The sequence below is a fragment of the Enterobacter cloacae complex sp. SHL022 genome (assembly GCF_049237785.1).
In the GTDB taxonomy this organism is placed as follows: domain Bacteria; phylum Pseudomonadota; class Gammaproteobacteria; order Enterobacterales; family Enterobacteriaceae; genus Enterobacter; species Enterobacter hormaechei_C.
In genome coordinates this window covers 56,782-112,772 of the sequence record NZ_JBMKJH010000004.1, presented here as the reverse complement: position 1 = coordinate 112,772, position 55,991 = coordinate 56,782, and the positions used below count along the sequence as shown (strand labels likewise).

53 protein-coding genes (1 of these 53 running past the window's edge) are annotated in these 55,991 nt (G+C 58.9%); 27 read left to right on the top strand and 26 right to left on the bottom strand.

All coding sequences use genetic code 11. The annotated features are described in order from the left end of the window. Positions 1–41: 41 nt before the first annotated feature. From dcuC to ptsP, 7 genes are all read left to right on the top strand, one after another. Positions 42–1,409 (top strand): anaerobic C4-dicarboxylate transporter DcuC, encoded by a 1,368-nt coding sequence (dcuC, locus tag ACOTZD_RS09835; protein WP_017382481.1) that lies wholly within the window; start codon positions 42–44, stop codon positions 1,407–1,409. 94 nt (positions 1,410–1,503) lie between these two features. Then, positions 1,504–2,313, top strand: a complete 810-nt coding sequence (gene rna / locus ACOTZD_RS09830) for a ribonuclease I (protein ID WP_023315614.1) — start codon at positions 1,504–1,506, stop codon at positions 2,311–2,313. 173 nt (positions 2,314–2,486) lie between these two features. Continuing rightward, positions 2,487–2,810 carry a PTS fructose transporter subunit IIB gene (locus tag ACOTZD_RS09825; RefSeq protein WP_058659397.1) on the top strand — a complete coding sequence of 108 codons (324 nt, stop codon included), beginning with the start codon at positions 2,487–2,489 and terminating at the stop codon, positions 2,808–2,810. A 27-nt stretch (positions 2,811–2,837) separates the two neighbouring features. Next, positions 2,838–4,088, top strand: a complete 1,251-nt coding sequence (locus ACOTZD_RS09820) for a PTS fructose transporter subunit IIC (RefSeq protein ID WP_003858745.1) — start codon at positions 2,838–2,840, stop codon at positions 4,086–4,088. A gap of 11 nt (positions 4,089–4,099) precedes the next feature. After that, positions 4,100–5,182, top strand: coding sequence for an aminopeptidase (gene ypdF, locus ACOTZD_RS09815; RefSeq protein ID WP_174401995.1), 1,083 nt, complete (start codon positions 4,100–4,102; stop codon positions 5,180–5,182). Positions 5,183–5,184: 2 nt separating this feature from the next. Continuing rightward, positions 5,185–6,225 (top strand): aminopeptidase, encoded by a 1,041-nt coding sequence (ypdE, locus tag ACOTZD_RS09810; protein WP_023324306.1) that lies wholly within the window; start codon positions 5,185–5,187, stop codon positions 6,223–6,225. Positions 6,226–6,247: 22 nt separating this feature from the next. Then, positions 6,248–8,743 (top strand): phosphoenolpyruvate--protein phosphotransferase, encoded by a 2,496-nt coding sequence (gene ptsP, locus ACOTZD_RS09805; protein ID WP_048210482.1) that lies wholly within the window; start codon positions 6,248–6,250, stop codon positions 8,741–8,743. Positions 8,744–8,746: 3 nt separating this feature from the next. On the opposite strand, the gene ACOTZD_RS09800 is transcribed toward ptsP, so the two are convergent. Both ACOTZD_RS09800 and ACOTZD_RS09795 read right to left on the bottom strand, forming a co-directional pair. Further along, positions 8,747–9,601: a helix-turn-helix domain-containing protein gene (locus tag ACOTZD_RS09800; RefSeq protein WP_032657563.1), complete on the bottom strand. Its 855-nt coding sequence runs from the start codon at positions 9,599–9,601 to the stop codon at positions 8,747–8,749. Between the two features lies 1 nt (position 9,602). Continuing rightward, a complete protein-coding gene (locus ACOTZD_RS09795; RefSeq protein WP_003858756.1) occupies positions 9,603–10,223 on the bottom strand; it encodes a flavin reductase family protein in 621 nt (206 codons plus the stop codon). Between the two features lie 262 nt (positions 10,224–10,485). Here ACOTZD_RS09795 and rnk point away from each other — a divergent pair, with 262 nt between their 5' ends. Together rnk and yldA are read left to right on the top strand one after the other, a co-directional pair. Next, positions 10,486–10,896, top strand: a complete 411-nt coding sequence (gene rnk / locus ACOTZD_RS09790; protein WP_006809650.1) for a nucleoside diphosphate kinase regulator — start codon at positions 10,486–10,488, stop codon at positions 10,894–10,896. Positions 10,897–11,033: 137 nt separating this feature from the next. After that, positions 11,034–11,123, top strand: a complete 90-nt coding sequence (yldA, locus tag ACOTZD_RS09785; RefSeq protein WP_015571155.1) for a small membrane protein YldA — start codon at positions 11,034–11,036, stop codon at positions 11,121–11,123. A gap of 10 nt (positions 11,124–11,133) precedes the next feature. On the opposite strand, the gene ACOTZD_RS09780 is transcribed toward yldA, so the two are convergent. Continuing rightward, positions 11,134–12,372: a zinc-dependent alcohol dehydrogenase gene (locus tag ACOTZD_RS09780; RefSeq protein ID WP_022650589.1), complete on the bottom strand. Its 1,239-nt coding sequence runs from the start codon at positions 12,370–12,372 to the stop codon at positions 11,134–11,136. Between the two features lie 181 nt (positions 12,373–12,553). Here ACOTZD_RS09780 and uspG point away from each other — a divergent pair, with 181 nt between their 5' ends. After that, positions 12,554–12,982: a universal stress protein UspG gene (uspG, locus tag ACOTZD_RS09775; protein ID WP_022650588.1), complete on the top strand. Its 429-nt coding sequence runs from the start codon at positions 12,554–12,556 to the stop codon at positions 12,980–12,982. Positions 12,983–13,041: 59 nt separating this feature from the next. Here the strand turns inward: uspG and ahpF are convergent, their stop codons facing one another. Together ahpF and ahpC are read right to left on the bottom strand one after the other, a co-directional pair. Then, the gene (gene ahpF, locus ACOTZD_RS09770; RefSeq protein WP_174401994.1) at positions 13,042–14,607 is read right to left on the bottom strand and encodes an alkyl hydroperoxide reductase subunit F; all 1,566 of its coding nucleotides are present in this window, start codon (positions 14,605–14,607) and stop codon (positions 13,042–13,044) included. A gap of 242 nt (positions 14,608–14,849) precedes the next feature. After that, positions 14,850–15,413: an alkyl hydroperoxide reductase subunit C gene (gene ahpC / locus ACOTZD_RS09765; RefSeq protein ID WP_003858764.1), complete on the bottom strand. Its 564-nt coding sequence runs from the start codon at positions 15,411–15,413 to the stop codon at positions 14,850–14,852. Between the two features lie 621 nt (positions 15,414–16,034). On the opposite strand from ahpC, the gene citR reads away from it, so the two are divergent. The 3 genes from citR to ACOTZD_RS09750 all read left to right on the top strand — a co-directional run bounded on the left by citR (position 16,035) and on the right by ACOTZD_RS09750 (position 18,918). Continuing rightward, positions 16,035–16,955, top strand: a complete 921-nt coding sequence (gene citR, locus ACOTZD_RS09760) for a DNA-binding transcriptional repressor CitR (RefSeq protein WP_022650586.1) — start codon at positions 16,035–16,037, stop codon at positions 16,953–16,955. A 128-nt stretch (positions 16,956–17,083) separates the two neighbouring features. Continuing rightward, on the top strand, positions 17,084–18,307 hold the full coding sequence (locus tag ACOTZD_RS09755) for a phosphoadenosine phosphosulfate reductase (RefSeq protein WP_023315608.1): 1,224 nt from the start codon (positions 17,084–17,086) through the stop codon (positions 18,305–18,307). Next, positions 18,292–18,918, top strand: coding sequence for an IbrB-like domain-containing protein (locus ACOTZD_RS09750; RefSeq protein WP_022650584.1), 627 nt, complete (start codon positions 18,292–18,294; stop codon positions 18,916–18,918). Before ACOTZD_RS09755 ends, ACOTZD_RS09750 begins: the two co-directional genes overlap by 16 nt. Here ACOTZD_RS09750 and ACOTZD_RS09745 read toward each other — a convergent pair whose 3' ends face one another. Next, complete coding sequence (locus tag ACOTZD_RS09745) at positions 18,919–20,079, bottom strand: pyridoxal phosphate-dependent aminotransferase (protein WP_063944378.1); 1,161 nt, start codon at positions 20,077–20,079, stop codon at positions 18,919–18,921. 122 nt (positions 20,080–20,201) lie between these two features. Between ACOTZD_RS09745 and ACOTZD_RS09740 the strand changes: the two genes are divergently transcribed. The 3 genes from ACOTZD_RS09740 to ACOTZD_RS09730 are packed head-to-tail and all read left to right on the top strand — an operon-like array spanning position 20,202 to position 22,041. Continuing rightward, positions 20,202–20,816 carry a methylthioribulose 1-phosphate dehydratase gene (locus ACOTZD_RS09740; RefSeq protein ID WP_022650583.1) on the top strand — a complete coding sequence of 205 codons (615 nt, stop codon included), beginning with the start codon at positions 20,202–20,204 and terminating at the stop codon, positions 20,814–20,816. Continuing rightward, positions 20,813–21,502: an acireductone synthase gene (gene mtnC, locus ACOTZD_RS09735; protein WP_174401993.1), complete on the top strand. Its 690-nt coding sequence runs from the start codon at positions 20,813–20,815 to the stop codon at positions 21,500–21,502. Before ACOTZD_RS09740 ends, mtnC begins: the two co-directional genes overlap by 4 nt. Continuing rightward, complete coding sequence (locus ACOTZD_RS09730; protein ID WP_023315605.1) at positions 21,499–22,041, top strand: 1,2-dihydroxy-3-keto-5-methylthiopentene dioxygenase; 543 nt, start codon at positions 21,499–21,501, stop codon at positions 22,039–22,041. Before mtnC ends, ACOTZD_RS09730 begins: the two co-directional genes overlap by 4 nt. A 53-nt stretch (positions 22,042–22,094) precedes the next feature. On the opposite strand, the gene ACOTZD_RS09725 is transcribed toward ACOTZD_RS09730, so the two are convergent. Together ACOTZD_RS09725 and mtnA are read right to left on the bottom strand one after the other, a co-directional pair. Further along, on the bottom strand, positions 22,095–22,565 hold the full coding sequence (locus ACOTZD_RS09725) for an SRPBCC family protein (protein WP_174401992.1): 471 nt from the start codon (positions 22,563–22,565) through the stop codon (positions 22,095–22,097). A gap of 42 nt (positions 22,566–22,607) precedes the next feature. Then, positions 22,608–23,624 carry an S-methyl-5-thioribose-1-phosphate isomerase gene (mtnA, locus tag ACOTZD_RS09720; protein WP_100154318.1) on the bottom strand — a complete coding sequence of 339 codons (1,017 nt, stop codon included), beginning with the start codon at positions 23,622–23,624 and terminating at the stop codon, positions 22,608–22,610. 102 nt (positions 23,625–23,726) lie between these two features. Here mtnA and mtnK point away from each other — a divergent pair, with 102 nt between their 5' ends. Further along, a complete protein-coding gene (gene mtnK / locus ACOTZD_RS09715; RefSeq protein ID WP_045345787.1) occupies positions 23,727–24,926 on the top strand; it encodes an S-methyl-5-thioribose kinase in 1,200 nt (399 codons plus the stop codon). Between the two features lie 52 nt (positions 24,927–24,978). On the opposite strand, the gene ACOTZD_RS09710 is transcribed toward mtnK, so the two are convergent. Genes ACOTZD_RS09710 through ACOTZD_RS09695 form a run of 4 tightly spaced genes read right to left on the bottom strand, consistent with a single transcriptional unit; the run spans position 24,979 to position 29,795 of the window. Further along, positions 24,979–26,220, bottom strand: coding sequence for an LVIVD repeat-containing protein (locus tag ACOTZD_RS09710; RefSeq protein WP_022650578.1), 1,242 nt, complete (start codon positions 26,218–26,220; stop codon positions 24,979–24,981). Then, positions 26,217–27,281, bottom strand: a complete 1,065-nt coding sequence (locus ACOTZD_RS09705; RefSeq protein WP_022650577.1) for a sugar ABC transporter substrate-binding protein — start codon at positions 27,279–27,281, stop codon at positions 26,217–26,219. Before ACOTZD_RS09705 ends, ACOTZD_RS09710 begins: the two co-directional genes overlap by 4 nt. A 19-nt stretch (positions 27,282–27,300) precedes the next feature. Then, positions 27,301–28,296: an ABC transporter permease gene (locus ACOTZD_RS09700; RefSeq protein ID WP_023315600.1), complete on the bottom strand. Its 996-nt coding sequence runs from the start codon at positions 28,294–28,296 to the stop codon at positions 27,301–27,303. Further along, entirely contained in the window at positions 28,293–29,795 is a 1,503-nt protein-coding gene (locus tag ACOTZD_RS09695; RefSeq protein ID WP_045345791.1) for a sugar ABC transporter ATP-binding protein, read from the bottom strand. The genes ACOTZD_RS09700 and ACOTZD_RS09695 overlap by 4 nt, the downstream gene beginning before the upstream one ends. Before the next feature lie 159 nt (positions 29,796–29,954). Here ACOTZD_RS09695 and ACOTZD_RS09690 point away from each other — a divergent pair, with 159 nt between their 5' ends. From ACOTZD_RS09690 to ACOTZD_RS09675, 4 genes are all read left to right on the top strand, one after another. After that, positions 29,955–31,043, top strand: coding sequence for an oxidoreductase (locus tag ACOTZD_RS09690; protein WP_047054246.1), 1,089 nt, complete (start codon positions 29,955–29,957; stop codon positions 31,041–31,043). A gap of 57 nt (positions 31,044–31,100) precedes the next feature. Beyond that, positions 31,101–31,844 carry an SDR family NAD(P)-dependent oxidoreductase gene (locus tag ACOTZD_RS09685; protein WP_017382507.1) on the top strand — a complete coding sequence of 248 codons (744 nt, stop codon included), beginning with the start codon at positions 31,101–31,103 and terminating at the stop codon, positions 31,842–31,844. Between the two features lie 183 nt (positions 31,845–32,027). Further along, positions 32,028–32,330 carry a type II toxin-antitoxin system RelE family toxin gene (locus ACOTZD_RS09680; protein ID WP_123060658.1) on the top strand — a complete coding sequence of 101 codons (303 nt, stop codon included), beginning with the start codon at positions 32,028–32,030 and terminating at the stop codon, positions 32,328–32,330. Beyond that, positions 32,305–32,709 carry a helix-turn-helix domain-containing protein gene (locus tag ACOTZD_RS09675; RefSeq protein ID WP_023324295.1) on the top strand — a complete coding sequence of 135 codons (405 nt, stop codon included), beginning with the start codon at positions 32,305–32,307 and terminating at the stop codon, positions 32,707–32,709. The genes ACOTZD_RS09680 and ACOTZD_RS09675 overlap by 26 nt, the downstream gene beginning before the upstream one ends. Here ACOTZD_RS09675 and ACOTZD_RS09670 read toward each other — a convergent pair. The 7 genes from ACOTZD_RS09670 to entC form a co-directional block, all read right to left on the bottom strand. Beyond that, positions 32,706–32,903: a YbdD/YjiX family protein gene (locus ACOTZD_RS09670; RefSeq protein WP_006809671.1), complete on the bottom strand. Its 198-nt coding sequence runs from the start codon at positions 32,901–32,903 to the stop codon at positions 32,706–32,708. The two genes, ACOTZD_RS09675 and ACOTZD_RS09670, sit on opposite strands and share 4 nt — an antisense overlap. Positions 32,904–33,017: 114 nt before the next feature. After that, positions 33,018–35,123, bottom strand: coding sequence for a pyruvate/proton symporter CstA (gene cstA, locus ACOTZD_RS09665; RefSeq protein ID WP_015571172.1), 2,106 nt, complete (start codon positions 35,121–35,123; stop codon positions 33,018–33,020). 149 nt (positions 35,124–35,272) lie between these two features. Then, positions 35,273–35,686, bottom strand: coding sequence for a proofreading thioesterase EntH (gene entH, locus ACOTZD_RS09660; protein WP_015571173.1), 414 nt, complete (start codon positions 35,684–35,686; stop codon positions 35,273–35,275). After that, positions 35,686–36,438, bottom strand: a complete 753-nt coding sequence (gene entA, locus ACOTZD_RS09655) for a 2,3-dihydro-2,3-dihydroxybenzoate dehydrogenase EntA (protein WP_174401991.1) — start codon at positions 36,436–36,438, stop codon at positions 35,686–35,688. The genes entH and entA overlap by 1 nt, the downstream gene beginning before the upstream one ends. Then, the gene (locus ACOTZD_RS09650) at positions 36,438–37,292 is read right to left on the bottom strand and encodes an isochorismatase (RefSeq protein WP_059370964.1); all 855 of its coding nucleotides are present in this window, start codon (positions 37,290–37,292) and stop codon (positions 36,438–36,440) included. Before ACOTZD_RS09650 ends, entA begins: the two co-directional genes overlap by 1 nt. Positions 37,293–37,302: 10 nt before the next feature. After that, entirely contained in the window at positions 37,303–38,913 is a 1,611-nt protein-coding gene (gene entE, locus ACOTZD_RS09645) for a (2,3-dihydroxybenzoyl)adenylate synthase EntE (protein ID WP_174401990.1), read from the bottom strand. Between the two features lie 9 nt (positions 38,914–38,922). Beyond that, the gene (gene entC, locus ACOTZD_RS09640) at positions 38,923–40,098 is read right to left on the bottom strand and encodes an isochorismate synthase EntC (RefSeq protein WP_023324292.1); all 1,176 of its coding nucleotides are present in this window, start codon (positions 40,096–40,098) and stop codon (positions 38,923–38,925) included. A gap of 188 nt (positions 40,099–40,286) precedes the next feature. Here entC and fepB point away from each other — a divergent pair, with 188 nt between their 5' ends. After that, a complete protein-coding gene (fepB, locus tag ACOTZD_RS09635; RefSeq protein WP_023324291.1) occupies positions 40,287–41,246 on the top strand; it encodes a Fe2+-enterobactin ABC transporter substrate-binding protein in 960 nt (319 codons plus the stop codon). A 46-nt stretch (positions 41,247–41,292) separates the two neighbouring features. Here fepB and entS read toward each other — a convergent pair whose 3' ends face one another. Beyond that, on the bottom strand, positions 41,293–42,540 hold the full coding sequence (gene entS / locus ACOTZD_RS09630) for an enterobactin transporter EntS (protein WP_022650568.1): 1,248 nt from the start codon (positions 42,538–42,540) through the stop codon (positions 41,293–41,295). 108 nt (positions 42,541–42,648) lie between these two features. On the opposite strand from entS, the gene fepD reads away from it, so the two are divergent. Genes fepD through fepC form a run of 3 tightly spaced genes read left to right on the top strand, consistent with a single transcriptional unit; the run spans position 42,649 to position 45,439 of the window. Next, complete coding sequence (gene fepD, locus ACOTZD_RS09625) at positions 42,649–43,653, top strand: Fe(3+)-siderophore ABC transporter permease (protein WP_022650567.1); 1,005 nt, start codon at positions 42,649–42,651, stop codon at positions 43,651–43,653. Further along, entirely contained in the window at positions 43,653–44,642 is a 990-nt protein-coding gene (gene fepG / locus ACOTZD_RS09620) for an iron-enterobactin ABC transporter permease (RefSeq protein WP_072139725.1), read from the top strand. The genes fepD and fepG overlap by 1 nt, the downstream gene beginning before the upstream one ends. After that, the gene (gene fepC / locus ACOTZD_RS09615; protein ID WP_022650565.1) at positions 44,639–45,439 is read left to right on the top strand and encodes an iron-enterobactin ABC transporter ATP-binding protein; all 801 of its coding nucleotides are present in this window, start codon (positions 44,639–44,641) and stop codon (positions 45,437–45,439) included. The genes fepG and fepC overlap by 4 nt, the downstream gene beginning before the upstream one ends. Positions 45,440–45,527: 88 nt before the next feature. Here fepC and entF read toward each other — a convergent pair whose 3' ends face one another. From entF to fes, 3 genes are read right to left on the bottom strand one after another with little or no spacing between them, the layout of a single operon-like run. Beyond that, positions 45,528–49,385 (bottom strand): enterobactin non-ribosomal peptide synthetase EntF, encoded by a 3,858-nt coding sequence (gene entF / locus ACOTZD_RS09610; RefSeq protein ID WP_421636270.1) that lies wholly within the window; start codon positions 49,383–49,385, stop codon positions 45,528–45,530. Then, entirely contained in the window at positions 49,382–49,594 is a 213-nt protein-coding gene (locus ACOTZD_RS09605) for an MbtH family protein (RefSeq protein ID WP_003858806.1), read from the bottom strand. The genes entF and ACOTZD_RS09605 overlap by 4 nt, the downstream gene beginning before the upstream one ends. Before the next feature lie 10 nt (positions 49,595–49,604). Further along, positions 49,605–50,804, bottom strand: a complete 1,200-nt coding sequence (gene fes, locus ACOTZD_RS09600) for an enterochelin esterase (RefSeq protein WP_045350568.1) — start codon at positions 50,802–50,804, stop codon at positions 49,605–49,607. A 146-nt stretch (positions 50,805–50,950) separates the two neighbouring features. Between fes and ACOTZD_RS09595 the strand changes: the two genes are divergently transcribed. Further along, positions 50,951–53,191: a TonB-dependent siderophore receptor gene (locus ACOTZD_RS09595; protein ID WP_174401988.1), complete on the top strand. Its 2,241-nt coding sequence runs from the start codon at positions 50,951–50,953 to the stop codon at positions 53,189–53,191. Positions 53,192–53,353: 162 nt separating this feature from the next. Then, the gene (entD, locus tag ACOTZD_RS09590) at positions 53,354–54,043 is read left to right on the top strand and encodes an enterobactin synthase subunit EntD (RefSeq protein WP_174401987.1); all 690 of its coding nucleotides are present in this window, start codon (positions 53,354–53,356) and stop codon (positions 54,041–54,043) included. On the opposite strand, the gene ACOTZD_RS09585 is transcribed toward entD, so the two are convergent. The 3 genes in view from ACOTZD_RS09585 to sitB are tightly spaced (each overlapping or abutting the next) and all read right to left on the bottom strand, a layout consistent with a single transcriptional unit that may run on beyond the window. Then, positions 53,979–54,818: a metal ABC transporter permease gene (locus ACOTZD_RS09585; protein ID WP_003858815.1), complete on the bottom strand. Its 840-nt coding sequence runs from the start codon at positions 54,816–54,818 to the stop codon at positions 53,979–53,981. The genes entD and ACOTZD_RS09585 overlap by 65 nt on opposite strands. Beyond that, positions 54,815–55,663: an iron/manganese ABC transporter permease subunit SitC gene (gene sitC, locus ACOTZD_RS09580; protein WP_022647369.1), complete on the bottom strand. Its 849-nt coding sequence runs from the start codon at positions 55,661–55,663 to the stop codon at positions 54,815–54,817. Before sitC ends, ACOTZD_RS09585 begins: the two co-directional genes overlap by 4 nt. Then, positions 55,660–55,991, bottom strand: partial view of an iron/manganese ABC transporter ATP-binding protein SitB gene (gene sitB / locus ACOTZD_RS09575; RefSeq protein WP_045350570.1) — the 3' end only. It continues 475 nt past the right edge of the window; 332 of the gene's 807 nt are visible here — the last part of the coding sequence; its start codon lies off the right edge, out of view; its stop codon occupies positions 55,660–55,662. Before sitB ends, sitC begins: the two co-directional genes overlap by 4 nt.

Genomic DNA, 55,991 nt, shown 5'->3' with positions numbered 1-55,991 from the left:
TGATTATTTGTCTCTCGGGCAGCAAGGAAACAGGGGAAATCATGCTTACTTTTCTCGAACTCCTCATTGGAGTCGTGGTCATTGTCGGTGTAGCACGCTACATCATTAAAGGTTACTCAGCCACCGGCGTGCTATTTGTCGGCGGCCTGACGCTGCTGATCATTAGCGCGCTAATGGGTCATCAGGTTTTACCCGCCAGCGAAGCCAGTACCGGATATACCGCTACCGATATTGTGGAATATATAAAAATTCTGCTGATGAGCCGCGGCGGCGATCTGGGCATGATGATCATGATGCTCTGCGGATTTGCTGCCTATATGACCCATATCGGCGCGAATGATATGGTGGTAAAGCTGGCTTCTAAGCCGCTGCAATATATTAACTCCCCCTATCTGCTGATGGTCGCGGCCTATTTCCTGGCCTGTCTGATGTCATTAGCCGTTTCCTCAGCAACGGGCCTTGGCGTGCTGTTAATGGCAACTTTATTCCCGGTAATGGTTAACGTCGGGATCAGCCGTGGTGCAGCGGCGGCTATTTGCGCCTCTCCGGCGGCGATTATTCTCTCCCCTACTTCCGGTGACGTAGTGCTGGCCGCGAAAGCCGCGGAAATGTCGCTAATTGACTTCGCCTTCAAAACCACACTGCCGATCTCCATCACCGCTATTCTCGGCATGGGCGTGGCGCATTTCTTCTGGCAGCGCTATCTCGATAAGAAAGAGAACGTCAGCCACGAAATGATGGACGTCAGCGAAATCACCACTACCGCCCCGGCGTTTTATTCCATCCTGCCCTTCACGCCGATTATTGGCGTGCTTATTTTCGACGGCAAATGGGGCCCGCAGCTGCACATCATCACTATCCTGGTGATCTGTATGCTGCTGGCGGCCATCCTGGAGTTCGTTCGTGGTTTTAACACCCAGAAAGTGTTCACGGGTCTGGAAGTAGCCTTCCGCGGTATGGCGGATGCCTTCGCGGGCGTGGTGATGCTGCTGGTTGCCGCGGGGGTGTTTGCCCAGGGGCTGAGCACCATCGGCTTTATTCAGAGCCTGATCTCTATCGCCACCTCGTTCGGCTCGGCCAGCATTATCCTGATGCTGGTGCTGGTGGTGCTGACCATGCTGGCGGCGATGACCACCGGCTCCGGTAACGCGCCGTTCTACGCCTTTGTTGAGATGATCCCTAAGCTGGCACACTCCTCCGGCATCAACCCGGCTTACCTGTCCATTCCAATGCTTCAGGCCTCCAACCTGGGTCGTACCATTTCTCCGGTATCGGGCGTGGTGGTTGCGGTTGCGGGGATGGCGAAAATCTCTCCGTTTGAAGTGGTAAAACGCACGTCAGTGCCGGTGCTGGTTGGCCTGATTATCGTTATTATCGCCACCGAAGTACTGGTTCCCGGCGCTGCCTAAGCGAAATTCCTGATTTCCAAAAAGCGCCTGCGGGCGCTTTTTGTGCTTTAATAACCCCCAGAAATTAATCGCGCCCAACCAATCAGGAAAGCAAATGTTCAGGAAGGATATCGTTATCCCGTCTGGCGCAGTAGCGCTTGCACTCTGTGTCTTCTCAATTCAGGCAGATCCGCTTAAGCCAACCCAGTACGGCGATTTCGATCGCTACGTTCTGGCCCTTTCCTGGCAAACCGGATTTTGCCAGAGCATGGTCGAACGTAACCGTGACGAACCGGAAGAGTGTCGCCTGCAAAAAGAGAGCAGCAACAAAACCGATTTTCTGACCGTCCACGGCTTATGGCCAGCATTGCCGAAATCGATTGCTGCTCGCGGAGTGGATGAACGCCGCTGGATGCGCTTCGGCTGCGCCACTCGTCCGGTTCCGAATATGCCGGAAGCAAAAGCCAGCCGCAAATGTGACGCCGCAGAGACCGGACTATCGCTAACGGGCGCGGCGAAGCTGAACAGCGTGATGCCCGGCGCGGGCGGCAACTCCTGCCTTGAACGTTATGAATACGCGAAACACGGCGTCTGCTTTGGTTTTGATCCCGACGCTTACTTCGGCACCATGGTGCGCATGAACCAGGAAGTGAAGCACAGCGCGGCAGGAAAATTTCTGGCGGAAAACTATGGCAAAAGCGTCCGCCGCAGCGACTTCGATACAGCCGTGGCCAAAAGCTGGGGAAAACAGAGCGTAAAAGCGTTCAAGCTTACCTGCCACGGCAATCCGGCTTATCTGACCGAAATGCAGATCTCGCTGAACGCCAGCACCATCAACAACCCACTCTCTGACGGCTCCTTTGCGCCACAGCCGCATCCGGGCAACTGCGGCAAACAGTTTGTCATTGATAAAGCCGGTTACTGATGCTGCGCCGGGCAACTTTTTGCCCGGTTTTTCATTGGCTTCCGTGATATGACGATTAACCTCACACTTCCGCTCACACGCATCATTTTTCCAGCAAAAGCATTATTAATCTGGTAAACATCACTGAAACCTCCCCGTCATAATCGTGGCGTTATCTACAGGAGGAATTTCACATGGCTAAAAAACTGATTGCACTGTGCGCCTGCCCGATGGGCCTGGCACATACCTTCATGGCAGCCCAGGCGCTGGAAGACGCGGCGACGGAAGCCGGTTATGAGGTAAAAATTGAAACCCAGGGCGCGGACGGGATCCAGAATCGCCTGACCCCGCAGGATATTGCCGACGCTGACATTATCATCCACGCCATCGCGATCACCCCGGAAGACAATGAACGCTTCGAAATGCGCGACGTGTATGAGATTACGCTTCAGGACGCCATTAAAAACGCGGCAGGCACCCTGAAAGAGATCGAAGAGATGATTGCAGCAGAACAATAATAATCTTCACATCCAGGGGTTTTCGTCATGGCTATTAAAAAACGCAGCGCGGTTCGCCCGGACAGTCACGAGGGTGACACTCTTGCCATCAAATCCGCACCGGTTGCCGCCGGTGCGTCTTTCTGGAAAGAGCTTCCACAGCACATTATGTCGGGGATATCCCGCATGGTGCCAACACTTATCATGGGCGGGGTTATCCTCGCCATTTCACAGCTTATCGCCTACGTCTGGCTGGAGATCCCGCCTGACACCGGTATTCTCGACGCGCTTAACTCAGGCAAATTCACCGGTTTCAATCTCTCGCTATTGAAATTTGGCTATCTGACTGAATCGTTCGGCGGGCTGCTGTTCAGCTTCGCCATCCCAATGTTTGCCGCCTTTGTCGCCAACTCTATCGGCGGAAAACTGGCCTTCCCGGCCGGGTTTATCGGTGGCCTTGTCGCCACGCAGCCGACGCTGGTGCTGAACTTTGATGCGGAAAAACTGACCTGGCTTGCCACCAAACCCGTGCCCTCCACGTTTATTGGCGCACTGATTATCGCCATAGCCGCAGGCTATCTGGTCAAATGGCTGAATAGCCGCATTAACGTTCCACAGTATCTGCTGGCCTTTAAAAGCACCTTTCTGATCCCAATCCTCTCGGCGCTGTTTGTGATGCTGGCGATGTATTACATCATCACGCCGATTGGCGGCTGGCTGAATGCAGGTATGCGGACCGTACTGCTGGCGGCGGGTCAGGCGGGCTCCATGATGTACGCCATCGGGATGGCGGCGGCCACGGCGATTGATCTTGGCGGCCCCATTAACAAAGCGGCGGGATTTGTTGGCCTGGGGCTGACAACCGATCATGTCCTGCCCATCACCTCCCGCGCCGTGGCGATTGTTATTCCGCCCATTGGTCTGGGGCTGGCCACGCTGATTGACCATCGTCTGACCGGCAAACGCCTGTTTAGTCCGCAGCTTTATCCGCAAGGCAAAACGGCCATGTTCCTCGCCTTTATGGGCATCAGTGAAGGGGCCATCCCGTTCCTGCTGGAAAATCCGCTTGCGACGCTGCCGGCGTATATGGCGGGCGCGATCGCCGGTGCAATGACCGCCACCGCGCTCGGTGCCGTGCAGTGGTTCCCTGAATCGGCGATCTGGGCGTGGCCACTGGTCACCAATCTGGGGGCGTACATGCTCAGTATTGTGGTCGGGGCGGCGATCACCGCGCTGTTGGTAGTGATTATTCGTAACAGTCTGCACAAGCGCGGGAAACTCGCTATCGACACGCTGTAACGGGGTGAACCATGGAATTACTGAGAAGGCTTCGTGCCTGGCTGGCTGCGGAAAAACTGGACGGCGTGCTCATCTCTTCGCGCCAGAATAAACAGCCGCACCTGGGCATTTCAACCGGTTCGGGATATGTGCTGGTGACACAAACCGCGGCACATATCCTGGTGGATTTCCGTTACTACAGCGATATCGCTTCACGAGCGGCGGGCTATGAGATGCATCTGCTTAACACGGAGAACCCGTTTGCGCAGGCGGTGAACCAGATTATTGCGAAGGAAGCTCTCACCCGTCTTGGCTTTGAGGGTGAATACGTGAGCTGGCAAACAGGCGTGCTGTGGCGCGATACGCTGAATGCCACCCTTTGCAGCACCTCGCTTGACGCGCTGCGGCAGATAAAAACCGCTGACGAAATCGACCGTATCCGTGCAGCATGCGGCATTGCCGACCGCGCCGCACAGCACATCCGGCGTTTCATTCAGCCCGGTATGCGCGAACGTGAAGTCGCTGCCGAGCTGGAGTGGTTTATGAAGCAGGAGGGCGCGGACAAGCCCTCTTTCGACACCATTGTCGCCAGCGGGCCGCGCGGTGCGCTGCCCCACGGCAAAGCCTCTGACAAAGTGATTATGCCTGGCGAGATGATCACCCTTGATTTCGGCGCCCAACACCAGGGGTATTGCTCGGATATGACAAGGACCTTTCTTGTCGCCGGGCAAAACACGCCGCCGGAGGAACACCCTCTCTATGCGGTGTACCAGATCGTTCTGGCGGCACAACAGGCAGCTATTGATGCCATCCGCCCCGGCGTTTCCTGTCATCAGATCGATAGCGCCGCACGTTCCGTGATTGAACGTGCAGGTTACGGTCCGCAGTTCGGGCATAACACCGGCCATGCCATTGGTATTGATGTTCATGAAAATCCACGTTTTTCCCCTACCGACCGCACCCCGTTGCAGCCCGGCATGGTGCTGACCGTTGAGCCGGGGATCTACCTTGAACACCTGGGCGGGGTACGAATTGAAGATGTGGTGCTGGTGACGGAAACGGGCGCCGAGGTGCTTTATACCTTCGACAAACGGCTATTGCTGACGGGAGAATAAGAGTGGACAGAGATTTACTGCGCGCCCTGAGCGAAGCAGACGCCATTGCGGCCTCAGAGCAAGAGGTGCGCGACATCCTGCTCAGTGAGGCGCAAAAGTACCATAAAGAGGTTCAGTTTGATGGGCTGGGTTCCGTGCTTATCCGCGTCAACCAGAGCCGGGGCCCGAAGGTGATGGTCTGCGCCCATATGGATGAAGTCGGTTTTATGGTGCGCAGCGTCTCGCGCGAAGGGGCCATTGATGTCCTGCCCATCGGCAACGTGCGCATGATGGCCCGTACCCTTCAGCCGGTGCGCATCACCACGCGTAACGGGAAAAAAATACCGGGACTGCTGGATGGGGATCTGAAAGGAGAAAACGTTGACAATTTGCGTGTCGACATTGGCGCGACGTCGGCGGAGGAGGTGTTCGCCGCCGGTATCGACGCAGGCGACCGCGTGACGTTCGATACACCCTTTCAAATCCTTCCCCACAATCGGGTGATGGGTAAAGCCTTCGACGATCGTCTCGGCTGTTACCTGCTGATCGCGCTGCTGCGCGAGCTGCACCAGACGCCGCTCGACTGCGAGCTTTGGCTGGTGGCCAGCTCAAGTGAAGAGGTCGGCCTGCGCGGCGGCCAGACCGCCACGCGCGCCATTCATCCTGATATCGCGCTGGTGCTGGATACCGCCTGCTGGTCAAAAAATTTCGATTATGGCAGCGCCAACCATCGCCAGATCGGTGCGGGCCCGATGCTGGTGCTGTACGACAAAACGCTCATCGCCCCAGCCAAACTGATTGCGCTGGCTGAGACAATCGCGCGCTCGCAGGGGATCCCGCTGCAAAAAGACATGTTCAGCAACGGCGGAACGGACGGCGGGGCGATCCATCTCTTCGGCACTGGCGTGCCGACTCTTGTGCTTGGTCCCCCTACCCGACACGGGCACTGCGCGGCATCCATTGCCGACGAAAAAGACATTCATCACACCCAACAACTGCTTGTCGCGCTTGTGGCAGGCATGAACCGTGAGACCGTGGATCATCTGACGGACTTCAGATGCTGATCTCACGCGGCCAGGAGGAAGTATGCTTTCAATTGAATTTTTCTGCCCACTGCCCAACGGCCTGCATGCGCGTCCGGCCTGGGCGTTAAAAGAGCAGTGCAGCGCATGGCGCAGCGACATCCGTTTTATCAACAGACGGCTTCACACTCACGCGGATGCCAAAAGCTCGCTGGCGCTGATCAGTACCGGTACGCTGTTTAATGACAGCTGCGTGCTGGAAATTAACGGCAGCGACGAGGAGCAGGCCCGACGCGTGCTGGAGGCGTATCTCACCGGCGCGTTTATCGACAGCGACAGTATTCCCTCCGGCGACGCGCCGCACGTTGCGCATCCCCTGCCCCGCTCGCTTGTAAGGCTTGCTCCCCATCTTCAGCACGGCATTACGCTCGCCAGTGGCATCGGGGCTGGCACTCTGCGAGGCTGGCAGAGCGATAACCTCAAACGTTATTGTCAGATCCCCGCCTCGCCGGAAGATATTACCCGCCTGGAACACAGCCTGGCGACGCTGGCCGAACGGCTCAACCACCGCCTGCGCGGGCTCGACGGCGAGAGTAAAACCATTCTTAGCGCGCATCTTTCGCTGATCCAGGATGAGGAGTTTGGCGGCACCATACGCCGACTGATCGCCGAGGAGCGGCTAAGCCTTGCGGAGGCGATCATTCGTAATATGGAGCTGATCTGCGACAAGCTGTCACTCTCCGCCAGCGACTACCTGCGTGAACGCGTCAGCGATATTCGCGACATCAGCGAGCAGCTTCTTAACATTACCTGGCCGGAGTTGCAGCAAACCTCCGCATTCACCCTCAGCGCCCCCACTATTCTGGTGGCGGAAGATCTGACGCCCAGCCAGTTTCTCAGCCTCGACACGCAGTACCTGAAAGGCATGGTGCTTGAAAAAACAGGCCGGACGTCGCATACGCTGATCCTGGCACGCGCGGCCTCCGTGCCTGTGCTGAGTGGTTTTACGGTCGCCTCACTGGCGCCGTTGATGGGAAAAGAGGTCATTCTGGACGGCATCTGTAGCGTGCTGGTCGTTGAACCCAACGACGCGGTGAATGATTACTACAGCGTGGCGCAGCGCCTTGCCGACCGACGCCACCAGCAGCAGATCAAAGATGCGGGTCTTCCAGCGCTCACCCGCGACAACGTACCGGTAGAGATTGCCGCCAACATCGGCAGCGCGCTGGAAGCGCCCGGGGCGTTTACCTGCGGCGCGCAGGGTATCGGGCTGTTTCGCACTGAAATGCTGTATATGGACAGAGACACCGCGCCGGACGAGCAGGAGCAATTCGAAGCCTATCAGCAGGTGCTGCTCTCCGCGCAGGGCAAGCCGGTCATCTTTCGCACAATGGACATCGGCGGCGATAAGCAGATCCCTTACCTGAACATTCCCCAGGAAGAAAACCCGTTCCTCGGCTATCGCGCCGTTCGCATTTATCCCGAATTTGCCGATCTCTTCCGCACCCAACTGCGCGCGATCTTACGCGCAGGCGCAAGCGGCAATGCGCTGTTGATGATCCCGATGGTGCACAGCCTCGATCAGATTTTATGGATCAAACAGGAGCTGCAAAACGTTCGTGACGCCCTGGCCTCACAGGGGTTACGTCACACCGCGCGCCTGCCGCTGGGGATCATGGTTGAAGTGCCTTCAGTCTGCTTTATCATCGATCACTTCTGCGAAGAGGTGGATTTCTTCAGTATCGGCTCGAACGATATGACTCAGTATCTCTACGCTGTCGATCGCAACAACCCGCGCGTTTCGGGGCTGTATAACCCCATCACACCGTCTTTTTTACGCATGGTTCGCCAGATCGTCACCGCAGCGCATCGTCACGGGAAATGGGTCGGCATTTGCGGGGAACTTGGCGGAGAGCAGCGCTACCTCCCTCTTCTGCTTGGGCTGGGCTTGGATGAGTTCAGCATGAGCGGGCCGCGCATCCCTGCGGTAAAAACCCAGTTGCGTCAGCTGGACATGGCGACCTGCCGGGCGCTGGCAGATAAGGCCTGCGACAGCCGCAGCGCAGAGGAGATTGAAGCCCTGCTGGCGGATTTCACACCGGAAGCGCCGCCGCGTCCATTGCTGGCGCTGGAGACTATCGTGGTCAATGAGCCGCTGACCTCAAAAGAGCAGGTGCTTCAGTTCTTATGCGGAAATCTTGCGATTCATGGCAGGACCGAAAACCCGCTCGAGCTTGAAGAAGATCTCTGGCAGCGCGAAGAGATTGTCACTACCGCCGTCGGGTTTGGCGTGGCGATCCCTCACACCAAATCGCAATGGATACGCCATTCCAGCATCAGCATTGCCCGTCTGGACAAGGCGATTGACTGGGAGTCGGATTTGGGCGACGTCGAGCTGGTGATCATGCTGACGCTCGGCGCTCAGGAAGGGATTAATCACGTGAAGGTCTTTTCCCAGCTGGCGCGGAAGCTGGTCAATAAAACATTTCGCGAGTCGCTGTTTGCAGCAACGACGCCGCAAAGTATCCTGGATCTGTTGAACGCTGAAATCACGTTCTGACTGTCACTGAAAGCGTGCGCGATACTCCCCCGGCGTCAGGCCAAACTGGCGCCGGAAAAGACGGCTAAAATAGTCGCTATCGGCATAGCCACAGCGCTTCGCCACTTCCCCCACCGGCAGGTGGTATTTTTGCAGGATGGTTCTCGCCTTCGCCATACGCACCCAACGAACGTAATCCACAAAACTCATCATCCCCTGTTGAGAGAACAGGCGTGACAGATGGTTAGCCGAAATATTAAACAGCGAAGCGACGCTGTCCCGCGACAGGGGTTCAGCATAGTTTTCCTGCACCCAGTTACAAATGCTCTGATAGAGGAAATCCCCGCGCGACACTCCCGGTTCAGGCAGCGACGACACCACTTTACGGCACCAGTGCAGCAGGCTCAGCACCAGTGGTTGAATAATAGCCTGGTCCTGCGGGGAAGCGCTCAGGTGCGTCAGGGCCATCAGCATCGCGGCACATTCACCTCGTTCAGGGTGAGGAAGCTCCACGTGTCGCTGCGCAGGCACGGATCGCCCGTGCCGGGTATCATGAAACACCAGCCCCAGCCACGACGGCGCGAAAAGAATGCTCAGCAGCATGACCGGTCGTTCAAACACCGGGACGCTGGCGGCCTGGGCGGGAAGAAACAGCATTTCCCCCTGGTGGAGGGGCTGCTGCCCGGCAACCAGTCTGTTGCCATATTCCCCGCGAAGAACGACGTCAAGCCGTGGCCAGTCGCGGCTCACGCTTCCGACAGCGTCAGACGCGCCACGATGAGCAAACCAGACTCGCCCCAACTGCTGTGGGTTGAGCACCAGGCCGCTCAACAGATCGGCAAAAAACTGCTGATCGGCGGGCAACAGGGTTGCGCGCATATTACCCCCTGCGCGCATCCGGGCGTACCAGGTCGAAGCGATGGCTATCACTGATGGCATAGTAGGCCGTCGGTCCACCCGCACGCAGAATGGGCTGCGCTTTCGCGGTCTGGTAAATCCCCTCTTCCAGCAAACTCTCGGCGATATGGACGCCCACGACTTCGCCGAGCACCAGCCAGGTATCAATCGGTGTCCCATCCGCGCCGGTAAGCTGAATGCACTGTGACAATCGACACTCGAAATTCACCGGGCTTTCCGCCACGCGCGGCGAGCTCACAAGCTGGCTGGCTACGGGCGTCAGGCCGGCAAAGGTAAATTCATCCTCGCCATGAGGGAGCGTGGCGGAGGTTTCATTCATCGCCTCGGCCAGATCGCGCGTTGCGAGGTTCCAGACAAACTCCCCCGTTTCGGTAATATTCCGCACGCTATCCTTCCAGCCATTGCTGGAAAAACCAATGATCGGTGGGCGATAGTTAAAACAGTTAAAGAAGCTGTACGGGGCAAGGTTCAGTTGACCGGCCTTATCACAGGATGAGATCCAGCCAATCGGACGTGGACCGATAATGGCGTTCAGCGGGTCGTGCGGCAGGCCGTGCCCCTGAGAAGGTTGGTAAAAGTACATATCGCTCTCTCTACGCTGGGGCTGCAACGCGCATTGCCCGGGTTCAGTCTTTCCAGCGTAACGAAATTTCCGTTCAGCGTGAATCGGGACGCCGGGTTTATTGCCAAAAATTCATATGGCGCATGATTGTGACCTTCATCACTTCAAACTTACGGTTTCAGACAGTATCATCAGCTAAGTTAAACCCTCGCTGCCAGACGGCGAGGGTTTTCTTTTGGATTGGTTTCTGCGTTACACGCAGCATTAACGACATGGAGTAAAAATGTCCAGACCTACGATTATCATCAATGAACTCGACGCAGAACGTATTGACCGACTGTTGGAGAAACCAGAATTCGCCTCGCTGCCGGTAGCCGATGCGCTGAACGAAGAGCTAGACCGGGCGCAGATGTGTACGCCTGAGACCATGCCGCATGATGTGGTCACCATGAACAGCCAGGTGAAGTTCCGCAACCTGACCACCGGCGAGGAGCTCACCCGTACGCTGGTCTATCCGGCGCAGATGACCGACAGCAGCACGCAACTGTCGGTGCTGGCACCCGTGGGCGCGGCGCTGCTTGGACTGCGCACAGGCGATACTATCCACTGGGAACTCCCTGGCGGTGCCTCAGCTCACCTGGAAGTGCTTGAGCTGCTCTACCAGCCCGAAGCCGCTGGCGATTACCTGCGTTAATCCCTTCTGAACAAGCGACCCCGCTTTGCACAGAGGATGCACCCGCATCCTCTTTCCGCAAATTCACCCGATTGTGTTATATCGGACAAAAACCGCTTAATCCACGCTTACTCTGTTGTGGTGCCGTGGGGACGGTCATGGGTGAGATACTTGTTATCACACTGGTTTTTCTCATCATCCTGGCGATCCTCGTCGTGGCGGTGCTATACCTTGAGCGCCACTGGTGAGTGAGGAACCTCACACAACGCCGCCGGGGAAGGCATTCACCAGTCCCTTCACTTTCTGCTGCGCTGCCTCCGGGGTGTCTGCACCAGGCACCAGGATCACCTTGCGGCACTCCTCCTCCCGTTTTTCGAAGATTTTATAGGCGCGCTCCGCATCAGCCAGCGGAAGATAGTGGGTGACAATATCTTCCGGTGTAAGCAGCCCTTTTTCGATAAGCGGCAGCAGCTCTCCCAGCCAGGCATGGACGTGGGTCTGCCCCATCTTAAAGCTCAGCCCTTTATCGAAGGCATCGCCAAACAGGAAGCCGTGTATAAAACCGGCATACACGCCCGGCACGCTGACCACGCCTCCGCGCCGCACCGCAGCAATGCACTGGCGCAGGGCTTTGCCGCTGCTGCCTTCAATTTTCAGGTTACTGAGGATCGTTTCCGTGGTGCTGCCTTTGGCCTCAAACCCGACGGCATCAATCACCGCATCCACTCCGCGCTGTCCGGCCGTTTGCTCAATGATTTTCTCCGCCGCGTCGTTATCGTCATCAAAGTTAATCGGGATCGCGCCGTAGCGCTCCTGGGCAAACCGCAGTCGATAGGGATGATGATCAACCACAAAAATCTGCTCTGCGCCGAGAAGCCGCGCGCAGGCAATGGTCAGTAGCCCCACCGGCCCGGCCCCGAATACGGCGACGCTGGAGCCTCTCTGAATCTGCGCATTTTTCGCCGCCTGCCAGGCGGTAGGCAGAATATCTGACAGGAAAAGCGCTTTGTCGTCAGACAGCAGTTGAGGCACTTTAAACGGCCCCACGTTGCCTTTCGGGACGCGCACATACTCCGCCTGTCCGCCCGGCACGCCGCCGTAAAGATGGCTGTAGCCAAACAGCGCGGCAGGGGCGGGAATTTGCTTTTTGTTCAGCGCCGCGCCCTGCCCGCGATTCGTGTTTTCGCAGGCCGCGTACTGTTGCATCTGGCAAAAGAAGCAGTCACCGCAGGCAATTACAAACGGGATCACCACCCGGTCACCTTTCTGCACGTTCTTCACTTCGCTCCCGCACTCCACCACCTCGCCCATAAATTCATGACCAAAGATATCGCCATGCTGGACCTTGGGAATTTTTCCGCGATAAAGATGCAAATCAGAACCACAGATCGCCGTGGCCGTTACGCGCAGGATGATATCGTCAGGCTGTTCGATGCCCGGATCGGGGACATTATCGACCCGAACATGATGTGGACCGTGATAGGTGAGAGCTTTCATGCAACCTCCGAAAGGGTGTGGGTAAGCTTATAAAAGGGTAGCTACCTCTCGGGATCTGCCCCGGAATCCGGCTGTTTTGAGATTTATCCTGGCGAGATAAAAAAGTGCTGTCGGGATTACAGAAACCATTTATATTTTGTGGTTGAATGATTTCAGCGTTTATTAACAAGGAGAAACGGTTATGTATCAAACAATCATTATGCCGGTTGATGTTTTTGAAATGGAACTGAGTGATAAGGCTATACGTCACGCGGAATTTCTCGCGCAGCAGGACGGAATTATTCATCTTCTGCATGTTTTGCCGGGCTCTGCCAGCCTGAGCCTGCATCGTTTCGCTGCTGATGTGCGTCGTTTTGAAGAGCATTTACAGCACGAAGCCGAGACGCGCCTGCAAACCATGGTCGGGCACTTCAGCATCGATCCTTCCCGCATCAAAACCCACGTCCGGTTCGGTAGCGTGCGCGACGCCGTTAATGAGCTTGCCGGGGAATTAAATGCCGACGTGGTAGTGATTGGTTCACGTAACCCTTCCATCACCACTCACCTGCTGGGGTCGAACGCCTCCAGCGTGATCCGCCACACCCACATTCCGGTGATGGTCGTCAGATAAAAAAAGAGGCCACCTTTAGGTGGCCTCTGGCATTGCAGGTGTCGTCTTGCTTTCTTTTATTATGCAGTTTTGGTGCGGATCAGGTAATCAAACGAGCTCAGCGACGCTTTCGCACCTTCACCGGTAGCGATGATGATCTGTTTGTACGGCACGGTGGTGCAGTCGCCCGCCGCAAATACGCCCTTAACGCTGGTTTCGCATTTCGCATCGATGATGATCTCGCCCATGCGGTTACGCTCAATAGCGCCTTCCAGCCAGGTGGTGTTTGGCAGCAGGCCAATCTGAACAAAGATCCCTGCCAGCGCTGCGCTGTGGATATCGCCGCTCACGCGGTCACGGTATTCCAGACCAGTCACTTTGCTGCCGTCGCCTTTCACTTCTGTCGTCTGGGCATTGAGCACAATGTCGACGTTATTCAGGCTACGCACCTTATCCTGCAACACCTGGTCCGCTTTCATCTCCGGAGCGAACTCCAGCAGGGTAACGTGTTCCACAATTCCCGCCAGATCGATAGCCGCTTCCACGCCGGAGTTACCGCCACCGATCACCGCGACGCGTTTACCTTTGAACAGCGGGCCGTCACAGTGGGGGCAATAGGTCACGCCTTTGGTGCGATACTGATCTTCGCCCGGGACGTTCATGTTGCGCCATTTCGCGCCGGTGGCAATGATCACGCTGCGCGCTTTCAGCACCGCGCCGGACGCCGTTTCAATCTGGTGCAAACCACCCTCGACCGCCGCCGGAACCAGTTTGCTGGCGCTCTGGCTGTCAATGACATCCACGTCGTAGTCGCTGACGTGCGCTTTCAACGCACCGGCCAGCTTCTGGCCTTCGGTTTTCGGCACGGAAATGTAGTTTTCAATGTCTACGGTATCCAGAACCTGACCACCGAAACGCTCGCCCATCAGACCGGTACGGATCCCTTTACGTGCGGAGTAGACCGCTGCCGCCGCGCCCGCCGGGCCGGAACCGACAATCAGCACATCGTACGCATCGCGTTGGTTCAGCTCTTCCGCCGTGCGTTTTTCTGCGCCGGTATCCACTTTGGCGACGATTTCGGTCAGCGTCATGCGTCCCTGGCCGAACTCCTGGCCATTCAGGTAAACCGCCGGAACGCCCATCACGTTGCGCTCGGTGATTTCGTTCTGGAACGTACCGCCGTCAATCGCCGTGTGCTTAATGCGTGGGTTGAGGACAGACATCAGGTTTAGCGCCTGCACCACGTCCGGGCAGTTGTGGCAGGAGAGCGAGTAATAGGTTTCAAACTCAAAATCACCGTCGATATCGCGGATCTGCTCCAGCAGCGCCTGCGCTTCTTTTGACGGATGACCACCGGTCCACAGCAGCGCCAGCACCAGGGACGTAAATTCGTGCCCCAGCGGAGAGCCCGCGAAACGCGGGCCCTGGTCAGACCCTGGGTTGGCGATCAGGAAAGAAGGCTTACGGACTGCCAGCGTGTTGTCTTCTTTGAAGGTCACTTTCGGCGACAGCTCAGCAATCTCTGTCAGCAGTGCTTTGATTTCTGCCGATTTCGCGCTGTCGTCCAGCGTGGCAATCAGCTCAACAGGTTTGGTCAGTTTCTCAAGGTAGGCCTTGAGCTGGGTTTTCATGTTAGTGTCGAGCATTATTCTTCCCTCTCTTAAAACGTCATCATGCAAGCCGCCTTATACGGGCTGCCTGAATGCAACTTGCATCATGGTGCTGGAATGAAATGGGCGCGGGGAGCGCCCATGACTGAAACAATTTCCAAAGTATTTCGCGTCAGAGCAAGGCGGCTAGCCTGAGAATCCCCGGGAGCTTACTAAAGTAAGTGACCAGGGTGAGCAGGCGACGCCAACGCAGCTATGGCGTGAAAAACAACGGAAATTTAGATCTTGCCGACCAGGTCCAGAGATGGCGCCAGCGTCGCTTCGCCTTCTTTCCATTTCGCCGGGCACACTTCGCCTGGGTGAGAAGCAACGTACTGAGCCGCTTTCACTTTGCGCAGCAGGTCAGATGCATCACGGCCGATACCTTCAGCGGTAACTTCGATAGCCTGGATAATGCCCTGCGGGTCAACAACGAAGGTCGCGCGGTCTGCCAGGCCTTCATCTTCACGCATGTTGTCGAAGTTACGGGTCAGGGCGCCAGTCGGGTCGCCGATCATCGCGTATTTGATTTTCGCGATAGTTTCAGAGCTGCTGTGCCACGCTTTGTGGGTGAAGTGGGTATCGGTAGAAACAGAGTAAACGTCTACGCCCAGCTTTTGCAGTTCTTCGTAGTGGTCTGCCACGTCGCCCAGTTCGGTCGGGCAAACGAAGGTGAAGTCAGCCGGATAGAAGAAGAACACGCTCCAGCGGCCTTCGATATCTTTCTCGGTTACTTCGATGAACTCACCGTTTTTGAACGCCTGGTTTTTGAAAGGTTTAATTTTAGTGTTAATCAAAGACATCTGTACTTCCTCCGTGTTTTCGTTGAGATGTAAGGTAACCAACTTTATCCATCGGGGCTAATGCGTATGCTTTATCAAATCAATCAGCCAAACCTTACAACAGCAACAAGACAGCAAGGTGAACCTTTTACAGGAAAGCCTGAAAGTAAAAAGGCCGCCTCAACGGGCGGCCCTGATACCTGAATTCCCCGCAGGTACATTCAGTGCCAGCCGAAGCTGGCGTTGCGTTGCGCTCTACATACCTTGTATCAAGGCCGTAACAGCGCTTTGATTACAGCACCCCTGCGCGCATTGAGCAATGCATAAGAGGGATAGTCCTGCCTATGGCTGTGATAGGCAGTATCGAAGAGGACTCTGAAAGATTATAAATTTAATTTCATTATGGGTTTCACGCTATATATAAACACCACTTTTCATTCAAATAATTCAATCAAACTTTAAAGATAAAATTATCTTAATTAGTCTTGAAGTTATGTTTCAATAATCCAAAGCCGTGATATATTAAGATCACTTAAATTTTAAATTAAGCGAGTTATTCACACGGATTGTAAAGGGTAACTTCCCTCTGTCGTACTCCAGGATGTGATAACGACAGCAAACTCAACTCACTCAGGACGAAACATGGCAAACCTCTACGACCTAAAAAAATTCGATCTCAATCTGTTAGTCATCTTCGAATGCATTTACCAACATCTCAGTATCAGTAGGGCTGCCGAGACGCTTTATATCACGCCATCCGCCGTCAGCCAGTCGCTGCAACGCCTGCGCGGTCAGCTTAATGACCCCCTGTTTATCCGTTCAGGGAAGGGAATTACGCCAACCACAGTAGGTACCAACCTGCATCATCATCTGGAAAAAAATCTCAATCAGCTTGAGCAGACGATCAACATGATGCATCACTCGGACATCAAAAAAAAGTTCGTTATCTATTGCTCTCAAATGGTGTCTCCTGGTTCGATGCTCGAACCGTTGAAGCTTTTAATATCTGAAGAGAATTATGAGATAGAGCAAAGAGACATGCTCATTTCCTCCGAATCAGCGGAAGATTTGTTGGCCTATCGTAAGGCCGATCTCATCTTCTCTATCGCACCTATCCACAATCGCTCTGTGGTCTGCACCCACTTCACCACGGTGCCGATAGCCTTAATCTGTAGAGCAGACCACCCAAGGCTCGCTGACGCAGTCACGCTGGAAGTGCTATACCAGGAGAAATTCACTTTTTACCAGAGTGCTCATCCGGGTGTAAAAGAGTTTCAGAGTCGCGCAAATGACGCGTTTCCGGAAAGGAATATTGCTTTTCGTACGGACTCCCTTAGCTCTCTCATCTCCATGGTCTGTTCATCTGATCTGTTAGGCTTCATCCCCGTGTCGATCTATGAAACATATAAAGAACCGTTGAAATTAAAAAGGCTTGAGCCACCGTTTGAGCTGCCTGAATTAAAGATCTATATGCTCTACAGCCGTTCATCACTGAATAGCACTGTTTTTTCAACATTCATTGAAAAAATGCATAAGCTCTGCGTTTCTCCGCCGTCTGCGTAAAATACATTTGCATGGTGAATGCAAATAAGGCAACCCGAAGAAAATGCCCCCGTGAAATTAAGGACAAATAATTCCATAATATCGTTTTGTTTTTTTCCAGACATTTAACACGCAGGACGCGATTAATCATGTCGATCTATAAAATCCCTTTACAGGAAAATGTTTTAGACGCTTCTGCGGAACGCATAGACTGGACGCTTAACAATTTCTCCAGGGTCTGCGTTTCCTTTTCCGGTGGAAAAGATTCTACCGTGATGCTGCATCTCGTTGCCCAGAAAGCACGGCAATTAAAGCGAAAAATAGATGTCATCTTTCTGGACTGGGAAGCGCAATTCTCCTCAACCATTCAGCATGTTGACACGATGAGAACGCTGTATCGGGATGTTATCCATCAGTTCTGGTGGGTAGCGCTTCCGCTCACGACCCAGAACGCCCTGTCACAGTTTCAACCTGAATGGCAGTGCTGGGAACCCGGGACAAACTGGGTTCGCCAGCCACCGGAAGACGCCATTACCGATTACCACTATTTCGATTTTTATCAGCAGGGAATGACGTTTGAAGCCTTCGTGCGCGAGTTTGCCGAATGGTATGCACAAAAACGTCCTGCCGCCGTCATGGTGGGGATCCGCGCCGATGAATCTTACAACCGCTTTCTGGCTATCGCGTCGGCGCGTAAGCAGCGCTTTTCTGACGATAAACCCTGGACGACCGTCGCCCCGGGTGGGCACGCCTGGTATATCTACCCCTTGTACGACTGGAAAACCGCCGACATCTGGACGTGGTTCGCGAAATCAAAATGTTGCTATAACCCGTTATACGACCTGATGTACAAGGCGGGGGTGCCGCCGCGTTATATGCGCATCTGCGAACCGTTTGGCCCGGAACAGCGTCAGGGCTTGTGGCTCTATCATGTCATTGAACCCGAACGCTGGGCGGCGATGTGTGAACGCGCCTGCGGCGTGCGAAGCGGAGGTATTTATGCCGGGCACGATAACCATTTTTATGGCCACCGGAAGATCCTGAAACCAGACCATCTCGGCTGGCGCGAATACGCCATGCTGTTACTCGACAGCATGCCGCAAAATACGGCGGAACATTACCGCAACAAAATCGCGGTTTATCTCCACTGGTATCAAAAGCGAGGCATGAACGATATTCCCGACACGCAGGAGGGTGACATTGGTGCAAAAGATATCCCTTCCTGGCGACGCATTTGTAAGGTTTTACTCAACAATGACTATTGGTGCCGGGCACTTTCGTTTAGCCCAAATAAGCCTAAACACTATCAGCGCTACAGCGACAGAGTGAAAGCAAAACGCAAGGAATGGGGGATTTTATGCAACAACGAATAATCACCGAAATGGAAACGTACCTTCAGGCACTTTCAGAAGAAGAGCGAATAGCCGCTATTAATGCGTTTCGTCAGGCATTACATGAAATCAGCCCTTTTCGCGATCAGCCCGTCGATTGCGTATTGTGGATAAAAAAGACAAACATCACCGCTAACGATTACAACCCAAATAACGTCGCGCCGCCGGAAAAGCGGCTGCTCAGCAAGTCACTGGAGCTGGATGGATTCACACAACCTATCGTTGTGACGGAAAATGCGCCACAGCACTACGAAATTGTCGATGGTTTTCACCGTCATGATATCGGCAGTAACCGGGCGATCCTGAAGCGCCAGCTTAAAGGTTACCTCCCTGTTACCTGCCTGCGTAAAGCGCGCCAGGAAAAGTTCGATCGCATGGCTGCAACTATTCGTCACAACCGCGCGCGTGGACGCCACCAGATCAACGCCATGTCAGAAATCGTGCGAGAACTGGTGCTTATGGGCTGGAGTGAGCAGAAAATTGGCCAGGAGTTGGGTATGGACAGCGATGAAGTGCTGCGTCTGAAGCAGATCAACGGTCTGCTCGAACTCTTCGCAGACCGTCGTTTTTCAGAAGCCTGGACGGTGAAATAGTCAGAGCGTCGCCAGACGCTCTGCCGCAGCGAGCAGCGTCGATTCCTGCTTCGCAAAGCAAAGACGAATCAGCTTATGCGGGAAGGGATCGGCGCAGAACACCGACAGCGGAATGGCCGCCACTCCCACCTCTTTCGTCAACAACTGGCAGAAACTCACGTCGTCCAGATCGGAAATCGCGCTGTAGTCGGCCAGCAGGAAATAGGTTCCTTCAGACGGCAAAATTACCAGGCGGCTTTTGCTCAGCGCCGCCACAAACAGATCCCGACGTTCACGATAGAAGTGCGGCAGCTCGCGGTAATGCCCGGGTTCCGCACGCAGCATATCCGCCAGCGCCAGCTGAGCCGGTGTGTTCACGGCAAACGTCAGGTACTGATGCACTTTGCGCAGCTCAGCGCTAATGGCCGCCGGGGCCACGCAGTACCCTATCTTCCAGCCGGTCATATGGTAGGTTTTCCCAAATGACGATACCGCGATTGCACGCTCGCGAAGTTGCGGATGCGCCAGCACGCTGGCATGCCCCTCTTCGGCGAAGCAGATATGCTCATACACCTCGTCGCTCAGAACATATATTTCACGTTCGGCGATGGCCTGCCACAGCGCAGCAAAATCGGCTTTTTGCCACACCGTCGCCGACGGATTATGCGGAGTATTCAGGATCACCAGACGGGTTTTGTCACTCAGCAGCGCAGCAAATGCCTGCCAGTCAGGGCGAAAATGCGGTGGCTGGAGCGCCACGCGCTTCACCACGCCGCCGGCCAGTTCAATCGCCGGGGCGTAGCTATCGTAGCTCGGGTCAAAACAAATCACCTCATCACCCGTACGCACCAGGGCGGTTATCGCCGCATACAGCGCTTCGGTCGCCCCTGCCGTCACCGTAATATCGCTGTTCGCGTCAGGCTTATGGCCGTATAACTCCGCCGTTTTATCCGCAATGGCTTCACGCAACGTCTGCACGCCGGTCATCGGCGCATACTGGTTGGCTCCCTGCGCAACGTGGTACGCCAGACGCTCCTGCAAATATTTCGGCCCATCAAAATCCGGGAAACCTTGTGAGAGGTTAATGGCGTTGTGCTGCTGCGCCAGGGCGCTCATCTGCGTAAAAATCGTCGTGCCGAGATTGGGAAGTTTACTCTGCGGGATCAACGGGTTATTGCTCATTGTAGTGTGCCTGCCTGTAATACTTATGTTGCTGACACTATAACACGATGTTAGTCTTTGGCAATCAAGACGCTTAGACGTCTAAACGATATAAATATTCCTGGCCGAGAGGGTAAAAGGAAATGACAGACAACCTGCAACTCACACACCTGGTCGAGGCCTGCCGCTGGATTGGCGCTAAAGGCTGGGCGCCCGCTACCGGCGGCAATATGTCCGTGCGTCAGGATGAACACCTGTGCTGGCTGAGCGAATCCGGAAAAGATAAAGGTAGCCTGACCACCGCCGATTTTCTACAGGTTGAAATCGCCACCAACCGTGCGCCGTCTGGCCGTAAACCGTCGGCAGAGACCGGGCTGCATACCCTCATCTATCGCCTGTTCCCCGAAGCTAACGCTGTCCTGCACGTTCACACCGTCAATGCCACGGTGCTGTCGCGGCTGGTGAACGAGGCCGAGCTGAAGATCACCGGTTTCGAGATGCAAAAATCCCTTACCGGGCAGACCACGCATCGGGATACGGTGGCCATCCCGGTGTTTGATAACGACCAGGACATCGACGCCCTCGCCTCGCGCATCGCCCATTACGCGCAGGAACGCCCGCTTAATTATGGTTTTCTTCTGCGCGGCCATGGCTTAACCTGCTGGGGACGCGACGTGGCCGAAGCCCGCCGTCATCTGGAAGGTTTAGAATTCTTATTTGAATGCGAAATGCGTTTACGACAATGGGAGAGAGTATGATTCGCGCGATTGTGACGGATATTGAAGGGACCACCAGCGATATCCGTTTTGTCCATGATGTTTTGTTCCCCTACGCGCGTGAGCGGCTGGCGGCCTTCGTGACCGCGCAGCAGTACGCCGAGCCGGTCAAATCGATTCTGGACAACCTGCGCGATGAAATCAGCGCTCCGCATGCCAGCGTCAGCGATCTCATCAACGTGCTGTTTACCTTTATGGATGAAGACCGCAAATCGACGGCGCTCAAAGCCCTGCAAGGCATCATCTGGCAGGACGGTTACGTCAACGGTGACTTTACCGGACACCTCTATCCTGACGTACTGCCCACGCTGGAAAAGTGGAAGGCACAAGGGATTGATCTCTATGTTTATTCCTCTGGCTCCGTCGCCGCGCAGAAACTGTTATTTGGCTACAGCGACGAAGGTGATATTACTCACTTATTCAGCGGCTATTTTGATACCCACATTGGCGCCAAGCGCGAGGTGCAGTCTTATCAAAATATTGCGGCGCAAACGGGCATCGCCCCGTCGCAGATCCTGTTTCTGTCGGATATTCATCAGGAGCTGGACGCGGCTGAACAGGCGGGTTTTCGCACCCTGCAACTGATTCGCGGTGAAGATGACGGCGCAAGCCATCACCATCAGATCCACCAGTTTGACGAGATTAATCCGGAGCAGATCCCTTCATGAGCGCATTGACCATTTATTCCGATAAAGACGCCAGTCAGCACCAGTGGCACAGCACCGACGCCGCCGAGATTGCCCAACAGCTCAACGCAAAAGGCGTGCGGTTTGAACGCTGGGCTGCGGATCGCGATTTAGGGCACGATCCCGCGCCTGAAGCCGTGATCGCTGCGTATCAGCATGCGATCGACAAGCTGGTGGCAGAGAAAGGTTACCAGAGCTGGGATGTGATCAGCCTGCGCGCCGACAATCCGCAGAAAGAGGCGCTGCGCGCGAAGTTCCTGAACGAACACACCCACGGCGAAGACGAAGTACGTTTTTTCGTGGAAGGGGCGGGATTATTCTGCCTGCACATCGGCGATGAGGTGTATCAGGTGCTGTGCGAGAAAAACGACCTGATTTCCGTGCCCGCAGGCACGCCGCACTGGTTTGATATGGGCTCAGAGCCGAACTTTACCGCCATTCGTATTTTCGATAACCCGGAGGGTTGGGTGGCGCAGTTTACCGGGGATGCGATTGCGGATGCGTATCCGCGCCTGGCCTGATCTTTTCTCCCTCTCCCTGTGGGAGAGGGTCGGGGTGAGGGCACCAGCGCGCACTAAGCGTTAAGCCCTTTCACATACCCCACCAGCTGATCCAGCACAATCCCCCACCCTTCGTGAAATCCCATCTGTTCATGCTGCTCGCGGATTTCCTTCGTGGGGTGGCGCGCTATCGCCGTATAGCGGGTTTTGCCCTCCCCGGCGTCTTCCAGGAGCAAAATTGCCGTCATAAACGGCTTCTCGGCCGGTTTCCAGCCTTCGGTATAGCCGTCGGTAAAGACCAGCTTTTTCCCCGGATCGATTTCAAGGAATACGCCCCGGTTATCCATCCGCTGCCCGTCCACCTCAAACACGGTATTGAACCGCCCGCCCACGCGCAGGTCGTGGTCGCATTCGGTCACCTTATGGGGAGCAGGAATGAAGAAGTTTTTGATGTGCTCTGGCGTAGTCCAGCAGAGCCACAGCAGATCGCGCGGTGCGTCCACTACGCGCTCCAGTTTTAAGTCTGTTTCAGGATCGAGCGTCACGATGTTGTCCTCTTAAGGGAGCCCCTTAAAGGATAGCCGGACTCAGGCAAATTTCCCTTCCGCCACCTCGTCCGGAGTGACCACGCCTGTATCCAGTACCCAGCCGCTAATCAGCGAGGCGGGGGTGACGTCAAACGCCGGGTTATAGACCTGCGCGTTTTGCGGTGCCCACTGCACCGCGCCAAAGCTTCCGGCGACGCCCGTCACCTCGCTGGCGGCGCGCTGCTCAATCGGGATCGCGTCGCCGTTCGGGCAGTCCGGGTCGAGGGTCGTTTGCGGCGCGGCGACATAGAACGGAATGCCGTGGAATTTCGCCAGCACCGCCAGAGAGTAGGTGCCGATTTTGTTCGCCACGTCGCCGTTGGCCGCAATGCGGTCTGCCCCCACCCACACGGCGTCCACCTGCCCTTTTGCCATCAGGCTGGCGGCCATGGAGTCGGTAATTAGCTGATACGGCACGCCCAGCTCGCCGAGTTCCCACGCGGTCAGCCTGCCGCCCTGCAATAGCGGACGGGTTTCATCCACCCAGACGTTGCTTACCTTGCCTTCCTTATGCGCGCGAGCAATCACCCCCAGCGCGGTACCGACGCCCGCCGTCGCCAGCCCGCCGGTGTTGCAGTGGGTCAGCAGACGGCTGCCGGGCTTCACCAGCGCGCTGCCCGCTTTTGCAATCGCGTCGCAGAGCCGTTTGTCTTCGTCAATCAGGCGCAGCGCCTCAGCCACCAGCGCCGGAACGAAATCCTCTTCCCACAGCGCAAGCTTCATGCGGTCGAGGTTGTTCATCAGGTTTACCGCCGTCGGGCGGGATGCGCGCAGGGTTTCCATCGCCACCGCCAGCTCGTCGCGGCTTTTGCCGCTTTCCGCTAACAGCGCCAGCAGCAGGCTTGCAGAGAGACCAATCAACGGCGCGCCACGTACGCGCAAAGCGTGGATATGCCCGACCAGCGCCTCGACCGTCGAGGCATCCACCCAGCGTTTCTCCTGCGGAAGCGCCTGTTGGTCGAGAATAAAGAGCTGATTATTCGCCACCCGCAGGCTGGTCGTCTGTAATGTCTGCATGTCGTTAATTCCCTGTTGCGTTGTTGTAGCACATTGTGTCAGGATGAAATCCAGATGTATAGACGTCTACATGTCTTAATTAGCAAAACTGAGGAGCAGGCCATGTCGCAATACCGTACCTTTACCGCTCAGGACGCCGTGGAGTATGCCAGGCAGTTTGGCGGACTTGACGATCCGTCATCCCTGGTAGAGGCGCAGGAAGTGGGCGACGGCAACCTCAATCTGGTTTTTAAAATTTTCGACAGCGCGGGCGTCAGCCGCATCGTCGTTAAGCAGGCGCTGCCCTACGTACGCTGCGTCGGCGAATCCTGGCCGCTGACGCTGGATCGTGCCCGTCTTGAAGCGCAAACCCTGGTCGAGCATTACCAGCACAGCCCTCAGCACACCGTGAAAATCCACCACTTTGATCCGGAACTGGCGGTGATGGTGATGGAAGATCTCTCCAGCCATCGCATCTGGCGCGGCGAGCTGATCAGAAATAATTATTACCCACAGGCAGCGCGTCAGCTGGGGGAATATCTGGCTCACACCCTTTTCCACACCAGCGATTTTTATCTGCATCCGCACGAGAAAAAAGCGCAGGTGGCAAAATTCATCAACCCGGAGATGTGCGAGATCACCGAAGATCTGTTCTTCAACGATCCGTACCAGATCCACGCGCGCAACAGCTACCCGGCCGAGCTGGAAAACGATGTTGCCGCCCTGCGCGACGACGCCCAGCTTAAAATCGCCGTGGCCTCCCTCAAGCACCGCTTTTTCGCGCACGCCGAAGCCCTGCTGCACGGAGACATTCACAGCGGCTCGATTTTTGTGGCCGACGGCAGCCTGAAGGCCATCGACGCTGAGTTCGGCTATTTCGGGCCGATGGGCTTTGACGTTGGCACCGCCATCGGCAACCTGCTGCTCAACTTCTGCGGCCTGCCGGGGCATCTGGGCATTCGCGATGCCGCCGCCGCGCGCGAGCAGCGCCTGACCGATATTCAGGAACTGTGGAACACCTTTGCGGAGCGCTTCCAGGTACTGGCAAACGAGAAAGCCCGCGACGCCGCACTCAGCGCACCGGGCTATGCCTCCGCATTCCTGAAAAAGGTCTGGCACGATGCCATCGGATTCTGCGGCACCGAGCTGATTCGCCGCAGCGTCGGGCTTTCCCATGTGGCGGATATCGACACCATTCAGGATGAAGCGATGCGTCACGAATGCCTGCGCCACGCGATATCCCTCGGTAAAGCGCTGATTGTGATTGCCGACCGCATCGACAGCGCGGAAGAGCTGGTGGCACGGGTGCGGCAGTACAGTTGATTTTCTCCCTCTCCCTGTGGGAGAGGGCCGGGGTGAGGGCATCAAACCGCACTCACCCCAGATACTCAATCACCGACAGCCCGCCGTTATAGTCCGTGCTGTAAATAATCCCCTGCGCGTCCACAAACACGTCACACGACTGGATCACCTGCGGGCGATTCGGCCGCGTATCCATCATCCTCTCCGGCGCCGCGGGCACCAGCGCTCCCGTTTCCACCGGGCGATACGGATTGGAAATGTCATACGCGCGCACGCCCGCGTTCTGATACGTCGCGAAGATCAGCGTGGAGCTGACAAAGCTCCCCGGCCGGTTCTCGTGCAGGTTGTGCGGGCCAAAATGCGCCCCTTTCGCCACGTAGTCGATTTCATCCGGCTGCGGGAAGGTAGAGATACTCACCGGGTTCGACGGCTCGCGAATATCAAACAGCCAGATCAGCTTCTCGCCGTCTTCCTGGTTATCGAGCACCGCTTCGTCCAGCACCACCAGCAGATCGCGGTCCGGCAGCGGCAGCGCGGTGTGCGTCCCACCGCCAAACGGCGGGCTCCAGTTACGGTGGCTAATGAGCTTAGGCTGGGTGCGATCCTTCACGTCCAGCAGCGTCAGGCCGCCGTCGCGCCAGCTGCCGTACGCGGTATCCCCGGCAATAATCGCGTGGTGGAGGGCGTAGCGTTTCCCTTCCGGCCAGTCCGGCTGTTCGCCTGCGGACTGGTTCATCCCCGGCAGCCACCAGCGCCCCGCCACCTCGGGCTTGCGCGGGTCCGCCAGGTCAATGGTCAGGAAAATGTAGTCGGTAAAACCGTCGATCAGCGCCGACACGTACGCCCAGCGGCCACCGACGTACCAGATGCGGTGAATGCCGATGCCGCTCAGCGACAGAAAGCCGATTTCGCGCGGCCTGTCCGGCGTGGAGATATCAAAAACGCGAAGCCCGGCGCTCCAGCCCCTGTCCTGAACGTCGCTGACGGTCTCTCCTACCTGACGGGTGTAGTAGACCTTCTCGTCGGCGAAGCGGGCATCGGCAAACAGATCCCGGGCGTTGATCACCAGCAGCAGGTCGTCATGCGCCTGGAGGTGCACGTTCCAGGTGCCCGGCGGCGCGGGGACATAGCCCGCGGGTTTCGGATTTTTTGGATCGCGCACGTCGACAATCGAAAAGCCCTGCGACACCATATGGCCGATATACGCAAAGCCGCGGTGCACCATCAGCTGCACGCCGTCCGGGCGACCGCCCTGGTCGCTATGGCCAATCAGCCGCATATTGCGGCTGTATTCTGGCGTAGGAAGCATGCTCATTTATTTTTCGCTTCCAGCGTCGCAAACCACGGCGCGATAAAATCTTCCGTCTGGCCCCAGCCCGGAATGATTTTGCCCAGCGACGCCACGTTCACCGCCCCCGGCTGCGCGGTCAGCAGCGCCTGCGGGATCGCAGCGGCTTTGAAGTCGTAGGTGGCAGGCGTGGCTTCACCGGCAATCTTGTTGGCGATCAGGCGTACGTTGGTCGCGCCAATCAGCTTCGGATCTACCGCCACGCTCACCTTCCACGGGCTACCCGGCTCGCGCATCAGCTGTAAATCCTGGTTGGAGATGTCGATGCTGTAGAGTTTGATCTCGGTGCGGCCGTTCTCTTTCAGCGCCTTATACGCGCCCTGGCTGAAGGCATCCCAGGTCCCCCAGATGGCGTCGATTTTGCCTTTCGGGTATTTCGCCAGGATCGCGCCCACCTTGTTGGCGGTGTCGCCCTGCACGTCAGAGGAGACCGCGCCGATGGACTCCAGCTCTTTAATCTCCGGGTACTGCTTTTGCAACTCTTTATACGCCGCCTGACGACGCTCCATCGGCGGGAAGCCCGCTACCCACAGCTTGACGATATTGGCCTTGCCGTTGAAATCTTTCGCCAGCTGGCCGAAGGAGAGATTGGTCAGAGAGGCATCGTCCTGTTGGGTAACGGTCACGCCCGGAATCTCGCCGTTGACGGCGGTATCAAATACGGCGACCTTGATCCCGGCATCCACCGCCTTTTTTACCAGCGCGGTGGAGTACGGATCGCGGCCCTGAGACAGGATAATCCCGTCATATTTCTGGCTGATGGCCTGGTTCACGAAGTCCTGGAATTTAGCGTCATCCCCGTTGCTCAAAAAGGTGCTGACCTTAAAGCCGAGCTTTTTCCCTTCCTGAATGGCCCCGGCAACAAACTGCGTGGTGTTGTCGTCTGAGCCGAGGTTGCGGATCACCGCAATGCGAATGGGGCCGTCATGGTTGGCAATGGCCGCCGGGAGCGGTGCGGGCGTGGCCGCGAAGCCAGGCAGAGCGGTGAATAACCCTAATGCCACCAAAGAGAGTGCAATCTTTTTCATTTTTTATCCCGTTGTGTTGTCAGCGTTTTTGTATGTAGGTAATCGCCAGCGCTACCGCGAGCACCAGCCCTTTTATAATGTCCATGGCGTAATACGGCACGGAGAGCATCACCAGCCCGTTCGACAGCACGCCGAGAATCACCGCCCCGACCAGGGTCCCCAGGGCATTCGGCTTGCCGGACCCGGCCAGCGAGAAGCCGATCCACGCCGCCGCCACCGCATCCATCAGGTAACCGCCGCCCGCGTTCACCTGCGACGACCCAATGCGCGAGGCCAGCAAAATCCCGCCCAGGCCCGCCAGCAGGGAGGCAATCACGTAGGCTGCCACCTTGTAGCGCGTGGTGCGAATGCCAGAGAGGCGCGCGGCTTCCGGGTTGCCGCCAATGGCGTACATCCGGCGTCCATGGGTGGTCAGCGACAGGCCAAGCTGCGCCAGAATCGTCACCACCAGCATGACGATCACAATGGTCGGCACCTGCCCCAGAAGGCTGAACGCCGCCGGAATGGTCCCTTCCGCCATGTCGCCGCTCGGCAGCACCATGTTCTCGGTAATCGACCCGCCGTAGCTGTAGGTCATCGCCACGCCCTGGATGACAAACAGGCTGGCAAGGGTCGCGAGCATGTCCGGAATACGCAGGATGACGATCAGAAAGGCGTTAAACAGGCCGACCAGCGTGCAGAGCGCGAGAGTGATTACAATCGACTCGGTGGTGCCGAAGCCGTGCCAGACGAAAAGCGAAATCACCAGCGCGTTCGCCAGCGACGCGGTGGATCCCACCGAGAGATCGAACCCGCCGACGGTCAGGGAGATCGACACGCCGATGGCAATCACCGTCACGATGGCAATCGAGCGCAGAATGTTAATGATGTTGTTCGGATCGAGGAAGCTGTCCGACGCCAGGCCAAAGACGGCCACCAGCGCGACGACGGTCAGCAACATGCCCCATTTGTAGAGAAAATCAAAAAGTTGCTGACGGCCAGACGCCGCCGCGGTCACTGAAAGGGCCTTGCTCACGACGCCGTTCCTCCGGTTGAATAATAAAGTAGTGTCTCTTCCCGGGCCTCTGCCCCGGCGATTTCCGCCACGATGCGCCCGTCCCACAGGACACAGATGCGGTCGCACAGCCCGACCAGTTCGGCAAATTCGCCCGAGGCGTAAATCACCCCTTTGCCCTCGCGCGCCAGGCCGTCGATCAGCTGGAACAGATCGGTTTTGGCCTTCACGTCTACGCCTTTGGTCGGCTCGTCGAAGATCAGCACGCTCGCGTCATTGCGCAGCCACTTGCCGATGGCGACCTTCTGCTGGTTGCCGCCGGAGAGACGTCGCAAAACCTGCCCGGGGCCGCGGGCGCGAACGCCGACGCGGGCGATCACCTCCTCCGCCCAGCGCCACGCCTGACGATGGCCGAACAGGCTCCAGCGCGAGAAGCTGTTATCGGCGCACACGGCAAGATTCATGCTCACCGGCTCGTCGATAAAAATGCCCTCTTTGCGCCGCTCTTCCGGCACCAGCGCCAGGCCGCGCAGCACCGAGTCCGCCGGGTCGCGCGGTTTCCAGTCCTGATGGTTCAGCTCGCCGTTCGCGACGCGGCTTTTACTGGCGCCAAACAGCGCCTTACAGAGTTCCGTTTTCCCCGCGCCCGCCAGCCCGGCAATGCCGAGAATTTCGCCCTTGCGCAGGTGCAGCGAGATATCTTTCAGCAGCGCGTCGTCGTGCAGCCCTTCAACCCGCAGCAGCGTTTCGTCGCCGTGCGGCGGGCGCGGGGGCGGATAGATATCGCTCAGCTCGTGGCCGAGCATCTTCTCAACGATCGCTTCACCGCTGAGATCGGCCATCGGGCCAGACTCAATCAGCCTGCCGTCGCGCAGCACCGTCAGGGTGTCGCAGATAGCTTTTAGCTCGTGAATGCGGTGAGAGATAAACACCACGCCGATGCCCTGCTGTTGCAGACGTCTTACTACCGCAAACAGACGCTCGCTCTCGTGCGCGTCAAGCGGCGCGGTGGGTTCATCAAGAATCAAAAAACGGCAGTGATGAGATAACGCCCGCGCCAGCAAAATCTGCTGTTTTTCAGCCAGCGTGCAGCCGTCGATGGAGCGGCGAACGTCGAGCGAAACATCCAGCTGCGCCAGCGCCTGCCGCGCCTGCTGGCGGATGTCGCGCCAGCGGTAGCGGTGCCCTGGCTGCGCCAGCTGGTCGAGCATGATGTTTTCAGCAATGCTTAACCCCGGGATCAGCGCCACGTCCACCTCCTGCTGCACGAGGTGGATGCCCAGCCGTTTGGCGTCCAGCGGCTCGCGGATGCTTACCGGCTGGTTGTTAATGCAGATTTCGCCTTCATAGTGGTCGTGCGTCCCGCACAGCACCGCCATCAGCGTCGATTTCCCCGCGCCGTTGGCGCCGGTCAGCGCATGCACCGACCCGCCGTTCAGGGTGAAATCCACGCGCGACAGGGCCTGAAAGCCGGAAAAGGCCAGGCTGATACCGCGCATCTCTAGGCGACTGGAAACCATCCGCGTAAATCCTTCATTACTCTTCTGATTTAGCGAATTTTTCACAGCTCCGGTTGACTGACAACGACGGAAAAGGCATAAGATAAAGCGAAATATTATTAGCCATCCGGATGTCCAGACATAACATCGGGTTAGCGCTTGCTAAAAAAGGACAACTTCATGAGCAACACCGATATCCGCGTCGTACCCGGCCCGGCGAACTACTTCTCTCATCCGGGAAGCCTTGCACACCTGGATAATTTCTTTACTCCGGAACAACTTTCCCGCGCGGTGTGGATCTACGGCGAGCGGGCAATCGAGGGCGCACGCCCTTATCTGCCGCAGAGTTTTAACGCGACGGGGGCAAAACATCTGTTGTTTAAGGGCCATTGCAGCGAGCGTGACGTCACTCATCTGGTAAACGAGTCGGGAAGTGAAACCAGCGTGGTGATTGGCGTGGGCGGCGGTGCGGTAATGGATACCGTCAAGGCCGTGGCGCGTCGTCTGGGCGTGCCGTTCGTGGGCATTCCCACTATCGCCGCCACCTGCGCGGCGTGGACCCCGCTCTCCGTGTGGTACAACGATGCCGGTCAGGCGCTACAGTTTGAGATTTTTGACGACGCCAACTTTCTGGTGCTGGTGGAGCCGCAGATCATCCTTAACGCCCCGGCGGAATACCTGCTGGCGGGCATCGGCGATACGCTGGCGAAGTGGTACGAAGCGGCGGTGCTCGCCCCTCAACCTGAGAGTCTGCCGCTGACCGTGCGTCTTGGCCTGAACGGTGCGCTGGCGATCCGCGACGTGCTGCTGGAACGCAGCGAAGAGGCGCTTGCAGATCAGCAGCGCGGCGAACAGACGCAGGCGTTCCGGGACGTGGTGGATGCGATTATTGCCGGAGGCGGAATGGTCGGCGGTCTGGGTGAGCGCTATACCCGCGTGGCGGCGGCGCACGCGGTGCACAACGGCTTAACCGTGCTGCCGCAGACGGAAAAATACCTGCACGGCACCAAGGTGGCCTACGGCATTCTGGTCCAGAGCGCCCTGCTCGGCCAGGACGACGTGCTGGCGCAGCTGGTGGCGGCATACCAACGCTTTAACCTGCCGATCACGCTTCGCGAGCTGGACGTTGATGTAAACAACCGCGACGAGCTGGATAAGGTCATTGCCCACACCCTGCGCCCGGTGGAGTCGATTCACTATCTGCCGGTGACGTTAACGCCTGAGGTGCTGCGCGCCGCGTTTGCGAAGGTGGAATCCTTCAGTCGTTAATTGCGCCGACGGGCTATACCTAATGATGATTCTCTCCACTCTTGCAACGAGGTCATCATGCAGATCGATTTAACAGGTAAAAAGGCGCTGGTTACCGGCGCCAGTCGTGGGCTGGGTCGGGCGATTGCGCTGTCGCTGGCGCGAGCCGGTGCCGATGTGGTTATCACCTACGAAAAATCCGTCGATAAAGCCCAGCAGGTCGTCGATGAGATCAACGCGCTGGGGCGACACGGCGAGGCGATTCAGGCCGACAGCGCCAGCGCGCAGGCGATTCAGGATGCGGTCACGCAGGCGGCGCGCTCCCTCGGCGGGCTGGATATTCTGGTCAATAACGCCGGGATTGCGCGCGGCGGCCCGCTGGAGTCCATGACCCTGGCGGACATCGACGCTCTGATCAACGTCAACATCCGCGGCGTGGTGATCGCCATTCAGGAAGCGCTGGTGCATATGTCGGACGGCGGACGCATCATCAACATTGGCAGCTGTCTGGCGAACCGCGTGGCGCAGCCGGGGATCGCCGTCTACTCGATGACCAAGTCTGCCCTTAACTCTCTCACCCGAGGTCTGGCCCGTGATTTAGGCCCGCGCGGCATTACCGTCAACCTGGTCCACCCCGGCCCGACCAACAGCGATATGAACCCGGAAGACGGTGAGCAGGCTGACTCTCAGCGTCAGCTTATTGCCCTGGGCCATTACGGCCAGCCGGAGGATATCGCAGCGGCAGTCACCTTCCTCGCCAGCCCGGCTGCGGGGCAAATTTCCGGCACCGGTCTGGATGTCGACGGCGGTCTGAACGCCTGATCGCAAATTTACTGTATGCCTCTGTCGCCCGGCAGAGGCCTGTTCGAGCCGCCTCGACGATTCGCGTTTTGCCGCTTTCTCGCGGTTATTCTCCGCTCTACAGTACCTCATTAGAAATTCGGAATTTATCTAATAGTCTTATTATTTCCTTATATTTTGTGTGGGCGTACAGTGGAGGTACGGATGAAGATTGTGTGGTCTAAAACAGTAGAGAAGCAGTTTTCTAAAATCGATCCTCGATATCAGAACCGCATTAAATTCAGGCTGGAGAAGATGGACGATAAAACATCACCTGTCGCGGATATCAAGAAATTATCTTCTCCCGAAAACCACTACAGGTTGCGATTAGGTGATTACAGGGTCATTTACACCTTCGGAGACCCGCCGGGCGATATCTGCTACGTAGTGGCAGTAAAACGCCGGACAACCACTACCTACCTTCATGAGGAGCATACGGAATATGACTATTCAGTTCATCAAGGATGAAGAAGGAAAAAAACAGTATGTTGTCATACCCTACGGTGAATATTTTCGCATGCGTTTAGCCATGCTTGAGTACGATGACGATGATGAAAACGACTGGGAAGACATCCCTTACGAATCAGACATCTACGATAACGTAGGTTTACCGGGTGAAGTGTGCGACATCATGCATAACGAGAACGTCAGCCTACAGGCCGCCTGGCGCATTTTACGCGGCATGTCCCAGCAGGAGGTGGCGGAGAAGCTTGGCATCAGCCAGTCCGCCGTGTCACAGCTGGAAGCGCTGGACTCCCGACCGCAAAAGCGCACCCGCGAAAAGCTGGCGGCACTTTACGGCTGTAAACAGGAGCAGATCAGCCTCTATTTACCGAAAGAGGGTTAACAGCACTTCGCCCCGCCCTTGCCACCGTAGCGGGCGTCCTGGCGGTCGCGGAAAAATTCTTCGTAGGTCATCGGCGTCTGGTCCGGGTGGTTGACGCGCATATGCTCGACGTAGTTGTCGTAATCCGGCACGCCAATCATCATTTTAGCGGCCTGGCCCAGGTATTTACCTGCTTTGGAAAGGGTGTCGAACATAATCAGTTTCTCGTTTGTATTCCCCTCACCCTGACCCTCTCCCCAAAGGGGAGAGGGAACTTTAACACCCTCTCCCCTTTGGGGAGAGGGCTGGGGTGAGGGGGGTTGGTAATGTTAATGCGCCCCTTTCGCCTGGGTGACAATCTCGTCCAGGTTCTCAGGCATTGGCTCATACGGCGTCTCTTTCGCCGTCGGTTTGTCGACTTTCAACGCCGCCAGCGCGGTTTTCAGAGAATACAACGCCAGCACCACAACCACCACCATAAAGAAGATGGTCAGCCCGGCGTCCAGACGGTTGTTAAACACCAGCTGCGACAGCTGAGATTCGGTGTACTGTGCCGGGATCTTACCGCTGTCGATCATCGCCTGGAACTTGTTGGCGATCGCCAGGAAGCCCACCTTGTTGTCCGGGCTGAAGGCTTTCTGCCAGCCCGCGGTCAGGGTACAGATCAGCAGCCACGCCGTTGGCACCAGCGCCACCCATGCGTAACGCTGGCGCTTCATCTTGAACAGCACTACCGCGCAGAGCATCAGGGCCATGCCCGCCAGCATCTGGTTGGCGATACCGAACAGCGGCCACAGGGTGTTGATCCCGCCCAGCGGATCGACCACGCCCTGATGCAGGAAGTAGCCCCACGCCAGCACGCACAGCGCCGTCGCCAGCAGGTTAGCCGGGAGCGAATCGGTCCGCTTCAGGTTCGGGGAGATCACCCCCAGCAGATCCTGTAGCATAAAGCGCGCCGCACGCGTACCCGCATCCACCGCCGTCAGGATAAACAGCGCCTCGAACAGAATGGCGAAGTGATACCAGAACGACACGTCCATCAGCCCGCCCAGCGCGCCGTGCAGGATGTAGGCCATGCCCACCGCCAGCGTCGGTGCCCCGCCCGCGCGTGAGATAATCGACTGCTCGCCGACCTCATTAGCGATATGCGTCAACGTTTCAGGGGTAATCGCAAAGCCCCAGCCGCTCACCACCTGCGCGGCAGAGGCGACCACGTCAACGGTGCCGGCCGGGGCCAGTACCGCCATTGGGCTGTTCATCGCAAAGTAAACGCCCGGGTCAATAATACAGGCCGAAACCAGCGCCATAATCGCCACGAAGGACTCCATCAGCATGCCGCCGTAGCCAATCAGGCAGGCCTGATTCTCATTCGCCAGCATCTTCGGCGTGGTCCCGGAGGCAATCAGCGCGTGGAAGCCCGACACCGCCCCACAGGCGATGGTGATAAACAGGAACGGGAACAGGTTGCCGGTCCAGACCGGGCCGGTGCCGTCAATAAATTTGGTCAGCGCAGGCATGGTCAGGGTCGGGCGCATAATCAGAATGCCGATCGCCAGCCCGACGATGGTGCCGATTTTCAGGAAGGTAGAGAGGTAGTCACGCGGGGCCAGCAGCAGCCATACCGGCAGCACCGCCGCCACGAAGCCGTAGCCTACCAGCATCCAGGTCAGTTGCACGCCGGTGAAGTCGAAGAACGGCGCCCAGGTCGGGCTTTCCGCCACCCAGCCGCCGGAGATAATGGCAAACACCAGGAACACCAGGCCAATGACTGACACTTCACCAATGCGCCCCGGACGCAGGTAGCGAATGTAGATCCCCATGAACAGCGCCAGCGGTATGGTGAAGGCGACGGTATAGGTTCCCCACGGGCTGTGGGTCAAGGCTTTCACCACGATCATCGCCAGCACCGCGAGGATGATCACCATGATCATAAAGGTCGCCACCAGCGCAATCACCCCGGCGGTTGCCCCCATCTCTTCTTTCACCAGCTCACCCAGCGAACGACCGTCGCGACGGGTGGAGACGAACAGCACCATGAAGTCCTGCACCGCGCCCGCCAGCACCACCCCCGCGAGGATCCAGATCATCCCCGGCAGGTAGCCCATCTGCGCGGCCAGTACCGGCCCCACCAGCGGGCCTGCCCCGGCAATCGCCGCGAAATGGTGACCGAACAGCACTTTTTTATCGGTCGGCACGTAGTCCAGACCGTCGTTATGACGCACGGCCGGCGTCATGCGCGTGCCGTCTACGCCCAGCACCGTCTTTGCGATATAGCGGCCATAAAAACGGTATGCGATCAGATAAATGCAGACGGAGGCGACGACGATCCACAGCGCGTTGATCTGCTCCCCCCGGTTGAGGGCGATATAGCCCAGGGCAAAGGCTCCCACCACGGAGAGCACCGCCCACGTAAGGTATTTCCCTGAGTTGTTCATAGTTGTTGTCCGTTGTTGTGAAACAGTGAGATGTTACATTTTGTTTCTAGAACAACGGGTAAAATTTAACAACTTTGAAACGCAATAATGCGTGGTCAAACCAGAGATTTACACCACAGTGTTAAGCCGATCACTTTCAGCTGAATGACTTACCCCAACACCATCGTACTCAACCGACAGGTACAGCACCGCCGTCCCTGCTCGTCGAACACCACGATCTCCCAGCTCTGGCTGGAACGGCCCAGATGCAGCGGCTGACACACGCCGCGTACCTTACCGTGTGAGACTGCGCGGTGGTGCGTGGCATTCAGTTCCGTACCCACCACGTTCTGCCCGTCACGGGTCATCAGAAAACCGGCCATCGAGCCCAGCGTTTCCGCCAGCGCCGCCGAGGCGCCGCCGTGCAGCAGGCCAAACGGCTGATGGGTACGCGCATCCACCGGCATTTCGGCTTCCAGCGTATCGTCCCCGAGGCGGGTATAGACGATGCCAAGGTGCCCCACCATCGTATTCAGGCTGGTGGCGTTCAGCTCCTCGAGCGTTAAATGACGTTTCCAGATCATTACGCCCCCAGCGTGGAGCCGCCGTCCACCACGATATCCTGCAAGGTGATATGGCTGGCGGCATCGGATGCCAGGAACAGCACGGTCGCAGCAATCTCCTGCGGACGGGCAATTTTACCAAGCGGAATGCCGAGCTTGAATTGCTCGCCAAAGCCGCGAATGCGCCGCTGTTCCGCATCGTCGCTGGTCCACAGGGTGCGCTGCATGTCGGTATCCGTTGAACCCGGCGACACCAGGTTACAGCGTACGCCGCTGCCCGCCAGTTCCAGCCCGACTGTCAGCGCCAGGCTTTTCAGCGCCGCTTTCGACGCGCCGTAGGCGCTCATGCCTATGCGCGGCGTGTGCGCCGCGTCAGAGGCTACGGTCACAATCGCCCCGCCCTGCTGACGACGGAACTGGCCCATCGTCTGCTGGAACAGGTTGAACGCGCCGCCGACGTTGACCGCAAAGGTCTGCTGCCAGTCCTCCTGCGAAAGCTGATCCGTCGAGCCCATACGCAGAATGCCCGCTGCGTTAACCAGCACGTCGAGCCGCTCAAGGCTGCTGAGCAAACGCCCGCAGACGTCACTCGCCTGCGCCGCATCCGCCACGTCCAGCGTTTCGGTGGCAAACGGATATTCGCCGTGAGGGAAAGCCAGATCGAACCCGGTCACCTGCGCCCCGGTCTCCACAAATGCCAGCGCGGTCGCATAGCCAATGCCCTTACCCGCGCCCGTCACCCAGACGGTTTTACCGGTAAAATCAAAAGCCATCACTTCACCTCGCGGGAGAGCAGCGCCCACCAGGCATCGAGGGTCGGATTTTTTGCCAGCATCACGAAATCAATGTCGCCGTGCACTTTGCGCCAGCGGGCGGCGAGCGCCATCATCCGTACTGAATCCAGACCGTAGTCGATCAGGTTTTCATCATCCATCGGCTCGTCGGACTCGTCCAGCAGCGGCAGGATCAGCGCGCGCAGCGCGGCTTTCGTTGCCGGAACGGACGGCAGCAGCTCGTCGGTCATCACCACGCGGCCCGAACGCCCGGCCACGTATTTCAGCGACATCAGGTGCTCGTCGCGGGTGAAATCCGCCAGCGCGTCGGCGATAAAGAACGGTTTGATGTCGCGCATAAAGGCGTCGGTGGCGGTGGTCATGCAGCCGATGTGGGCGTATACGCCGGTGATCAAAAGCTGGTTGCGCCCGGTCTCTTTCAGCATCTGCTCCAGCGGCGAGCGGTGAAACGCGCTGTAGCGCCACTTCACCAGCACGGTGTCCGCTTCATCCGGGGTCAGCTCAGCGACGATGCGCTGCTGCTCCGGCGAACGGGTCAGGCCCGGCCCCCACATGTCGTTCAGCAGGGCACGGTCTTCATCGCTCTGATCTTTCGGCTGCGCGGTGTAATACACCGGAATATTGTGCTCTTTGCAGTACGCGCGCAGTTTAGCGATGTTCGCCACTACCTGCTGCATCATGTCGCTATTTTCGCCCCAGAAGTTCAGGAAGTACTCCTGCATATCGTGGATCAGCAGCGCGGCGCGCTCCGGTTCAAATGCCCAGTTCACCTTGTTGGTCGGCAGCTCTGCGGCGGTTGGCAACGCGTAAGCGGTTAATTTTGGAATGGCCATTCTCTGTTCCTCAGCCCCGGGCGCGTTCAGCAAGCCACAGGCGCAACTGTTTCTTATCAACTTTGCCTACCGGCGTGAGCGGAAGCGCATCCACGCTCTCCACGCGGTCCGGCAGCTTAAATTCGGCAACGCCCTGCTCGCGCAGGAAGCGGCGCACCTCCACCGCGCGCAGGGGCTGTTTCACCACCAGGTACGCGCAGCTTTTTTCGCCCAGCAGGCTGTCCTCCATGCTCACCAGCGCGGCGTGGATCACCGCGTCGTGGCGCAGCAGCAGGTTTTCGATCTCTTCGGCGGCGATCTTCTCGCCACCGCGGTTGATCTGATCTTTCTCGCGCCCCTGCACGGTGATGTAACCCTGCTCGTCGATGGCGATCAGATCGCCCGAGCAGTAGAAACCGTTGGCATCAAAGGCGCTGGCGTTGTGTTCCGGGCTGTTGAAATAGCCGCGGAAGGTATACGGGCCGCGCGTCATCAGACGCCCGATTTCCCCGCGCGGCAGCGGGTTGCCGTCCTCATCCGCCACCCACACTTCATCGTCCGGGCACATCGGGCGGCCCTGGGTATTGATGATGCGCTCCGGCGCATCGTCGAGGGCGGTGTAGTTCACCAGCCCTTCCGCCATGCCAAACACCTGCTGAAGCTGGCAGCCAATTTCCGCCGGAATGCGCGCCGCAAGCGTGGCGGAGAGACGTGCGCCGCCTACCTGGAGCAGTTCGAGGGATTTCAGCTGGGCGTTCCCCGCGCCGTCGGCAATCGCCTGCAACCACAGGCTGACCGCGGGCGGCACCAGCGAGGTGACGTTGATCTGATGCTGCTCAATCAGCGGGAAGCAGAGCGTGGCGCTCGGATCGTTCGCCAGCACCACGCAGCCGCCCGCCGTGAAAACGCCTAACGATCCCGGCGAACTCATGGCGTAGTTGTGCGCCGCGGGAAGCGCGTTCAGATAGCGGGTGTGCGCAGTGATACCGCAGATTTCGTTGCTGCGGCGAATGCTGTAGTCGTAGTCGTTGTGCGTACGCGGGATCAGCTTCGGCGTGCCGGTGCTGCCGCCGGAGAGCTGGAAGAACGCCACTTCGTCGGCGGGCGTCGGGTTCGGGATGAAATTGTCCGACGGGCGTGAAATCGCCGCCTCCAGCGCGTGTTCGCCCTTATCGCCGCGTAGCAGCACAACGCGTACCGAGCGATGCGCATCCACAAAGGTGTTGAGAAAATCATCGCCCGAGAACAGCGCGTGGTCGCGATCGGCAATCAGTACGGCGGGTTTGATCTGCTCCGCGTAGGCGTTGAGTTCACTGCGCTGATGGCTAAAGAGCGCGTTGACCGGCGCGACGCCGATTTGCAGTAGCGCGAAGAAGGTGATGTAGAACTCGGCCACGTTGCCGAGCTGCACCAGCGCGGTCTCGCCGCGATGCAGCCCCTGCGCCTGAAGGGCGGACGCCAGATTCGTCACCGCCTGATTAAACGCGCGGTAGGTAATGCGGCGATCGCCGTCAATTATCGCGACCGCATCGCTGTCCGCATGGTCCGTCAGGATGTGGGTCAGCGGCAGATCCTGCCAGTAGCCTTTTTCACGGTAGCGCCGGGCAAAATCCTCAGGCCAGCGGGTAAAAGGGATGGTCATGAGTATTCCTTAGTGCAAACCAAACACGTTGAGCATGGTGGAGAGCTTCACGCCCGTCTCGCGCCACTCGCCCACCGGGGAGGAAGCAGGCACAATGCCCGCGCCGGCAAACAGGCGAACGGTATTTTGATGCAGCCGCGCGCAGCGGATAGTTACCACCCACTCGCCGTTACCTTCGCTGTCGCACCAGCCAACAATGCCGCCGAACAGTTCGCGGTCGAAGGGCTCCAGCTCGGCAATGAGTTCTTTTGCCGCCTGATGCGGGAAACCGCTCAGGGCCGGGGTCGGGTGCAGCAGGCAGGCCAGCGTCAGGGCGTTCTCGTTTTCACGCGCGTCACCCTCAACCGGCGTGGCCAGATGCCACAGCGTTGGGGTGGTAATGAGCTGCGGGGAAGCCGGCATGCTCAAATGATGGCTGCGCGGTTCCAGAATGGTTTTCATCGCCTGGGTTACCAGGTCGTGCTCGTGACGGTCTTTTTCGGAGGCCAGCAGCTTAGTGCCCGCTTCGCGATCCAGCACATCGTCCGGCTGACGGCGCGCAGAGCCCGCCAGCGGCAGCGAACTAAAGTGCGCGCCCTCTTTACGCAGCAGCAGTTCCGGGCTGGCGCCCAGCAGCACGCCGCCGTCTTCCAGCGGTACGTGGAAGTTAAAGCTCGCCGGGTTCTGGGCGATAAGACGCTCCATCAGCGCGCTGCTATCAATCTGTTTGTCGGTGGCAATATCAATCAGGCGCGACAGCACCACCTTATTCACCTGCGGCGTGGCTGTGAGCGACGCGGCGCGGGCCACCATCTCCTCGAAAATCGGCTGCGGCGGGATCTCGGTGCGTTGTTGCACGTTCAGCGTCTGCGCGCCGGAGGCGTAGCGTGCGGACTGCTGACGCGCCGGGCGGGAGAAGGTTTGCCAGCGTTGCGGAATAAACAGCGATGACGGTTTGCGGGTATCGAAGGGGATCGCCCCTACCATCACCGGATGGGCAATGCCGCTGTTTTTCGCATTCCGGAAAGCCTGAGCTAATTTCTGCTGAAAGGGACCCGCCGGATCGTCACCGCCGACGGCGGGTTCAGAAAAACGGGCAAAACAGCCGGACGTGGTAAAACTGCGGTAAGGCGACATAAAGAAAAAGCTATCTGCTTGCAGCGTAGTCGCGGTGTGCTGAACTTCCTCAGCCAGGGACGTGTCCATATCATCCTCCTTAAAATGATAAAAGAAGCAATAATGATTATCATTTATATTTTCGTCGGCTAACCTAATCCCACATCGCCCCGCTGTCAACCGTCGGGCAAATAACTTGTGCGACAAACGCTTGCATCCCTTCCCTACAGCCCTGAAAATGAGAAGCATTATCTTCAATAAAATCAGGATGCCGCTCTGTGAAAATCGCTGCCGTTTGCCGCAATGCCCTTCTTTTAACAGGACTTTTTGTTTTAGGACTAACCTCAGCCGCCGCCGACGACTGGCCGCGCCAGGTCTCCGACAGCCGCGGCGTTCACACGCTTGAGAGCAAACCGACGCGCATTGTCTCCACCAGCGTGACCTTAACCGGCTCCCTGCTGGCCATTGACGCGCCGGTCATTGCCAGCGGAGCGACCACGCCGAACAACCGCGTGGCGGATGCGCAGGGCTTTTTACGTCAGTGGGGCGATATCGCGAAGCAGCGTAAGGTTGCCCGGCTGTACATCGGCGAGCCGAGCGCCGAAGCGGTCGCGGCCCAGATGCCGGACCTGATTTTGATCAGCGCCACAGGCGGGGATTCCGCGCTTGCGCTCTACGATCAGCTTTCCGCCATCGCGCCGACGCTTATCATCAATTACGACGACAAAAGCTGGCAGGAACTGCTGACCCAGCTGGGGACGATCACCGGGCAGGAGACACAGGCCGCAGAGCGCATCGCTGCCTTCGATAAACAGCTCGCCCAGGTGAAGCAGCAGATGAAGCTGCCGCCACAGCCGGTGAACGCCATCGTTTACACCGCCGCGGCACACACGGCGAACCTGTGGACGACAGACTCCGCGCAGGGCAAGCTGCTGCACCAGCTGGGCTTTACGCTGGCGGACCTGCCTGCCGGTTTGCAGACCTCAACAAGCCAGGGCAAGCGCCACGACATTATTCAGCTGGGTGGAGAAAATCTGGCGACGGGGCTGAACGGCGAAGGGCTGTTCGTGTTTGCCGGCGACCAGAAAGACGTGAATGCGATTTACGCCAATCCGCTGCTGGCGCATCTGCCGTCGGTGAAGAACAAGCGCGTCTGGGCGCTGGGAACGGAGACGTTCCGCCTGGATTATTACAGCGCGATGCTGGTGTTAGACAGATTGAATGCGTTGTTTAAGTAGGCATTTTTCCTCCCTCTCCCCGTGGGAGAGGGCCGGGGTGAGGGCATCAGGCCGCACCGTCGTTCAACGCAACCTCCTGCCTGAACCGCCGCAATTCCACCAGCGTCACCAGTAAGATCGCGCCAATCATCGCTAACACAAACCCGCTGCTGCTCGCCGACGCCACCGGGGTCATTATCGCCCCCATCCCGCCGAGGATCGCCGCGCCAATTGCATCGCCCGTCACGTTCTGCGCGGTCCACAGGCCGTTAATGCGCCCGAGCATCCCTTCCGGCGTCTGGGTCTGGATCAGGGTGTACTGTAAAAGCGAGCTGACCGCGCTCAGCCAGCCAAAAATCACCAGACACATCACCCCCAGCGCCCACACCGGCATCAGGCTGAAGAAACCAATCGCGATAAACGAGGCCAGCGTCGCCACCAGCATGATCAGCCCCGGTCTCGCGCTCTGCGCCAGGTTGCCGCTGGTCAGCGCCCCACACGCGGCGCCGAGCGGAATGGCGGCGTACAGCACGCCAATCTCTGAGGCGCTCATCTGCCACTCGCCCGCCAGCGCCGGGTACAGCACGCGCACGGCGCTCGCCATCGTCAGCAGGCCGCCGAGCAGCGCAATGCCGCCAATCAACGGGTTGCTGAACAGAAAACGAATCGCGGCCATCAGGGACTTCAGCGGATGCTCGCGCGGCTGCGGCGGCGGTGGCAGGAGCGGCAGACGCAGCAGCGTCAGGGTGGTGATAAAGGTTCCGGCTGCGGCAAGGCCGTAGTTCCACGCCACGTTGCCGGTCGCCAGCAGCAGACCGCCGACCATCGGCGAAATCACCGAGCCGAGGCGCACGGTGAGCATGGTGATCGCCCCCGCCTGCATCAGGTTCTCGCGCCCGACCAGCGCGGGCGTGGCCGCCAGCAGTGCCGTCACGCCTAACGAAGCAAAAAAGCCGTCCCACAATCCCAGCACGTAAATGGCCACCAGCGACGGCTCCGGCAGCATGGCGTTCAGACACAGCCCGACAAAGCCCACCCCGCAGGTGCCGCGCGCCAGCAGGATAAGCTTTTTACGCTCGTATCGGTCCGCCAGCACGCCGCCCACCATCAGGCCGATAAACATCGCCCCGCCGGTTAAGGTGACGGATAACCCTACCAGCCAGCTGGAGTGAGTGATGGTCTGGATTTGCACCGGCACGGCCACACCAAGCAAACCGAGGGACAAAATGGAGATAAAGCGAGCGATAAAAACGGCGCGATACGCCGGGTGTGTTTTGAGCAGGCTGAGGTTAAGCAGCCAGGATTTTTGATTCATGACAAAGCCTTGAGTCTATTTCTACCCATTCCATGGGCGCACATGCTAACATAGCCAAATAAGATAGATAACGATAATCACTATCATTATCAAATCATGGATGTTGCTATGTCGTTTTCCTCTTCTGCGGTGCGCGCCCTTGCCGTGCCCGTTTTATTGCTACTGCTAATCCTTGCGATTGCACTCAGCCTGCTGGTCGGCGCAAAACCGCTGCCCGCGTCCGTTATTGTCGATGCGCTATCCGGTACCTGTCAGAGCGCCGACTGCACCATCGTGCTCGACGCTCGCCTGCCCCGCACCCTTGCCGGCCTGCTGGCCGGTGGTGCGCTCGGCCTTGCCGGTGCCCTGATGCAAACCCTCACCCGCAACCCGCTGGCGGACCCTGGCATTCTCGGCGTGAACTCTGGTGCCAGTTTCGCCATTGTGCTCGGCGCGGCGCTGTTTGGTTTCACCTCTCCGTCTGAACAGCTGGTGATGGCCTTCTGCGGCGCGCTGGCCGCCTCGCTGGTGGTGGCGTTTACCGGCAGCCAGGGCGGCGGACAGCTCAGCCCGGTACGCTTAACGCTGGCGGGCGTAGCGCTCGCGGCGGTACTGGAAGGCTTGTCCAACGGCATCGCCCTGCTCAACCCGGACGTGTATGACCAGCTGCGCTTCTGGCAGGCGGGTTCGCTGGATATTCGTACCCTTGAAACCTTAAAAGTGGTGGTGATCCCGGCGAGCGTCGCTGCCGCCGTGGCGCTCTGTTTAAGCCGGGCGCTGAACAGCCTGAGCCTCGGCAGTGACACCGCGACCGCCCTCGGCAACCGCGTGGCGCGTACGCAGCTGACGGGCCTGCTTGCCATCACCGTGCTGTGCGGCAGCGCGACCGCCGTGGTCGGCCCGATTGCCTTTATCGGCCTGATGATGCCGCACATGGCGCGCTGGCTGGTGGGGGCGGATCACCGCTGGTCCCTCCCGGTAACGCTGCTGGCGACCCCTGCCCTGCTGCTGTTTGCCGACGTGCTGGGCCGCCTGCTGGTGCCGGGCGAACTGCGTGTCTCGGTGGTCAGCGCCTTTATCGGCGCGCCGGTGCTGATCTTCCTGGTACGACGCAGACGCGGGGGTGGCGCATGATGGCCCCGTCCCGTCGTTTACTCACCAGCGTCGCCCTGCTGGTCGTCGCCTGTCTGCTGCTGGCGGTCTGGAGCCTGCAAAGCGGTGCCGTAACGCTTGATTTCGCGCAGGTCTTTCACGCTCTCACCGGCAGCGCGCCGCGTAACATCACCATGGTGGTCACCGAATGGCGACTGCCGCGCGTGGCAATGGCGATCCTGGTTGGCGCGGCGCTTGGCGTCAGCGGCGCGATATTCCAGTCGCTGATGCGTAACCCCCTCGGCAGCCCGGACGTGATGGGCCTGAATACCGGCGCGTGGAGCGGCGTGCTGGTGGCAATGGTGCTGTTCGGGCAGCATCTCACGGCCATTACCTTTACGGCGATGGCGGGCGGCATTCTCACCTCCCTGCTTATCTGGGCCCTGGCCTGGCGCAACGGCATCGACACCTTCCGCCTGATCATCATCGGGATCGGCATCCGCGCGATGCTGATGGCGTTTAACACCTGGCTTCTGCTACAGGCGTCGCTGGAAACCGCACTCTCCGCCGGGCTGTGGTACGCCGGTTCCCTCAACGGTCTGACGTGGGTAAAAACCTGGCCCGCCGCGCCGCTGATTATCCTGATGTTTATCGGCGCGTTGCTGCTGGTCAGGCGCATGCGGCTGCTGGAGATGGGCGACGATAGCGCCTGCGCGCTGGGCGTGAGCGTAGAGCGCTCGCGCCTGATGCTGATGCTGGTGGCGGTCTTGCTGACCGCAGCGTCTACCGCCATCGCCGGGCCGATCTCGTTTATTGCCCTTGTCGCGCCGCATATCGCGCGGCGACTTAGCGGCACCGCGCGCTGGGGATTAACCCAGGCGGCGCTGTGCGGTGCAGTATTACTGCTGGCCGCCGATCTCTGCGCCCAGCGGCTGTTTACGCCTTATCAACTGCCGGTGGGCGTGGTGACCGTCAGCCTCGGCGGGATTTACCTCATCGTCTTGCTCGTTCAGGAGTCACGCAAGAAATGACAGATTTAACCACCCGCTTGCGCGGCGAAAACTTGACCCTCGGCTACGGCAAAAAAATCATTGCCCGGGACTTATCCGTCGCCATTCCGGACGGCCACTTCACCGCCATTATCGGGCCAAACGGCTGCGGCAAATCAACATTGCTGCGCACGCTGAGCCGCCTGATGTCGCCGGTTGAGGGCAGCGTGTTCCTCGACGGGGAGCAGATCCAGCGCTTCGCCAGCAAAGAGGTGGCGCGCCGAATTGGGCTGCTGGCGCAAAACGCCACCACGCCGGGGGATATTACCGTGCAGGAGCTGGTCTCCCGCGGGCGCTATCCGCACCAGCCGCTGTTTACCCGCTGGCGCAAGGAGGACGACGAGGCCGTGAAGCGCGCGATGCAGGCGACGGGCATCACCGAGCTGGCCCAGCAAAGCGTCGATACCCTCTCCGGCGGACAGCGCCAGCGCGCGTGGATCGCAATGGTGCTGGCGCAGGAAACCTCGATCATGCTGCTGGACGAGCCGACGACCTGGCTGGATATCAGCCATCAGATTGACCTGCTGGAGCTGCTGAGCGAGCTGAACCGTACGCAGGGGTACACCCTGGCGGCGGTGTTGCACGACTTAAACCAGGCGTGCCGCTACGCGACGCATCTGATTGCGCTGCGCGACGGCGAGATTGTGGCGCAGGGCGCGCCGAAGGAGATTGTGACGCCAGAGCTGATCGCGCGGATCTACGGCATGCGCTGCATGATTATTGACGATCCGGTGGCGGGTACGCCGTTGGTGGTGCCGCTTGGAAAACGTGCGGTCTGATGCCCTCACCCCGGCCCTCTCCCACAGGGAGAGGGAGCAAACCATCCCCTCTCCCCGTGGGAGAGGGTTAGGGTGAGGGGCATTTGCACTATCCTAAAATTTCCTTCAGTACCGGCCCAATTTTCTCAAACGCCTGCGGTGAAATAATATCCACGTGGGCGCAGTCCTGGCTGTAGACCTCCAGCTCGCCCACCCACGGCGCCCACGCGGCCTGAGGATCCTGGGTTCGCGTTCGCTCGGCGACAAACAGCGTCGCTTTACCGTCAAAGCGCGCGCTGTGTGCGGTGGTGAGCAGCCGCACCGCGTCGGCGTAGTTGCCCTCAATGGCGTTAAACAGCTCGCTGGAGCCCTGCCCCTGCTGGGCGGCGATAAACGCCTGACGCTCGCGCTCGATCTCTGCCAGCACCGCCGGGTCGAGGCCGTTGGCCTCTTTCTCCGCCCAGTTCTGGGTTTCCGGCGGCCAGGTATCCAGCAGGCCGAGGAACGCCACCGCTTCACCCTGCTCGCGCAGGCGGGCCGCAATGCCCTGCGCCAGCGTGCCGCCGAGGGAATAGCCGAACAGGTAATACGGCCCCTGCGGCTGCTGCTTACGCAACGTGTTCAGATGATGTTCGATCACCCCATCGAGATCCGCGCACTGCTGCATCGGGCCGTTTGGCCGCGGCGACTGAATGCCGACGATGGACCAGCGCGGGCTGAGGTAGCGCGCCAGGACGCTAAACTGCCAGGCAAAGCCGGACGCCGGATGGAAGCAGAACAGCGTCGGGCCGTTGCTTTCACGCAGCGGCAGAAGGGTTTCATACCCCAGACGCTGCGCCTGCTCGTCGCTCATCTGCGAGTCCAGCAGGGCGCTAAGCTTGCTTACCGTCGAGGCGACCATAATCTGCCCCGGCGTGACCTTACGGCTGAACGCACGGCTGAGCTGAGCCGCGAGGCGCATCGCCAGCAGCGAGTGGCCGCCGAGGGCAAAGAAATCGGCCTCGATATCGTTCACCGCGCAGCCCAGCAGGGAAGAAAACGCCTGCGCCACGGCCACTTCGGTTTGCGTCTCAGGTGCGCGACCGGAAGTTCTGCTGGTCAGCTCCGGCAGCGGCAGCGCCTTGCGATCCAGCTTGCCGTTGGCGCTTAACGGCAGCGCGCTGATTTGCAGCAGCACCACCGGCACCATATGCGGTGGCAGCTGGGCTTTGAGTGATGCAAGCAGCGCGTCGCGGTCCAGCGGTAAGCCAGATTCAGAAACCACGTACCCCACCAGCTGTCGGGCATCGCCACCCGTCGCCGCCGCCTGGTTGAACACGCAGGCGTGCGCCACGGCCTGGGCCACATCCGGCAGCGCAAGCATGGCCCGGTCGATTTCACCCAGCTCGATGCGCTGGCCGCGAATTTTCAGCTGGTCGTCGCTGCGGCCCAGATATTCCACCGCGCCGTTATCCAGCCAGCGGGCAACGTCACCGGTGCGGTACATCCGCTCGCCCGGCGCGAACGGGTCGGCGATAAAGCGGCTGGCGGTAAGGTCGGGGCGTCCCAGATACCCCTGCGCCAGCTGGATGCCGGTGAGATACAGATCCCCCGCCACGCCGAACGGTACCGGGCGCATCATCGCATCCAGAATGCGCAGCCCCGTATTCCATACCGGGAAACCGATCGGCACGCTGTTGCCCTCCACCGCCGCCAGCTCGGGGCCGTACGCCGGATACCAGCTGACGTCCACCGCCGCTTCGGTCGGGCCATAGAGGTTGTGCAGCGGCGCATGAGTGAGCTGTTCCCACTCGCGACACAGCGCAGTCGGCAACGCCTCGCCGCTACAGAACACCTGCTTCAGCGTCCTGCAACAGTGGGCGTTTTCCGGCGTCAGTGAGGCGACGAACGCCGCCAGCATCGACGGCACGAAGTGGGTGGTGGTTACGCCATATTCTGCGAAGAAGCTCTGCATCGCCTGCGGATCGCGGTGCGCGTCCGGCTCGGCCATCACCAGCTTTGCCCCGGCGATAAACGGCCACCAGAACTCCCACACCGACACGTCAAAGCTGCACGGGGTTTTCTGCGCCACCACGTCATGCGCCGTCAGTGGATAATGATCCTGCATCCACTTCAGGCGGTTAACGATGGCGGTATGGCCGACCATCACCCCTTTTGGACGTCCCGTCGAACCGGAGGTAAAGATGATGTACGCGGTTTGCTCCGGCTTCGCCAGGCGCAGAGGTTCAGCACCGGTGGCCGGTAATAGTGTGTTGTAACTAAAGGTGGCGATCGGCAGATCGCTAAAGCGCGGAAGCTGCTCGTCGGTGGTAATGAGCAGGGACGGCTTCGCGTCCTCGAGCATCATCCGCAGGCGATCGTCCGGGTAGCCGGTGTCGAGCGGCAGCCACGCGGCGCCCGCCTCCACAATGCCGTGCAAGGCTAACGTCAGGAACACCGAGCGCGGAAGCGCCACCGCCACGCTGTCGCCCGGCTTCACGCCGCGCGCGCGCAGCAGGTTTGCCAGCGCGACCACCTGCTCGCGCATCTGGCGGTAGTTCAGTTCAGTATGGGCATCCGCCAGCGCGGGGGCGTCCGGCGTTTTGCTCGCCTGCTCCGCGACCAGATCCGCCAGCGTGGTGGACGGCAGCGCCAGCCCGGTATCGTTGATGCGCGCCAGCCGGGCATACTCCTGCTCTGATACGGTTTCCACGTCGCCACAGCGCAGGTCCGGGTTGGCGGCAAACTGCGTCAGCATTGCGTTCAGCCGCGCCGCGTGGCCCTTTAGCGTCGCCTCGTCGTAACGCTGCCCGTTGGCGAGGATCTCAATGCTCAGTCCGCCCTGCTCGTCCGGGAACAGCGCAAGCTCCAGATCGTTCACCGGGCCGGTCGCCAGCGTGTGGGTAATGGCCTCCACGCCGTCGATATCCAGCTGATAATCGAACACCTTGACGTTCAGCACCGGACCAAACAGGGCTTCATCGCCTGCGGCACGTCCGCTGTCGCGCACGATCTGTTCGGCGTCGTAACGCTGATGGCGACGCATCTTTTTCAGCTGGTTCGCCAGGCGCAGCGCCAGTTCCGGCAGGCTCTCGTGCGGGCGAATATTCACCGCCAGCGGCAGGACGTTGAGCACCGGTCCGGTCGCGGTCAGCGCGGCGGAGCCCATGCGGCGCATAAAGATAAACCCGGCGGCGTAGTCCAGCCGTCCGGTCAGGCGGCCCAGCCACAGCACCACCAGCGAAAGCGCCAGATCGGTACGCTGCGCCTGGCCTGCCATCTGTGCAAGCTGGCTGAAAGCACGTCCGTCCATCGCCATTTTCAGGCGCAGGATGTCGGTGGTGGCGGCGTGTCCAGGCAGGGGCGCGGAAGAGAGCGAGACCGGAGAAGGAAGCTGTTGGCGCTGTTCGGCCCAGAAAGCACCGTCGCGCTGATACGCCTCACTGTCGCGATAGCGCTGGTACTCCTCCACCACCTCGGCGAACGGGGTAAACGGGGAGGCGGGCGCGCGTTCCCCTTTCTGCCACGCAGCGTAAATGGCGGCGATCTGACGCGTAATGGCCGGGAAACTGAAGCCATCTACCACCAGATGATGATACCGCTGATACCAGTACCAGTGGCTTTCTCCCACCTGGATCAGCTGGTGAAACGCCAGCGGCTGACCGCTGTCGACGCGCAGGTTCTGCTTGAGATCGGCCTCCATCAGCGCCACGGCGGCGTCGTGGGAGTCAACGCGCACGATGGACGGCTCCGGCAGGAGCATGGCCTCATCGATCCACTGCCACACCTCACCGTTATCTTCGGCAAAACGCATCCGCAGGGTGTCGGCCTGCATCATGCCTTCAGCGATGGCTTTTGCCAGCAATGGCGCATCGATAGCGCCTTTCAGCTCGGTATAGTGCGCGACGCTCCAGGCGTTTGGCAGGGAGGAAAGCTGCTCTGCCATCCAAATCCCCGGCTGGGCGGCGACAAGAGGGAGACGGTTCATGCGCGCTCCCCCGCAAAATAAAACGGCTCAAGCGTCTGCCACTGTTCCGCCAGCCACTGCTGGCACGCCTCCTGAGATTGCGGTTCGCAGACCACGCGCCAGCCCGCGGGCAACTCGCACTGCTGCGGCCACAGGCTGTACTGCCCCTGGTCATTTTGCAAAATGGCGAACTGTCCCTGCGGATTATCGAAAGGATTGCTGAATTCCATACAGACTCCGTTATTGAATAAGCGGCTGCCAGAGGGTCATCAGCCCCTGCGTCAGCCCACCGCGCCAGCAAAGCGCATCGTGTCCGCCGTCAACCTGACGCCAGAAAACCGGTTGCTGAGTGTGTAGTTCGGCGAGGATCGCCTGGTTTGCGCGCAAAATAAGCGGCTCGTTGCGCCCGGCCTCAAGGACGATGCGCAGCCCGCGAGCGGTTTTTTCACCCGCTTTGAGTTGTTCGATGAGCAGCCCGTCCTGCTGCGCGCCGCGGTGCGGCCACCAGTAGGATCCGGACTGGCTGAGGATGCAGCCAAAACGCTGCGGCCAGTTGAGGCCCGCATAGAGGGAAGAGAGTCCGCCGAAGCTCTGACCCGCCACCACGGTATGGTCGGCGCGGTCGCTGAACGGGGCCATGCTTTTCACTTGCGGGAGAAGTTCTTCCTGCACTGCCAGCCAGAAATCAGGGTTGCACGGCAGCTCGCGGCTGCGGTGTGCGGTGTCAATGACGTCAATTAAGACATAAACCGCAGGCGGCAGTTTGCCTTCATGGGTGAGCGACGCCAGAGCAGGCCAGACGGGCATGCTTTCGGCCCAGAACTGCCCGTCAAGGAGCACCGCCAGCGGGCGCTCGGGGCTTTCATCCCCGGTGGTAAAAATCCACACGCGGCGACGGTTCTTCAGACGCGCGCTGTGCCAATCAATACAGACAGGCTTATTGTAAGGGGTATCGGGATGGTTCCAGCCGGGCTGTACGGGCGCCTCCGGCATCTCCAGCGCCGAGACGGCGTGCCCGCGCCCGCCGCGCCAGCTCTGCGGATTCAGCGGGTCGGACACCGCGTGCGGCAACAGTTTACGCCAGCCTTCGCGCAGCGCCATGCGGTCCGGCTGCTCGCCTTCAAACACTGCATCGGCAAAATCGTTTTCGTTATCGGAGGGGATAAAACAGTAGCTGCCGCGCCATTCGGGGCTGAACTCGCCCTGCCACTGCCAGACGTCGGTATCCGGGACACGTTCAAGGGATTGCGGACGGGCATTTTGATGGTGATCGGTCACGCCGGTGACGTAGAGCCAGACGCGTTTCACCGTCGAGGTTTTCTGCGTTCCCGCCGGGTCCCGCCACCAGAATGTCACGCGATAGTTTTCCTGATGACGTTCCCGTTCCGGCCCGTTTTTCGCCTGCCACCACGCTTCACTTCCGGTTGTTAACACCGTCACCCTTATAACCCCATGTTTAACAGTCTTTTTTGTTTCAGAGCAAATTTTATTGATAATATTATTGATAACTATTTGCATTTGCAATAGCGTAATGCCCGCGCTGTGGGAAGCGCGCTCATTAAATAACCATAAAAGCGGGACGTACAATGAATAAGAAGATTCACTCTCTGGCCTTGCTGGTCAATTTAGGGATTTATGGTGTCGCGCTGCCCGTCATGGCAGATGACAATACCGCCTCCGCGCAGCACGAAGACACCATGGTGATCACCGCCGCCGAGCAGAATTTGCAGGCGCCGGGCGTGTCGACCATCACCGCCGATGAGATCCGCAAAAACCCGCCAGCGCGTGACGTGGCGGAAATCATCCGCACCATGCCGGGCGTTAACCTGACCGGCAACTCCACCAGCGGCCAGCGCGGGAACAACCGTCAGATTGACATTCGCGGCATGGGCCCGGAAAACACCCTGATCCTGATCGACGGCAAGCCGGTCACCAGCCGCAACTCCATCCGTCTGGGCTGGCGCGGCGAGCGTGATACCCGCGGCGATACCGGCTGGGTCCCGCCGGAGATGATCGAGCGCATCGAAGTGATCCGTGGCCCGGCTGCTGCCCGCTACGGTAATGGTGCGGCGGGCGGCGTGGTGAACATCATCACCAAAAAATTTGACGACCAGTGGCACGGCTCCTGGAACACCTACCTGAACGCGCCAGAGCATAAAGACGAAGGTTCCACCAAACGCACCAACTTCAGCCTGAGCGGCCCGCTGGGCGGGGATTTCAGCTTCCGCATGTACGGTAACCTGGATAAAACCCAGGCCGACGCGTGGGATATCAACCAGGGTCACCAGTCTGACCGCACGGGCGCTTACGCCAACACCCTGCCCGCAGGCCGTGAAGGTGTGGAAAATAAAGACATCAACGGCGTGGTGCGCTGGGACTTCGCGCCGATGCAGTCGCTGGAGTTTGAAGCGGGCTACAGCCGCCAGAACAACCTGTATGCGGGCGACACGCAGAACACCAACAACGACAACGCGCTGGTGAAGAAGAACTACGGTAAAGAGACTAACCGTATCTATCGTCAGAACTTCGCCGTGACCTGGAACGGCGGCTGGGATAACGGCATCACCACCAGCAACTGGGCGCAGTACGAGCACACCCGCAACTCTCGTCTGGGTGAAGGGCTGGCAGGCGGTCTGGAAGGCCTGTTCAACAGCAATAAATTCACCGATACCGATCTGGCCGACGTGATGCTGCACAGCGAAATCAACCTGCCATTTGATTTCATTGTGAACCAGAACCTGACGCTCGGCACCGAGTGGAACCAGCAGCGCATGAAGGACTCAACCTCCTTTACACAAACCCAGCAGGGGGGCACCATCCCGGGCATGAGCGAAGATCGTAGCCCGTACACGTCAGCGGAGATCTTCTCCCTGTTTGCCGAAAACAACATGGAGCTGACCGACAGCACCATGCTGACCCCTGCCCTGCGCTTCGACCACCATACTATTGTGGGTAATAACTGGAGCCCGTCCCTGAACCTGTCGCAAGGTCTGGGGGATGACTTCACCCTGAAGATGGGCATCGCGCGCGCCTATAAAGCGCCAAGCCTGTATCAGACCAACCCGAACTACCTGCTGTACAGTAAAGGCCAGGGCTGCTACGCCAGCTCCGACGGCGTGGGCTGCTACATGATGGGTAACGACGATCTGAAAGCGGAAACCAGTATCAACAAAGAGATTGGCCTGGAGTGGAAACGCGACGGCTGGCTGGCTGGCGTGACCTGGTTCCGCAACGACTACCGCAACAAGATTGAAGCGGGCTACGCGCCGATTGGCCAGACGTCCACCGGCAAAGTCACCACCGACATCTACCAGTGGGAAAACGTGCCGAAGGCGGTAGTGGAAGGTCTGGAAGGCTCCCTGAACGTGCCGGTCAGCGACACCATCAACTGGACCAACAACATCACCTACATGCTGCAAAGTAAGAACAAGGAGACCGGCGATCGTCTGTCGATCATCCCGGAGTATACGCTGAACTCTACCCTGAGCTGGCAGGTACGTCAGGATGTCTCATTGCAGTCGACCTTCACCTGGTACGGCAAGCAGCAGCCGAAGAAGTACAACTACAAAGGTCAGCCGGTGACCGGGTCTGAGAAAGACGAAGTCAGCCCGTACAGCATCGTTGGCCTGAGCGCGACCTGGGACGTGACCAAAAACGTCAGCCTGACCGGCGGCGTGGACAACGTCTTCGACAAGCGCCAGTGGCGCGCGGGTAACGCCCAGACCACGGGTAATACCACGACGGGTGCGTATATGTACGGCGCGGGTGCGTATACGTATAATGAACCGGGTCGCACCTGGTACATGAGCGTAAATACGAGGTTCTGATACAGGCAGTGACTTCCCCCTCTCCCTGTGGGAGAGGGCCGGGGTGAGGGCGAGGTAAAAGCAAAACGGCAACCCCGTTGCCGTTTTTAGTGTTTGCTCCCTCTCCCTTTGGGAGAGGGCCGGGGTGAGGGCATCAGGCCGCACAATACAGAAGGAAAAGCCATGCACACCACCCACAGCACATTTTCTCTCGCTGGCCACACCCTCCACCGCATCACCTTCGACCCCACCACCTTTACGGACGCCGATCTCCTCTGGCTCCCCCACCACGCCCAGTTGGCTAACGCCGGACGCAAACGCAAGGCCGACCACCTCGCAGGCCGCATCGCCGCCGCGCACGCCTTACCTGACTACACCATGCCCGCCATCGGCCCCAGCGGGGAACCGCTCTGGCCGCAAGGAATTTCCGGCAGCATCACCCACAGCGGCACGCAGGCGATAGCCGTCGTCACGCAATACCCGGTGCTTATCGGCATCGATTGTGAAACGATCCTCTCCGAAAACGAAGCCAGGGAAATCAAAGACGGCATCATTGATACACAGGAAGAACCTGTGCTTTCCCGCCTGGGATACCCGTTCGCCCTCGCCCTGACGCTGGTCTTCAGCGCCAAAGAGAGCCTGTTTAAGGCCCTCTTTCCGCAGGTACAGGCCTGGATGGGTTTTGACTGCGCCCGCGTTACCAAGCTCGACGATAAGACGCTTACGCTGGCATTGACCTGTCAACTAGCAGACTTTCAAGAAGGCACCGCCTTCCCCCTGCACTGGCAGCAGCACGGCGAACAGGTCATCACTCTGCTGTCACACGCTCCTGGCGACGAGCCTTCACGCTGGTCACCACAAACGTCACGATAAACACCATCGCGAACAGGACCACAATGGTCGGCGCAGGCGCGCTGTCGAGATAAAACGAGGCATAAACGCCGCTTACCGACACCAGCGCTGAAACGGCGACCGCCACCAGCAGCGCCATGTGAAAGCGTCGGGTAATCAGCACCGCCACCGCGCCGGGGGCAATCAGCAGGGAAATCGACAGAATGATCCCCACCGCTTTCAGCGTCGCGACGATGGTCAGCGAAACCATGCACAGTAAGCCGTAGTGCAGCCAGCGGGTGCGCAGGCCACTCGCCTGCGCCTGCTGATAGTCAAAGCAGAACAGCAGAAAATCGCGCCACTTCAGGCCAATCACCAGCGCAATCATCCCCGCGACGAGACCGCTTTGCAGAATGTCCATCCCGTTAATACCCAGCATATCGCCGAACAGAATGTGGTCGAGATGCACCTCAGGTTTGACAGCGATATAGAGGATCAGCCCGGCGCCGAACATGCCGGAAAAGACGATCCCCATGACCGTATCCTGTTTGATGCGGCTGTTATCCTTCAGGTATCCGGTGGCGACCGCGCAGAACAGACCGGCCACGAACGCGCCCAGCGCCAGCGGCAGGCCCATCATCCAGGCCAGCACGACGCCGGGAAACACCGCGTGGCTCATGGCGTCGCCCATCAACGCCCAGCCTTTCAGCACCAGAAAAACCGACAGCAGCGCGCAGGGCACGGCCACCAGGAGTGAAATCAGCAGCGCGTTGTTCATAAACGCAAACTGGAAGGGTTCGAGGAGCAGCGTCATCATGGGTGTGCCTCCCGCGCCCGACGACGGCTGGCAAGCAGTCCGTGCTTCGGCGCAAAGACGAACGCCAGCAGAAACAGCAGCGTCTGGGCGACCACGATAATGCCGCCGGTGGCGCCGTCCAGGTAATAGCTGGCCCACGCGCCGAGGAAGCTGGTGATGCTGCCAATGGCGACGGCAATCATCAGCAGGCGCGGGAAGCGGTCGGTCAGCAGCCACGCGGTCGCGCCGGGCGTGACTACCAGACAGATCACCAGAAACGCGCCGACGGTTTGCAGCGCCGCCACGGTAGAGACCGCCAGCAGCGTGAAGAAGAGAATTTTCAGGCGTTCAGGACGCAGGCCGATGGCGCGGGCGTGGTTCTCATCAAAAAAGGTCACCATCAGATCTTTCCATTTGAACAGCAGGATAACTATCGACACCACGCCGATAATCGCCAGCTGGACGATATCTTCCGGGGCGATAGCCAGAATATTGCCGAGGACGATGGTCTGAATGTTCACCGAGGTCGGGTTGAGCGAGACCATAAACAGCCCCAGCCCGAAAAACGAGGAGAAGATCAGCCCGATAATGGCGTCCTCCTTCAGGCGGCTGCGCTGGTTGAGAAACAGCATGCTGCCCGCCGCCAGCCCGCCCGATAAAAACGCCCCCAGCGAGAACGGCAGCCCGAGCATGTAAGCGCCCGCTACGCCCGGCACGATGGAGTGCGACAGCGCATCGCCGATCAGCGACCAGCCTTTAAGCATCAAATAGCAGGAGAGAAACGCGCACAGCCCGCCCACCATCGCCGAGACCCACATCGCGTTGAGCATGTACTCGTAGCCGAAGGGTTCGAGAAGCGCGTTCATTTGGCCTCCTGTCGGTGCGTCACGAAGGGGCGCTCGTCGTCGGTTATGATGCGATCTTCCGAGCCGCTGAGCACCACGTGGCGCAGCACGCCGCTGAAGGCGCGCTCAAGATTCTCGGCGGTAAAGGTGATATCCGTCGGGCCGCTCGCCAGCACGGTGCCTTTGACCATCACCGTGTAATCGCAGAATTCCGTGACCGAGCCCAGATTGTGGGTCGAGACCAGCATCGTTTTACCCTCGTCACGCAGCTCCCGCAGCAGGCTGATGATCCTGGCTTCGGTTTTGACGTCCACGCCGGTAAACGGCTCGTCGAGCAGGATCACCTCGC

Bases quoted from the DNA above. Each gene is read 5' to 3' on its own strand.
- entD (WP_174401987.1), top strand. From the start codon at position 53,354: ATGCACACCACCCACAGCACATTTTCTCTCGCTGGCCACACCCTCCAC.
- mtnC (WP_174401993.1), top strand. From the start codon at position 20,813: ATGATTCGCGCGATTGTGACGGATATTGAAGGGACCACCAGCGATATC.
- mtnK (WP_045345787.1), top strand. From the start codon at position 23,727: ATGTCGCAATACCGTACCTTTACCGCTCAGGACGCCGTGGAGTATGCC.
- citR (WP_022650586.1), top strand. From the start codon at position 16,035: ATGGCAAACCTCTACGACCTAAAAAAATTCGATCTCAATCTGTTAGTC.
- ACOTZD_RS09675 (WP_023324295.1), top strand. From the start codon at position 32,305: ATGACTATTCAGTTCATCAAGGATGAAGAAGGAAAAAAACAGTATGTT.
- fepG (WP_072139725.1), top strand. From the start codon at position 43,653: ATGGCCCCGTCCCGTCGTTTACTCACCAGCGTCGCCCTGCTGGTCGTC.
- yldA (WP_015571155.1), top strand. From the start codon at position 11,034: ATGGGTGAGATACTTGTTATCACACTGGTTTTTCTCATCATCCTGGCG.
- ypdF (WP_174401995.1), top strand. From the start codon at position 4,100: ATGGAATTACTGAGAAGGCTTCGTGCCTGGCTGGCTGCGGAAAAACTG.
- fepC (WP_022650565.1), top strand. From the start codon at position 44,639: ATGACAGATTTAACCACCCGCTTGCGCGGCGAAAACTTGACCCTCGGC.
- ACOTZD_RS09745 (WP_063944378.1), bottom strand. From the start codon at position 20,079: ATGAGCAATAACCCGTTGATCCCGCAGAGTAAACTTCCCAATCTCGGC.
- ahpF (WP_174401994.1), bottom strand. From the start codon at position 14,607: ATGCTCGACACTAACATGAAAACCCAGCTCAAGGCCTACCTTGAGAAA.
- fepD (WP_022650567.1), top strand. From the start codon at position 42,649: ATGTCGTTTTCCTCTTCTGCGGTGCGCGCCCTTGCCGTGCCCGTTTTA.
- ahpC (WP_003858764.1), bottom strand. From the start codon at position 15,413: ATGTCTTTGATTAACACTAAAATTAAACCTTTCAAAAACCAGGCGTTC.
- ACOTZD_RS09795 (WP_003858756.1), bottom strand. From the start codon at position 10,223: ATGTACTTTTACCAACCTTCTCAGGGGCACGGCCTGCCGCACGACCCG.
- ACOTZD_RS09800 (WP_032657563.1), bottom strand. From the start codon at position 9,601: ATGCGCGCAACCCTGTTGCCCGCCGATCAGCAGTTTTTTGCCGATCTG.
- ACOTZD_RS09595 (WP_174401988.1), top strand. From the start codon at position 50,951: ATGAATAAGAAGATTCACTCTCTGGCCTTGCTGGTCAATTTAGGGATT.
- ACOTZD_RS09685 (WP_017382507.1), top strand. From the start codon at position 31,101: ATGCAGATCGATTTAACAGGTAAAAAGGCGCTGGTTACCGGCGCCAGT.
- ACOTZD_RS09695 (WP_045345791.1), bottom strand. From the start codon at position 29,795: ATGGTTTCCAGTCGCCTAGAGATGCGCGGTATCAGCCTGGCCTTTTCC.
- dcuC (WP_017382481.1), top strand. From the start codon at position 42: ATGCTTACTTTTCTCGAACTCCTCATTGGAGTCGTGGTCATTGTCGGT.
- ACOTZD_RS09680 (WP_123060658.1), top strand. From the start codon at position 32,028: ATGAAGATTGTGTGGTCTAAAACAGTAGAGAAGCAGTTTTCTAAAATC.
- ACOTZD_RS09670 (WP_006809671.1), bottom strand. From the start codon at position 32,903: ATGTTCGACACCCTTTCCAAAGCAGGTAAATACCTGGGCCAGGCCGCT.
- entH (WP_015571173.1), bottom strand. From the start codon at position 35,686: ATGATCTGGAAACGTCATTTAACGCTCGAGGAGCTGAACGCCACCAGC.
- mtnA (WP_100154318.1), bottom strand. From the start codon at position 23,624: ATGCAGACATTACAGACGACCAGCCTGCGGGTGGCGAATAATCAGCTC.
- ACOTZD_RS09730 (WP_023315605.1), top strand. From the start codon at position 21,499: ATGAGCGCATTGACCATTTATTCCGATAAAGACGCCAGTCAGCACCAG.
- ACOTZD_RS09710 (WP_022650578.1), bottom strand. From the start codon at position 26,220: ATGAGCATGCTTCCTACGCCAGAATACAGCCGCAATATGCGGCTGATT.
- ACOTZD_RS09820 (WP_003858745.1), top strand. From the start codon at position 2,838: ATGGCTATTAAAAAACGCAGCGCGGTTCGCCCGGACAGTCACGAGGGT.
- entE (WP_174401990.1), bottom strand. From the start codon at position 38,913: ATGACCATCCCTTTTACCCGCTGGCCTGAGGATTTTGCCCGGCGCTAC.
- entC (WP_023324292.1), bottom strand. From the start codon at position 40,098: ATGGACACGTCCCTGGCTGAGGAAGTTCAGCACACCGCGACTACGCTG.
- entF (WP_421636270.1), bottom strand. From the start codon at position 49,385: ATGAACCGTCTCCCTCTTGTCGCCGCCCAGCCGGGGATTTGGATGGCA.
- sitC (WP_022647369.1), bottom strand. From the start codon at position 55,663: ATGAACGCGCTTCTCGAACCCTTCGGCTACGAGTACATGCTCAACGCG.
- ACOTZD_RS09740 (WP_022650583.1), top strand. From the start codon at position 20,202: ATGACAGACAACCTGCAACTCACACACCTGGTCGAGGCCTGCCGCTGG.
- rna (WP_023315614.1), top strand. From the start codon at position 1,504: ATGTTCAGGAAGGATATCGTTATCCCGTCTGGCGCAGTAGCGCTTGCA.
- rnk (WP_006809650.1), top strand. From the start codon at position 10,486: ATGTCCAGACCTACGATTATCATCAATGAACTCGACGCAGAACGTATT.
- ACOTZD_RS09605 (WP_003858806.1), bottom strand. From the start codon at position 49,594: ATGGAATTCAGCAATCCTTTCGATAATCCGCAGGGACAGTTCGCCATT.
- ACOTZD_RS09690 (WP_047054246.1), top strand. From the start codon at position 29,955: ATGAGCAACACCGATATCCGCGTCGTACCCGGCCCGGCGAACTACTTC.
- ACOTZD_RS09705 (WP_022650577.1), bottom strand. From the start codon at position 27,281: ATGAAAAAGATTGCACTCTCTTTGGTGGCATTAGGGTTATTCACCGCT.
- ACOTZD_RS09780 (WP_022650589.1), bottom strand. From the start codon at position 12,372: ATGAAAGCTCTCACCTATCACGGTCCACATCATGTTCGGGTCGATAAT.
- entS (WP_022650568.1), bottom strand. From the start codon at position 42,540: ATGAATCAAAAATCCTGGCTGCTTAACCTCAGCCTGCTCAAAACACAC.
- cstA (WP_015571172.1), bottom strand. From the start codon at position 35,123: ATGAACAACTCAGGGAAATACCTTACGTGGGCGGTGCTCTCCGTGGTG.
- entA (WP_174401991.1), bottom strand. From the start codon at position 36,438: ATGGCTTTTGATTTTACCGGTAAAACCGTCTGGGTGACGGGCGCGGGT.
- ACOTZD_RS09755 (WP_023315608.1), top strand. From the start codon at position 17,084: ATGTCGATCTATAAAATCCCTTTACAGGAAAATGTTTTAGACGCTTCT.
- ptsP (WP_048210482.1), top strand. From the start codon at position 6,248: ATGCTTTCAATTGAATTTTTCTGCCCACTGCCCAACGGCCTGCATGCG.
- ACOTZD_RS09825 (WP_058659397.1), top strand. From the start codon at position 2,487: ATGGCTAAAAAACTGATTGCACTGTGCGCCTGCCCGATGGGCCTGGCA.
- ACOTZD_RS09585 (WP_003858815.1), bottom strand. From the start codon at position 54,818: ATGATGACGCTGCTCCTCGAACCCTTCCAGTTTGCGTTTATGAACAAC.
- ACOTZD_RS09650 (WP_059370964.1), bottom strand. From the start codon at position 37,292: ATGGCCATTCCAAAATTAACCGCTTACGCGTTGCCAACCGCCGCAGAG.
- uspG (WP_022650588.1), top strand. From the start codon at position 12,554: ATGTATCAAACAATCATTATGCCGGTTGATGTTTTTGAAATGGAACTG.
- ACOTZD_RS09750 (WP_022650584.1), top strand. From the start codon at position 18,292: ATGCAACAACGAATAATCACCGAAATGGAAACGTACCTTCAGGCACTT.